This window comes from Lacticaseibacillus jixianensis, assembly GCF_003946485.1.
Lineage (GTDB): Bacteria > Bacillota > Bacilli > Lactobacillales > Lactobacillaceae > Lacticaseibacillus > Lacticaseibacillus jixianensis.
Window position 1 is genome coordinate 1 of record NZ_RHOJ01000021.1, and the last position, 42669, is coordinate 42669.

A 42669-nucleotide genomic window follows, 5' to 3' on the forward strand; every position below is an offset into this window, starting at 1 on the left:
TAGCACTAACAAGAATAGGTCTTCATGGCCTTTTTGGTCTAGTCGTCAGGGTGTTGCACTTGAATTGTAAACTGGGGTTCTTAGCAATATACAATTGTAATAAATGCATTAAGACTATTGTCAAGATACTGAATCCTTTTAAATAATCTACTAGTTGGACTCTCTTCATCTCAGCCTCCATTTTCATCTGTTAATCAATCGGCATGAATTTCTGCCATGAATTCCTTCAGCGCTTCCTGCCACGTCTGCATCTTGAACCCCGTCGCTTCGGTCTTGCTCAGATCCAGGATGGAGTGCCGCGGCCGCCATGCCTTCTGCGGGTACTCAGCACTCGTCACGGGCAGGACCTCGGTGTCGGTGTCTTTGAGGATCTCCTTGGCGAACTCGTACCAATTGCAGCTGTTCTCGTTTGACAGGTGGTAGATGCCGTAATCCAGGTTTTGATCCACCGCGAACAACATGAACTCGGCCAGCGTCTTGGTCCAAGACGGCCGGCCAAACTGATCATTCACCACCGTCAACTGATCGTGCGTCTTGGCCAAGTTAAGCATGGTGTAGACGAAGTTGTGGCCATATTCGCCGAACACCCAAGATGTCCGGATGATGTAATACTGCTTGGCGTACTTCTGAACCGCTTGCTCGCCTTCGTACTTGGTGCGGCCGTATTCGTTGCGCGGCGCCGGCTGATGGTCGACGGTGTAGAGCTCATCGCTATCGCCATCAAAGACATAGTCAGTGCTGATGTAGATCAGGGTCGCATTATTGGCACCGGCCGCCTTGGCCATGTTCTCGGTGCCTTTGGCGTTGACCAGCTCGTCGATGGCCTTGCCCTCATCTTCGGCTTTATCGACCGCCGTGTAGGCCGCGCAGTGGTAAACCACGTCCGGCTGATAGTCGGCAAAGTAGGCATTGACCGCCTGTTCATCGGTGATATCCAGTTCCTTGGCGTCGGTCGCCCGGTAGGCGATCCCGCGGCCGTCCAACATGTGACGCAGCTCGGTGCCCAGCTGACCATTAGCCCCAGTAATCAAAATCTTCTTCATCAATTTCATCTCCGTGTTTTGACACAAAAGCGAAGCGACTGCGCGCTTCGCTTTTTGCGTTGGCTTATTGGCCCTGCTTGGCGTACTTGGCTTCGACAGCGTCCTTTTCGGCACGCCACCAGTCTTCGTGTTCGGTGTACCAGTCGATAGTGTGCTTCAGGCCGGACTCGAAGTCGGTAAACTGCGGCGTCCAGCCGAGCTCGGTGCGCAGCTTCGTTGAATCAATGGCATAGCGCAGGTCATGGCCGGGCCGGTCCTTGACTTGCTCATAGTCGTCTGGGGACTTGCCCATCTGCTTGAGGATCATCTCAAGCACCGTCTTGTTGTCCTGTTCGCCATTGGCACCGATCAGGTAGGTCTCACCGATCTTGCCCTTGGTCAGGATCGTCCAAACGGCCCGGGAGTGGTCTTCCGTGTGGATCCAGTCGCGGACGTTCTTACCGGTGCCGTATAGCTTCGGGGTGATGCCGCTGAGGATATTGGTGATCTGGCGCGGAATGAACTTCTCGATGTGCTGGTAGGGGCCGTAGTTGTTCGAGCAGTTGGAAATCGTGGCGCGGACTTTAAACGAGCGGGTCCAGCCGTGAACCAGCATGTCTGAGGCCGCCTTGGTGGAAGAATACGGGCTGGAGGGGTTGTAGCGACTCTCCGTGGTAAACTTCTCGCCCTTGCCTTCACCGTGGCCTGGCAGGTCTTCACGCAGCGGCAGATCGCCGTAGACCTCGTCGGTAGAGACGTGGTGGAAGCGCACGTCGTACTTACGTGCGGCCTCCAGCAGCGTGTAGGTCCCAACCACGTTGGAGTGCAGGAACGGGCTCGGATCGATCAGCGAGTTGTCGTTGTGACTTTCAGCGGCGTAGTGCACGCAGGCGTCAACTTCGCTCATCAGCTTGTCGACCAGCGGGGCATCACAGATGTCGCCGACCACCAGCTGCACCCGATCGCCCAGCAGGTCTTCGATGTTGGCCTTGTTGCCGGCGTAGGTCAGCTTATCCAGCACGACGATCTGAACGTCTGGATGATTGTTATAGACGTACCGCACAAAGTTGGAGCCGATGAACCCGGCTCCCCCGGTTACCATAAGTTTCATTGTTAGATCTCCCCATAGACGAAGTTGTTCTCGGCATCCTTGAGTTGTGGGTGCTTGGTATCCTTCTCCGACATGATCAGGTGCGTCGTTGGCATCGGCCACTGAATGCCGATATCAGGATCATCAAACGCGATGCCGCGGTCGGCGTCTGGCGCGTACACGCCCGCGACCTTGTAGCAGAAGTTCACGTTTGGCGTCAGCGTAATGAAGCCGTGGGCAAAGCCCTTCGGTACGAACAGCTGGCGGTGATTGAACTCAGAGAGGATGTAGCCTTCCCATTGCCCGTAGGTCGGGGAACCCTTACGGATGTCGACCAGCACGTCTTCAACGACCCCGGTGACCACGCGGACCAGCTTGGTCTGCGCGTAAGGCGCCATCTGATAGTGCATGCCGCGCAGGACGCCAGGTTCTGCCGAAAGGCTCTGGTTGTCCTGATTAAAGTCAGTCGTGATCCCGGCCGCCTCAAACTTATCACGGGTCCAGGTTTCGGTAAAGAAACCGCGGTTGTCACCGAAAACGTCGGTTTCAACGATTTTGACATCCTTCAACTTTGTGGGAATGATCTTTAAACTCATTTGTTCTCCTCCTGTTTCACTAACTGCAACAGATACTGGCCGTACTCCGTCTTCTTCAGTGGCTGCGCCAGCTCCTCGACCTGCTTGATATCGATATAGCCCATCCGGTAGGCAATCTCTTCCAAGTTGGAGATCTGTAGGTTCTGACGGTGCTGGATCGAGGCGATGAACGCCGAGGCCGTCTGCAGGGACTCGTGGGTCCCGGTATCAAGCCAGGCAAAGCCGCGGCCCATCAGTTCAACGTCGAGCTCCCCGCGCCGCAGGTATTCCTGGTTGACGTCGGTGATCTCAAGCTCCCCACGCGCGGATGGCTTGATGTTTTGGGCAATCTTCACCACGTCGTTATCGTAGAAGTAGAGCCCCGTCACGGCATAATTAGACGCCGGGTGCGTCGGCTTTTCCACGATAGACTTAGCGTGCATGTGCTCGTCAAAGTCGACCACGCCGAAACGTTCTGGGTCGTTGACGTGATAGCCAAACACCGTCGCGCCTTTTTCCTTTGCTGCGGCACGTTGCAGCATCTTCGACAGGCCGCCACCGTAGAAGACGTTGTCCCCTAGGATCAGGCAGACGGAATCGTCGCCGATAAAGTCCGCGGCCAGGATGAATGCCTCAGCCAAGCCGTTGGGATGCTCTTGCACTTTGTAGCTGAGATTGAGCCCGATCTCATGACCGTCCCCAAACAACTCCTCAAATCTTGGGAGATCCTTGGGGGTGGAAATCAGCATGATGTCCCGAATCCCCGCCAGCATCAACGTGGACATCGGGTAGTAGATCATGGGTTTGTCGTAAATCGGAATCAGTTGCTTTGAGATTGCCCGAGTAATCGGATAGAGCCGTGTCCCCGAGCCACCTGCTAAAATAATGCCCTTCATAACTCGATCCCCTTTGTATGCTAGCCTTCTCTTAATACCATCTTCCCCAGTATGCCATGAGTAGCGAAATCAGGCCACTTCGAATTTGTAAGATAATTTGGTTGAAGCTATGATTAATTATATAACTCTCAAATATGCGCCGTTGGAGGTCGCTTAGACGTTATAGTTAATAGTTATCGAGTCTTAAATTGAACGTAAATTGAGTTACTAAACTTGAATATTCAGTGATTACTTGATCGCTGAATCGATACTTTCTGCCGACGCTCCGAATACATGGTTGGAAATAGAGGACGGATTTACACTTCAAGTGCAACAAGTTAGCTAAATAGAAAGACTCATAGCCTGTGTCCTTGTAAAACGGAATCACCACAAGACCACAACAAGGAGAACTCGACTATGAGTCCATACAATCATCTCACCTTAAAGGAACGCGAAACAATACTGCTTGGTCTCAATAATGGTCTGACTCAAGAAGTCATTGCAAAATCTCTGGGGCGCTCACGGAACACCATCAGCCGTGAAGTCGCTCACAATGGCGATTGGGAGAATTACTCTGTATCGGAAGCTCAGACGCGTGACAAGAAGGTTCGTGAGCACTCTCGCCGACCACGAATCCTCGCAGATGATCAAGTGTGCGAGCGCGTGGTCCGTTACATCGTCGAGCTGCATTGGTCACCTGAACAGATTGCCGGACGTATACGCCACGAAAGCAGTCCGATTCAGATCAGTTACCTAACGATTTATCGCGGCATCTACCGCAACAACCTTGGCGTTCCGCTTACAAGCCATGGTGCTCGTGGCATTGCTCGGCAGTTACGCCATCGCGGTAAGGCGCGTAAGGTGAAAGGCACCGTCAATGAAAGACGTGGGCGGTTCAACGAAGCGCCTTCAATCCCTGACCGCCCATTATCAGCGGAGAATCGGTGCTGGTTTGGTCATCGGGAGGGTGACACGGTCCGCGGCAAGACTGGACACTCAGCTCTAGTCACCTTAGTCGACCGTAGATTACGTTATCTGCTTTCAGTGCGAGTATCGACGGCTAATGCCAGTCAGGTCGAGAAAGCAATGGTGGCCCTGCTAAGTGAGCAGCCACGAGGCTGAACGAGAACCGTTTCCGCCCGACCGAGGAAGCGAGTTTGCACACGCACATTACCTCACCAATTTAGATTTGGTGTGGTAATCATACTGCCTAGCAAGGGGCAATTATATCCGGTCTGTCATTGGGTGCCTATGGAGAGCACCTAAACCATTTGAGATCCAGATGCTCAAGAAAAATATTATCAACTCTTCTTGACGAAGAAGCCAAAATAATTCCGGAGGGCGGGCTGGCTGCCCGTGTCTGGAATTATTTGTCGCGCTTGCTTGAAGTCGGGTTGGTATAAAGTGTGCGTCAATAATAATCAGAGATAAATTATTTTCCAAGAATATCTTCCATCGTGTTAGCAGGGCTAAAAGCTGCGACTTCTTTATTTGAGATACCGTTATATTCTGAGTTCTTGATTGCGTGAATTGCATTTAGAATAGAATCAGAATTGTTGTCGCAGAAGATATAGCGATTGAATTTAGAGAAGAATTTATATAGCACCTTTTTTTCTTCTGCAGTACCGTCAAGTATAAACAATATTCTCTTGTTGGTTGATGAATATTGATATATTTTCCCGGGAATCTGTCCACCATGCAAATTGCACAGAAACACTAGAACAGTGGTTCCATCTTCCACTTTTGATAACTCAGCTAGACTAATTCGTGGGCGAACATGAATTAGGTCAGTTGAGGTCAAAGCCAAGTCGCTATTTCCGATTATATTTCCACTTTCGCCGCTTGCTTCCAGTGCGTTCATAAAAGGCTTTAAGTTCCGGCTGAACGAATAGTAATCACCAAAGTATCCGTAAATCTCCTGGCTCGGAATATCGTTCACGCTATCTTTCTCCTTATAATAATATGGAAGCGTGTGCCATTCCATCTTAGAAGCGAACCGAGGAAACGCCCTCTTCTGATACTTTAAAGTTAAAGGGCTTGAATATATAATCCGATCTGGACCACTTAACAGTTTCTCCTCCTCTTTAAACTGACGCGATTCATTAGACTGACTATAAAGGTCTCCAAGCCAAGGATCCTCCCAGATTTGTATCCACTTCTCCGCGTGAACATTTCCTTTCCTAAGTAATTCTTGTGCAAGGTGATGAGAGAAATAAGGTGTTGCCAAAGATATGATTTCATCATAGCTCTCAGAGTTATAAAACCTGCTTGCTCTTCGCATCCAAATGCTAGCTGTGCGACCATAGATGCCGTAAAAACGAAGAACGGTGCGCTTCATAAGAGTGACTAAAGAAATTTTCTTAGATGAAGCCGTCTTTTTCGCACCGGCATTAATGGTAATTGGATTACTGTTAACGCTTGGAGGATCATAATTGAACCAATTTCTCACTTCAGGCAGTTTAATTGAGTTATCTACAATACTTCCTTTGTTGCTCATAGAAAGGACGTCTACCTCATGACCCAACTGCACTGCACCATTGATATAAGCAATGTGGCAGAGATTTGCTGACGAATTTACCTGTAAGCATGAACCAACCACAAACAATATCTTCATATTAAACATTTTCCTTCCATCTTACATAGGTGTGGGCACTCGTGTAATTAAGAATTACTGTCAGCCCGCGGCAAATAAAAACCTAGTGTTAGCGCAACAAGTATGATTGTAGCATTAGTAAACATCGACTCAACGAACGAACCGGCGATTACATATACAAACAATGAAAGTGCTGCGACTAGAGAATAATACTTGTTTTGAAACTTTTTAAGAATGTCTTTGAAGATATAAGCTAAAGCAGATAGGTAAAGCACCGTCCCGAGAAAGCCGTATTGGCCAAAGATATACGGCCAATAGGTATCAGATACATAGTCTGATCCAGTTGTCTGAGATATTCCATCAACATTAGCAATACCATATCGGGAATAAACGGGGGAATAATACTCAGCTGAAATAGCACTGGCAAACGTGGCAAAACCTGCCCCAAAAGGGAAACTCTGTTTGGCAATTTGGAAACCAACAATGTAGAGTGCGGGCCTAGCAGCCATCAGGCCCCAACTAAGATAGCTCATTAATTTGTTGCGTCCCAGATAGTAGATGGCACTAAGAATGATAATTATAGCAAGAACAAGCCTTCTTCTAGTTCGAGTAGATGTGGTCCTTGAGGCAACTCTGTGATATCTGCCTCTAAGAAGGATGGCAAGGATAACTGTAGCAGCCATGTACATGAAGGCCTTTGTTCTCATGCTAAAGAATAAGACGATAAACCCACTTACCAGGTATAGGGAATTAATGCGTATTCCCTTAGCAATGAGGACTGTGCATAGGATTACAACTGAGGCGACCAGGAATGTGGAATGTGAGTATAAGAAGGTAAATGTTTTAATTGGTCCACGGTATCCACTATTCATTCCGATATTTGCGAACTGATTCAGAATTGAAAAGAATAGTAGTGTAAGAAGATACGCTTTGCTGAATCGGATAATGTTTTTTTGGACACGAGGATTATTGTTCTTCATAAATGCTGAACTATAGAGGTATACAATAAAAAATTTGCTAACCGCCAAAATATCCTTAAGAATGGCCACTGCATTTGTTTGATAGTGATTCAAAAAGGTTCCCAAAAAACCAATAAATAGAAAACCTACCCCTAGTAGAATGATCTTCCAGTAGTCCTTAGCCATTCTTTTGTGTGATATCTTAACTAGGAAGAGGACAAGCATGACTAAGGCCACGGTCTCGTCAAAATAGCCTAATGCGGGAATATATTTCTCGAAAATATTTTCTAAGATTAAAAAGACGAACAATAGGTCCATAACTTAACATCTCCAAAGAGTCAGGTAGTAGCCAAGGTTTCTATTTGATTTTCGACCAGCTGCACAGTTGTAGAAAGATCATAGCCTGATGCTTTAATGTCATTGGAAGTGTCAGTTCTTGGAATCCTTCCCAATTCTTGAATCCGCTTCGCCCATTCATGAGGGGAGCTTTTTAAACTCATAAAGCTGGTATTCTTTGTAATACCTACTTCTTTGGAGATTGTGTCAGAAAAGAGGCAGGGTAGTCCGGCTGCTTGGGCTTCAATACCAACTACGGGAAGACCCTCATATAATGACGGTAGGAGGAAAACATCCATCGCTTGCATAAGTTGAGCTATATCAGCTCGTTCACCCAAGAATCTTATCGACTTGCTTAAGTTTTTCTTAGCCACATATTCTCGAACTGCATCCTGTAATTCGCCAACTCCAACCAATAAGAGAATTGCCTTATTGTTCAACCTATGCAACGCTTCAAAGATGTTAATAAGTTGAATGTGGTTTTTTTGTTCAACGAATCTTCCGACATGGCCCACTATAAATGAATCTTCCGGGAGATTTAGCTCAAGGCGCGCAAGAGACCTCTTGGACTTACTAAAAGCATAATCCTCAGATTCCACAGCATTCGGAACCCACACATAGTCTTTCTCTGCAACTGACTTTTCTCCAAACATCCAGGATGCGGCCTCTCTTGAAGGGGCAAATTTTTTGTTTGCGATGTGGTTAATGTAACGGCGACCTAGCGAATTTGCCATTCTGTGAATTAAATTGAGATCAACTTCGGATGAATTGTGGGAATGTATAATAATCTTCTTAATACCGCAAAAACGACAAATGAGAGGATACTTGAATACGGCAGAGGGTGAACTTAAATTAAAATACGCTATGTCATAGTTCTTCCTGGCTGTATGAATTGTGTTTTTTAAAATAGTTATAGCCTGGTTGACTCTGCCGGGTTTTGCGCCTCTAGCAAGGGGAATCTTCTTTCCACCTGCTCTATTCAGAGCTCCATCAAAGAACTCTCTTCGGTCAAGTTTCGTAATGAAATCAAGCTCGATTTTTGACTTATCTATACCTCTGAACAGATTTATAGAGTATCGTTCAATCCCGCCACTCGTCAGGCTATAAACCATATAAAAGACCCGTATGGTCTTATTCTTTTCTTTTTTCATTTTAACTCCTATGGAGACGTTTAAGAACAGCGTAGTATATTTCATTATATCCGTCGATAAACTTTTTGTACTGATAATTATTAATATATGATTCTTTTGCTTTATTGCCGATTTTGACACGTAGCTCCTTACTGCTAGCTAGTCTCAAAATGGCATTTGCAAAATCTATGCTTGACTCCTTCTTGGCTAGCAGTCCATTCTGATTATTTTCAATTAACTCATTATTTCCTGGAATATCACTCGCAATCATTGCTTTTGCCTGCGAAAACACCTCAATAGGAATTAAAGGGAGGCCTTCCCATCTTGAGGATAGAACAACAAAGTCGAGTTGATCAATAATATCATATATGTGTGACTGGTAGCCGAGAAATATAATGTAATTGTTCAAATTTAAAGATGCAACCTGTTGTCTAAGAGCTTCTTTGTCGTCTCCATCGCCAATAATGACGCCCACGATAGCTGGATTCTTCTTCCGGGCAAGTGCAATAGAATCAATGAATACATCCATTCCCTTTTGTTTAGTCAATCGACCGATACTACCGACTAAGCACTTACCTTCACTGCGCAATCTAGCTAATTCATTGTTTCTGCTTCCACTTAGGTGAACGGACACCGAGTTATAAACTACTTGGATCGAATCTGGATTTATGCCATAAAATCCTTCTAAATTTTTTTTAACACCTTGTCCTACGGCCACAATTTGTGTTTCTTTTAGGGAAAATCGGACAAGAGAGCGCCTATTCGTGAATATATTATGGGCTGTGTAGACGGTTGGAATACCAGTTAAAGCGGAAATTATTCGTGCGTAAAACGCAGCCATGCGATGGTGGGTGTGTACTAGTTGTATTTTGTATTTTCTAATGGTTAACCAAATCTTTAGAAAGCAGGCTACCATCGTAAATGGATTTTTTGAGTCGATATCTGGCATGGTTACATGAGCAATTCCCAATCGCTTCAACTTGGGTACATATACTCCACCAGATGAAATCACGATCTGATCTTGTTCTTTATTATCTCGGCAGAGTTGGTACACAATTTTTTCCGCACCTCCCTGTCCCATAGTTCTTGAGATATGTAATATGCGCATTGTTCTTACCTCTTCACGTTCCCAGATAACTTCGCTTTAATCACGTGCCAGATGAAGGTGATATTTCCGAAGAGATATCGTCTTAGTAGACGCTTCGGTTCCTGACCGACTCTAAAGAGCCACTCTAGATTGGACTTTTGCATCCACAATGGTGCCCTAGGTATCTTTCCAGAGATTACGTCAAAGCTACCTCCGACACCCATAAAGACGCTTTTATTTCCATCGGCTTGCAGAAACTCCACTAGGTACTCCTTCAATGGCGAGGTAATCCCAACAAAAACAAGATCTGGCTTTAGCTCTTTTAACTGTTTTGATATTAGGGGCCATTCTTCTCTGCGAAAGTACCCATTTCTAACTCCGACAATTTTTAGGGTTGGATTTTGGTCCTTTAGCACCTTGGCTGCTTGCCGAACAACCGACTCCTTTGCTCCCAGCAGGAAAATTTTGTACTGGTTTTTGCCGCTTAATTCCACAAGACGTTGCATTAGATCTATTCCAGCAACTCTCTCTGGCAGAGGTTCTCCCAGGAAACGGCTAGCAAGAACTAGTGATGCTCCGTCGGCATTGATAACGCCGCAGCTATTCACAATTTCACTAAATTCTGGATCCTTCTGCATTGCGTTTATCTTGTCTGCATTAACTCCTATGAGATGCAAAGGAGTGTTAGTCTTTATGTATTCGTTAACCAGCGAGACGGTTTGACTTTCGTCTAAGACGTCAACTTCGGCACCTAAAAGTTTGATTCTCGGATTATTTCCCAAGCGGACTTCTTGCATTGTTGATATTTGAGCCACGTTAATTTCTCCATTATTGTTATAGTTTTAGTCAGTTTGGTAAAGCTTGTTAGCTGGTCATTGCATACTTATTAAGACGTTGATCTTCCCACCAGGATATGAGGCTTTGTTTCTGGCGGCTGACTTCTCAAAATATTAATAATCAAGTCCTGATATGGAAGTAGAGTGGCAATCTGAGGTCAATCCCAGTTGTTTGCGCAACTACTCTGACCATGTTCCAGACAGGCTATTCCTAGCATCGAATACGGCTTTGACATTTTCTACTGTCACGATTTGTGAGTCCATCGATTCAATTTAACTACTATAATTCGCGGGTATATCCATAATTAAGTGGCTGTTTCACTAGACCGCCATATCCTTGACCTTGGTAGTAACTTTGTAGCGTAATTGATGGGGGTCACCTTCGTACTGGGCCAAAATTAAAATTGGTACAGCAAATACCCTCAGAAGGGTCAAGACATTGCTCAGTACCACGGCTTGGTTGATCTTAACTGCCAGTGACTCTGCGATTCGAGAGTTCGCCAAATCAAGCCCTACTGATCCTTTCAGAAAGGCAAAGCGACGTTCGATCGCACCTCGCCGCTTTCCAGCATCGGTGTCCTTGAGTCTTTGCTCAGCGGAAGCGTGTTTGGGTTTTGCACCAAGCCTTAGTCCGAAGATCTTGATGCCTAAGTCTTTGCACAGCTTCATATTCTTTCCATTGCGGTACAGCGTGTCAGCCAGCACCTTATCCGGGTATTGTCCATACAGCTCGTAATAGCGATCCAGCGTTTCCTTAAAATCGACACTTTCAGTGAAGGCAGAAAAGTCGAAGCGCTCTAGAGCAATGATTCCTTCACTTAACAGGAAGTCGACCTTGCCCCCAAACTCGACTTTTGCATTCGCTTTGCCCCGCTGAATTGGGAGCATGTAAGGCTGTTGGAGACTGACGATTCTGTCTTCAACGTGATACATCTTGTTGGCATACATATGCCACTGGTAGTCAAACAAAATCCGAATCACGCCAAGGCGAGTGGCCTGTTTGTTATTCAAAGTCGCCCCGGCATCGATGAATTCATTTATAAACCGCGGGTCACGGCGAATGTTCTGACTCTGAATTTTAACTTGCTTGTATACTGAACTGCGTTGGCGCTTTGGATGACGAGAGCAGGCGGTCCAAAGCTTTTTGGCTTCGCGCTTATACATCCGTGGATTCGGTACACTAAGTTGGTGGGCCATGTCGATCTCCAAGATTTCAAAGCTCTACCACGCCTGATTGAGCAGCATCGTGTCCTGCGGAAAATGGATCTTAAATGGAACCGCGGTGGCATCAGTAATCATCACGCTGACCCTGAAGCCGACGATGGCCTCAATCTTGGCACGCAGCCAGTCGTTAATGATATTGCGGATGAATTCAGAAAGATCCACGATCCGCTTGCAGAAGTAGCACAAGCTGGAGTAACTGAACGGCGCTTTAGCCTGGCATTCGGACAGGCCGACGAAGTGCTGATAAGCCGGCGTATCGTGAAACGCATTAACGACGCCTCGATCAGTAATCTTCATCCCCCCTTAGATCAAGCCAGCCCCTTAAAGTATTCGAAACGGCTTCATTGCGCGTCCTGAATTCTTGGGACATTTTAATTGGTATGTTTTATCCAAAGCCTGCCAGGGGAAGACATCGGCCAATTGAACCCACTCGTTGTCTGGACTGAGTGGTGTACTCAGACCGCAACCAAACGACTCAAAGGAAAATTGATGAGGCCTTTGACGATAAACCGTGGATAAAACCTCCAAGCGAATTTCAGAAACACACGGTAAATACCAGCAATCCGGTAAAATATACGCAGTTATTATACGATAATACCGTTCTAAAATCACCAGTGTATTGGAGTATAGAATTATTAAACAGCCACTAAGTATACTCGCCAAAAAAACGCCTAAGAACGGGGAAGATTCCCATTTATGGTACCCAATATCTATCAAGAATAAATTGAAGTCACTGATTAGTCTGCTGGAACGGAGGAAGATTTGAGGCTGACCCATTGTGGCTGACAATCTTGGCCGGAACACCAGCAAGAGTCACGGAATCTTCTAAGCAGTCTTTTACAACCACAGCACCTGCACCAATCGCAACGTTGTTTCCAATCCGAATGTTACCGATAATCTTTGCTCCACTGCCAATAAAGCAATTATCGCCTATTAAGGCAGCTTCTTTCTTACCATTTGTTGCCCCTATAGTAACGCCTTCTTGAATTCTGCAGTTTTATCCAACCTTTGCATTATCATTTACAACAATCGTCCCAAAATGTGCAATGGACAGTCCAGGGCCGAAAACATTAGGCGGGATTGAGAAGCCAAGACTCTCAGATAATTTCAAAAAAGGAATTTTGATTAGGGATACCCTCAATGAATGTCCCAGGTTGAGATGGTATTCATACTTCCTAAGTAGGATCTCAAATCTCCAAATATCATCGGCCAAAGGCCTCGGATAACGTCTTGAGTCTGGAATGGAAAGCGCTAATCTGTCTGCCTTTCGATATTTAATTAATGCGTCAAAGTCATTTATCAATTTTCGTGTCCTCCAGTAGGGCGTGGCGTTTTCTTTGTGCTCACCTGATATGAATACGTTAACTGAAGCTCTGTGGCCTATCATTCTGCAAATGAAAAGCATACGCAATTGCCTGGAGAATCCTTCGGGAAGCATTACCGTCACCGTAAGGATTCTTAGCATTAGCCATCTCATCATATGTGGACTTATCAGATAAGAGTTTATTCATCCATTCTTTGACCGCCTCAGGATTAGTTCCGACCAATTTAAGCGTACCTGCCGCAACACCCTCTGGCCGTTCTGTCGTATCGCGTAAAACAAGTACGGGTTTTCCTAACGATGGAGCTTCTTCTTGTACACCACCAGAGTCAGTCATAATGAAATAACTACGCGCAGCTAGGTTATGGAAATCAACAACATCAACAGGATCGATTAAGTGAATCCTAGGATGGTTCCCGAGTATGTCCTTAGCTATCTCCTGAACAACTGGGTTTAAGTGAACTGGGTAGATAATTTCAACGTCAGTATATTCTTCTACAATCTCTCGCATTACACGGAAAACCCTTCGCATAGGTTCACCCTGATTTTCTCGTCGATGCATTGTGACTAAGATTACTCGTCTATTCTTATCTATAAGATCCATAACAGCATGATGATAATTATCATGAACTGTCTCCTTAAGCGCGTCAATTGCAGTATTCCCGGTCACAAAGATATTTTCCCTGGGATGATGTTCCATTAAGAGGTTATCCTCTGATTTCGATGTTGGAGCGAAATACAGATCAGACAAAACATCCGTCATCTGCCGGTTCATTTCTTCAGGAAACGGACTATATTTATTCCAAGTTCGCAGGCCTGCCTCCACATGGCCAATCATAGTTTGGTGGTAGAAAGCTGATAGACTAGCTGCGAAAGTGGTTGTGGTGTCTCCATGCACAAGAACAATATCAGGCTTTTCTTGATCCATGATATTTCCTAAATGTAGAACAACATTACTCGTTAACTCATCCAAAGTCTGTCTTTGCTTCATAACATTTAAGTCGTAGTCCGGCGTGATATGGAAAATATTTAAGACCTGATCCAGCATTTGACGATGCTGAGCCGTTACAACAGTGACCTCCTCAAACTCTTCCGTTTGAGATTTCAGAGCTTTTACTACGGGAGCCATTTTAATAGCCTCAGGCCGTGTACCAAAGACGGTCATTACCTTTACCTTTTCTTTCACAATTATCCTCCAATATTATTTTCCCCGTTTGTCAAATCAAGTGCAACACTTAGTGACCAGCTCTTGTCAGCGGTATAGTTCTAAGCCATGTTGGGATAACAGTCACAGGGCCTGAGCCAGCCCATACTGCGTCGAGGGGGGTGGTTTAACGCTGATTGAACAGCCTGTACTTGATCAAGCGTTACTCCCTTCAAAGACTTACCCTTAGGAAAATACTCGCGCAACAGGCCATTAGCATGCTAGTTGGAGCCACGTTCCCAGGGAGAGTACGGGAGAGCAAAGTAAATGTCTGTTCCTTCGACAATCGCTCAGTGCCGCGAACCCTGAGTCATTGTCGAAGGTGATCGTTGTAAATTCTTTGGCACCATATTCATCAATCGCGGCTTGAAGTGCTACCTGGCAGGTTTCTGACCAGTAGTTGGGAAGCATGACGAGAATCTCCGTTCTAGAGTTATCGCTCAGTGAGCGTCATCAGGGCTGGTTCGCTATCGACGCGTAGACCTTTGATCAGATCACTTTCCCAGTGCCCGACGCCGGAACGGTCATCAACGGCCTTTGGCCGCTGTTCTATCGAAGCGCCAAGCCGATGCTTATTCATTCGGGCATGTCGCTAACTAGGATGCTTAACTGGATGGCGCAACCTCATGGGCAGATCGATATTAGTCATAGGCAATAGTCCCTGATCAATACATCGATAGACAATCGACGTAGACGGGCAGCACAGATGTGGAAACTGCATCTGGAAGGCATACACAAAGCTGTCGCTGCTTTGGATACGAGGCCGTTGGCGTAGCGCCTTAACCAAATCCTTGAAGAAGTAGTCACAGAAATCAAGTGGCCCGTATTCATGGCTGTTCAGCTGCGCCCGTTCGTGCCAAGCTTGCGCAGCATCAGCGAAGTACTGAGCATGAATTTGTCTGCTTGAGTTCATGTGATTCACGGCACCACTCCGTAACTCACGACTGATCGTGCTGGGACTGCGATGAAGTTCAAGGGCAAAGCCTCGGCAGGAGAAGCCTTGGGTGTGCATTGCTTCAATAGCGCCTCTTTCATCAAATCCAAGTTGTTGGTAAGAGTTGGTGGTGGTAGTCTGAGTGTGGGTCATGAAGATTCCTCTTTCTTGAAGTTTAATCGCTAACAAGAATAGGTCTTCATGGCCTTTTTGTGCAAATTGGTCTGATAGATCAGGTGTTGCACTTGGATTTTAAATCAGGGCTCTGATTTCATTTTCGAAACAGATCCATTGCCGCGACCTTCAGAATAATTATCTGTCAACTGATTTCATCCATGGCTTATTATTCAAATTGATTTGGTTCTTCCCGCGAGGTCCCCAGTGCGTAGGATATTGCATTTAATATACGCTCTGAAGCCCTTCCATCGCCGTATGGGTTCTTGGCATTTGCCATATCATTATAAGTAGAATGGTCAGATAGCAGCTTTATCATCCACTTTTTAACTTCACTTGGGTTGGTTCCCACCAGACGCAATGTTCCGGCTTGAACACCTTCTGGACGCTCCGTTGTATCCCGTAATACAAGAACTGGTTTCCCAAGAGATGGGGCCTCTTCTTGAACACCGCCTGAATCGGTCATGATAAAATAGCTTCGTGCAGCTAAATTATGAAAATCCACAACATCTAGGGGCTCAATGAGATGTATGCGTGCATGATTCCCCAATATTTGTTTTGCCGCATCCTGAACAACCGGGTTTAAATGGACTGGATAAATAATCTCAACATCTTTATATCGCTCAACAACATCTCGCATAACACGGAAAACTCTGCGCATCGGTTCACCTTGATTTTTCCGACGATGCATGGTTACGAGAATCATTCTCTTACCTGGAGAAATAAGATCCAGAACGGCATGATGGTAGTCGTCATGTACGGTTTCCTTCAGCGCATCAATAGCAGTATTACCTGTAACAAAGATATTCTTTTCCGAGTGATTTTCTTTCAGAAGGTTCTCTTTTGATTGCCTGGTTGGAGCAAAATAAAGGTCCGAAAGTACGTCTGTCATTTGACGGTTCATTTCTTCTGGGAAGGGGCTATATTTATTCCAGGTGCGTAAGCCTGCCTCCACATGCCCTACAGAGGTCTGATGATAAAAAGCAGTTAGACTGGCAGCAAAAGTCGTTGTCGTATCCCCATGAACTAATATGATATCTGGCTCTTCGTCGTCAATAATCTTTCCTAGATGTACTACGACGTTACTCGTCAACTCGTCCAGAGACTGACGTTCTTTCATAACATTAAGATCATAATCCGGCCTTATTTTAAATATCTCAAGTACTTGATCAAGCATCTGTCTGTGTTGGGCCGTTACTACCGTGACCTCTTCGAATTCGTCCTGTCTTAATTTCAATGCCTGAACCACTGGAGCCATCTTAATAGCTTCTGGTCTCGTTCCAAATACAGTCATCACCTTAACCTTACTCATCGTGTACCACCTTTTGATGTAAAAATATTCGTTTGTACGAGCATAATTAAACTCTCTCCCTTTCCCCACAAAAAATATAACCCGAAAAATACCACGTGATTCTTAGCTTAAGGGCTGTAACACGATCTTACAGCCGATCTTTACATGCCCTGCCATTCAATCCAAATCAACAGCCTCAAACGCTGTCGTCACAAGTACAGGCAACCTGTTCAATCAATATACAAAACTACATTCATATTAGCATCACCAAATCTAGCTCTATGAGTTAATTCATTCAATCGTTATCCGAAGGCCTCACTTGAAAAACGCAACTCTCGCGAAATATCGGCATTGTAATGCGCCTATACTAGCACTAAGAAACCAAGAATCACAGATAATATGTCATCGTTACTCGTGGCCCACATGAATTTGTAGCTACTAAAGCGCAATATACACTGCAATATTTTTTTGCAGGTTGTTATTTAAGATGCTTGAATAAGATTATTGATTCTCTCCTTAAGCCACTTAAACGTAAATAATAAATAGAGCAGAGCGAGAGCCACTGAGATAATAGCTGCCAGGAAGAGATTCGCGATAGTTCCGTTCATTACAGTAGCAATACCAAAGAGGACAAGCCCAATAATAGAAACACCTAATACCGACTCAAAGACTCGAGTAAATTCAAAGTCTTCCCTACAGTAGTAAATCTGGATACCGGCAACAACAACCTCAGAGCAAACAGAAGCTGCTGCTGCCCCCATCGCGCTGTAGTAAAATATAAGAGGTAATTCAATTATAATATTAAAGCACGCGCCAATAATAACTGACTTTGTATACTCTGAAATCCTGTTAAGGGGAACCATAAATTGATTTGCTAGTACATTTGAAACGACCATCGGGATTAGCATGAATGCGGCCATCTGAATCACAGGAATCATGTCTTTGAACTTTGAGCCCAGAACTAGTAATACGATCAGTCGAGAATTAGCCTCAACTAAGAATATAACAATAATTATTGCCCATAGAGAAGCTTGCAATATATTAACAATAAATATCCGAATTTTATTTCTCAGCTTCTTAGCATATAGGTTAGTAATCCTCGGCAATATCACAGTCGACATGGCTATAAATAACGAAAATATCATTCTCAATAACTTGTCGCTCGAATCAAAGTACCCAGTAGCTGTTTTCGTGGATAAGAAACCAAGTAAAATTTTGTTCAAGGTCACGTACGCACTGATTGAAGCCTGTGGGATAAAGTAATGTACCGAATGCCTAATCCGTACAAAAATCAAATTCAGTGATACATGCTGCGGCCACCCCACCAGCCTGATCGCAGCCGGCCAAAGTGTGAGGTTAGAGACTAGTGTGGACGCCGATTGAATGAAAACGTAAACCGGTAAATCAGATGGCCGATTCACGAAGGCGAAAACAAGTAGTAGCGATCCTAACTTGACTAGAAAGTTTCGTACCATGAGTATTCGAAAGTTCTCTATTCCTGAGAACAGCCATGAAACATCAAAGAAGCAGGCAACAATACTTATTGAGTAGATGAGCATCAAAGAAATATGTTGCGATATCACAAAGGTTGTAACAATATACACCATCAAGGAGAGAACGCTAGTAAAGAACGAAGCCAGTTCTAATTCCCAGAATACCTTAGATAACCGTTCATGCGAATCTCGGTTCAGAGCTATCTCTCGCTGACCATATGTCGTTATACCCAATACGGCAAACAGAATAAAGTAGGCGTTAATCGCGTTTACCCATGAATTTATCCCGATTCCTTTAGGTAGAAGAACCCTGGACACGTAAGGTAAAGTTATAATTGGTATTATGATAGTAAAGATCTGGTAAGCAGAAGTATATAAATAGTTTTTTATTATTTTTTTCATTTACCGTTTATTTTTTGCGATTATCGATTGTGAAATGCTCGATAACTGGGTGTCAGGTTTGTAATGTTGTTCCTAATTAACCGCTCTCAGGACGCTAGCGTCCTATTCAGGTAACCAACAAATATTGAGATAGGATAGGGGACTAAATCCCAACAGTTTGGTGCCACATTTCAGACTCAACCATTTGCGACACCTTCTTCTCGTCTTAGACCAGCCAGGATTCCGTACCATGAGTTTCTTTCGCGTTTAATAGCAAACCTAAGTAACCGATAGATGGGGAAAAAAATTCGCTGCGGCATAGATCCATTGCGTCGAATAAACAAAAACGAATTCCTATTCAGATAATATGTCAGTAACTTTGACGACTTACCAACGGACTTAGATCCCTCGTGGTATACCCTTGCGTTAGGCGTTGCCGCAACTAGAATGCCCTTTCTCTTAGCTCGTACACACCATTCGGTCTCTTCAAAGTACAGAAAATAATTCTCAGGAAGCTTACCAACAGTCCGAAGTGTTTGAAAACTAAAGAAAATACACGCACCAGAGATATAGTCAGCTTCCATCAATTGTGGTAGTCGACTACGTAACTGTTTATCAAACTGTCTGCCATTGAATTTTAGAACAGAAGTCGCTTTCCAAAGATTAATAGAGGCCCCTATCGATTGAATCTCCACTGAGCCGTCACCCTGATCGGCCTCCAATAAGCAAGGACCAATTACAGCAGGTTTATCATGTGGATATACTCGAACCAAGTTCATAAATGTGTGGTTGGTCACGGACACATCATTATTTAGAATGCAGAATAAATTCAGTCCCTCTCTGCATAAATAATCAAGACCTATATTATTACCATAAGCATAACCCAAGTTCTCACCTGACTCTAAAACCGTTACCCGATTGTCATTATGAAAAGCTCTAGAAAGGTTCTCAACTGAGCCATCTTGTGAATTATTATCAACAATCACTATCCTTGGCAAAACATCCTGCGACTGAAGTACACTCTCGACACATCGCTTTGTTAATTCAAATTGCATGTAATTTAGAATTACTACACCAATTTCTGATCGCATTTCGGCCCTCCGATGCAGACTGTATAATTTGTATTCTTTGGAAAGACTCTAATTGTCAGTACGTTACTACACGTTCAAATCGTGAGAGTTGTACCCAAAGCCCCCTAATATTATATAACTAAAAATAATCTTTAATCACTCTCACGTCAACTGAGCTTGAAGAGACATTTACTTAGTCACTTGTACACAGCTAACTATGATGGAAACCAAACAATGGAACTAAGTATTCTAATAGGCTCTGAAAAATCGACGGCATATGGCTCTAATAAGATTATGAGGAAGCACGCCATGAATCTGTATCCGCAATGCCGGGTATAATATTCTTTCATTTTAGGTCGCACAATTTACCATCATGCCCACCAGACCAAAGAGAGTAATCGCTGCGAATATTCCACAAAGTTCGTACCCGCTAAGTCTAGAATTAACTAACACGCAAAAAACGGCGCGCATAAATCCTATCTCGATATGGACCTTTCCGTCACTCTGCGAGGCCTTTATTTAATGGCTCCAGAGAACCCAACACTCGTGTTGTCTACCTACTGACACTGTTGTGCAAATAGTGCTGTGCTACTACTTATAAGCCCACGAAGTAAAGAACATCTTCATCCTCGCGACAGGGTGGCAGGTTTCTAAAATTCACCAGTCTAATCTCTCTCATCAAACAGAATTAATAACGTCACCCACGTTTCAGAATCAAGTTAGCCACTATTGACGCTACACCGAGAGAATAAAAGACACCAAGTCGACACGACCTGTTATCATTGAAGTTCCGACACAAACAATGAAAGAGGTATCGGCTTGATGCAAGAACAGCTTACCATGTCTCGCCCCAAGGGTCACCATCTTACTGCCGTGGAACGCAGTCAAATTGCCGTCTTACATGCTGAGAAGAAGTCTAATCGTGCAATACAAAGATGATCGTCGTTTGTCGTCAAACGGTGGCTAATGCGCTTGCTCGTGGTGAGATTAATCAGGTTAAGAAAGTTAATGTTCAACGCCAGTACTCACGTATTTACAGCCCTGAGGCCGCACAGGCGCGATATGTTGAGAATCGGCGCCGCTGCCAGCACCCACTTAAGCTTACTCAGGCAGCTGACTTCATCGCTTACTTCACAGCACGCTTCAAGGAGGATGGCTGGTCTCCTTGACACAGTGGTTGGGTGAGCGAAGCGTGACAAGCTTTACCAGCCAGCCAAATGATCTTCACGGCTACGCTTTACAACTATATTGAGGCCCAGCTACTAGAGATCAAGAACATTGATCTGCTCGAGCAAACCATTCGGCGTACAAAACGGAATGCCAATATGACCCACAAGGGCATTCTTCAAGTCAGAAGTATTGATGACCGACCTAGCGAGTCGAGGGCCAACGTGGGTTTGGTCACTTTGAACTCGACACGATCGTAGGCAAGCGCAACGGCCAAGAGAGTGTCATCATGACCTTGATTGAGCGTAAGTCACGCTTCCAGTTTATTCTCCTTATCGACGGCCGTGATACAGATTCAGTGATCTGCGCGATGCGCGGTATCATCGGTGAATATGGAGACATCATCAATACCATTACGGCAGACAACGGCTCCGAGTTTGCTGAGCTTGAATCATGCTGAACGGCGTGGCAACGATCTACTACGCACATCCATACCGGTCCAGTGAGCGAGGTACTAATGAAGTTCACAACAAGATGGTACGCAGAGACTTTCCTAAGGGTCGGTCAGTCACTAAATGTGATGAGCCCCGCCGCTGTAGCCAAAGTCGAAGATAAGATCAACCAACTGCCACGACGCAACCAAGACCTTCAGACCACCGAAGAAGTCTTCAATGCTGAATGCTAGCGAGTCCGGAGAAGAAAAGCCAAGGCGGCCGCGGCTAGCTACCCAATACCATAGATAACAGGTCATCTCGACCCGGCCCGATCCGGGTGGGTAACTTGTTCTTGCAATTTACGATTAAATTTTTGTTCGGAAACTCTTGGATTCAGCATCTACTCACAGAACCCCAACCTCTAATTGTTATTGGTATTCTGACCTTCTTTCTTGCCATTGCTATATGGTCCCTATGTACAATCGTTGATCAATTCTATAGTTTTGTCTTGAAGCGAATCGGCTGGGTTGAGAAACTCCTTAAATTACAAAAGAAAATTACCTTGTTTATCGTGAGACAAGCTGGCCTAAAAGAATATCTTTAATTCAGAATCAAGAAGACATAAAAGTCCAATTTTTTTGGACACCAAAGTGAGCGTCTCAGAACCGATTCTTACGGCTCTGAGGCGCTCGTTTTGGTCATTATCCCTATTTCTGCCCCAGCCTTAGCCAATCCCCAAACGCACTCATCAGCCCATACGGTTCCAGATACAGCGCAGAATCGACCCGCAGGACATCGTCGCCGGGAATTCGCTGTGTCACGACGATGTCCTCCCCCGCTGCCGGGACGATAAGCTGGGCCACCTCGTTCTTGGGCTCGGCCCACATGTCGAGGTACAGGGCGTGCCAGCGGCGGCGCTGGGCGATGAAGCGGGAGCTGACGACGCGGCGCTTTTGGCCAGCGCGGTTAGTAAGGGCGCGCCACTCGGCCTGGTAGTCAGGGAGGGTGAGCATGCCGGCCTGGTAGCGCTCGTCGATCTCCTCGCCGAGGCGCAGGCGCGGCTGGTCGGGGGCCTCGGTTTTCCACCAGCGGCCGAGGTCGAGGTTCTGCCACTGGACGGCGTCGGTGAAGTAGCGGTTGGCGGGGGCGATGATCAGGAGCCGCTGCGGCTCGCCGACGAAGCTGATGGTTTCGCCGATGCGGGCCGTTGATTCGACGAACGACCGGTCAAACAAGAGGTATAGCTTCTGGTTGAGCGGCGGCCGGGTCATTTTAAAGGCGCGGCTGAACTCCCTGGCCGTGGGCTTCTCCGGCGTCGGGTCGGCGTCCGTCGCCACGAACTGGACGAGGTTCAGATCGCCGTAGCGGCGGTCCTGGGTCATCACGGTTTCCGTGCGGCCGCCGGCAATGCGGCCCTCAAAGTAATACGTTGTCATGTGCGGCCTCCTTTTTCCCGTCAAGCGGGCTGACAGACGGCCCGGCTAAGCTTGCCCCGGGATCAGCTTGAGCCAATGGGCGAACTGCTGGTGGCGCTTGGTCACGGTGTCGTAAAGCGCCGGGTCGGTGTTGAGGAGGTCGTCGCCCGGCAGCGTGGTGGTGACGTTCATGGCCTCGCCAGGCGTCGGGATGATCAGCTGGCGGACCTGGTTGGTGTCGTCGTTGCTCATCTGCCGGATCAGGTTCATCCACATCTGCTTTTGCTCAGCGAGTTGGCCGAGGACGCCGCGCGGGGTGACGCCATTCACCTTGGTGATCTGCTTCCACTGGGACTGGTAGGCGCCGAAGGTCAAAAGACCCGCTTCAAACCGGGTGTCGAGGCCATCGGCGATGTGCTGGATGTTCTTGGGCGGGTCGTCCATCCGCCACCAGCGGCCCCGGTCGACGATTTTGGCCCGGGCGATGTAGGCGCGCTGGCGGTTGCTCTGGGTGAGCATGACAATCGGCTGCGGCGTGCCGGCGAAGCTGATCGACTCGCCGATGCGGGCCGTCGACTGGGCAAACGTCCGCGTAAACGGCAGGTAGAACTGCGCATTTTGCGGCGAGCTGGCCATCCGGTCGGCCACTGCGTACTGCTTTTCCGATGGATTATCGAGGTCTGGATCGGCCACGGTGATCGTGATCCGCACCAGGTCGAGCGTGCCCAGACGACCGTCCTTGGTCAGAATGGGTGCTGATTGGCCGCCTGTAATGCGACCTTCGAAGAAATACTTTACCATGGTTATTTGCTCCTCTCGTATGCTAACCATGACTGCTGCTTCTCAACTAAATATGGGGGTGGCGGGGGCAAGACGCCCGCCGGCTGGTCCGCCCGCAGCCAGCTCTCGCGGAAGCGGTGCAAAGGCTCAAGCTGTTTGGCCCGCTGCACCGCGGTCACGGTCTGCTTTTTATCGACCTTGGGCTCGCGGGAAGTGGCATAGAACAACACCTGACTGCCCGGCCGCCGGGGATCCTGGTCCCTGGCCCGAGGCGTCTTGATCCGCGCGCGGGTGAGGACGGAGCGCTGGACGTTGGTCGGGTTGCGGATGACGTACGCGGTCCGGCTGCCCTTAAGCAGGGCCGGCAGCGCTTTGCGGCGGATGCTGAGCTGCTTGTCGTGCACCCGCGCCAACTCTTCGAGCCAGACGTGCTTATCGCGGGCAAAAATGCGATTCTCCGCGTTCTGGAACGCATTCAGGCCGATCTCCCCGGCCTCGTACGCCTCGCGCAGCACAGCCGCACGGGCCAGGTGGAGCGTCATGAGGTAGTACCCGGTGTCGAAGGTAATCAGGCCGTTGCGGTCCACCGCCGCGATGCGCTCGCGGGTCTGGCGGATGATTGGCTGCTGAGTGGCCCGGGCAACGTTGAGCATCACAACCCGCCCCCTTGCCCTTAAACGTTCCCCTAGCGTCCATACCGTATCTTGACGCGCCAGGACTTGGTTGAACTCCAGCTCGATGGGCTGAGCGGGCAGCGGCAGTTCGCCGCCATGCTTATCCCAGAACTGGTCCGCGTAGATGACAATCATCGGCATGAGGACCACGTCGCCGGCAGGGTCGATCACGAACCGGGCGTAGCCATTCATGACCCAACCCTCTACATCGAGAATATTGACAACAGAATTCATTGACATCACTCCTTTGTTTTTGTCAGCGAAATCTTAACCCCCTTAACAGTCAAAAGAAACTAATTCGACTTGTGCAATACTCAACAATAGAATTTGATGTTGGTCGGCCAGTCATCTAAAAACCGATATCACGAAGACCACGACGCGAGAATGCGAGTATGATTGTGAAATTACATTCAAAATAATTTACAAAACTTTGACAATTAAAGTGTTGACAGCGGTTTCATTTCGCGTTATTCTGTACGCGGATGATGGGAGGGCGAGGAAGGAACAACCCCGTCAGAGTCACCCGGAAACTGCCTGACAGTCCAACCCCAGTGATGGGGGAGATCAGGCATGCTGAGCCTTCCGATCGGTTTGGCGACGAAGACCATGTGAATAGCATGGGGTCCTTTCAGGACGCATGACAGGACGCTACTACCACTCCTAACTGAATACAGCGACCCTTGGCGGCAACGACAAGGCGGTAGTAGGCCCGGGCAACCGGGAAAGATAAATCCCCCGGGGGAAACCCCGAGGGTCGGGACACCATTTCGCAAGGGATGGTGCCCTTGGTATGGATTCGAACCGCACTTCCCCCCAAACAAGTGCGTGGCCGCCTTTCCTGGAAATTTCAGGAAAGGCGGCTTTTTGTTTAGGATCGTTTCGGTTGAACATTTCTTGCTTATTTTGCGATAAGGATGGCGTGCCTGCGGCGAGGACCAACCGTTTTCTGCCGCGGCTAAGGCCCTTAAGCGCAGATTGGCCGCGGGCTGCAAACTATACCCGCCATTGGCCTGACCCCGACCGCTCCAGCCTGGTTTAGCCACCCCCATCTGGCCGCTTGTCCCCGCCCATTCCTGCGGGTTTAGCCACCCTATCTGGCCGTCTCACCACTTTTCCAAAAAGGAACCGTTCTCATCCGGCGAAAGTGGCGTGGCGGCTTTCACAACGGGCTTTTCGGTGGTAACCTTAACCGTAAACTTTTTCCCTTGGAGGCCATCATGACAGCGCATCAAACATCCCCGTCCGACCTGGTGCCGGACGCCCACCATCACATGACGATCCACTGGCACAACTTCGTCAAGGACGACGACCTGCTGGTGACGGAGGCCAGCCTGGCCGAACGCGCCAGCATTGTCGGCCGCGTGGGGCTGATGCTGCTGGGCGCCGGGACCGGGGCGTGGCGCGTGCGCGAGGCGATGAACACCGTCGCGCGGCCGCTCGGGCTCACCTGCGCCGCCGACGTGGGGCTGATTTCGATCGAGTACACCTGCTTTGAGCACGGCCACCACTACTCGCAGACGATGTCCCTGCCCAGCAGCGGCGTCAACACGGACAAGCTGCACGCCATGGAGATCTTCGTCAGCAACTTCGCCGAGACGCTGACGAACCTGACTGTCCACCAGCTGCACACCGAGCTAGACAAGATCGATTTGAAAAAAGGGCACTTCTCCCCGCTGCAGGTCGGCCTGGCGTCGGCCCTGGCGTGCGCGGCCTTCGTGTTCCTGCTGGGCGGCGGGCCGATCGAGATGTTCTGCGCCTTCTTCGGGGCCGGCGTCGGCAATTTTGTCCGGCGGCTGATGCTCGACCGGCACATCACGCTGTTCGCCAACGTCTCGGTCGGCGTGGCGGCGGCGTGCCTGACCTACGCCGGCGTGCTGGCGCTGCTGCGGCTCGGCTTTCACGTCGCGGCGGCCCACGAGGCCGGGTACATCGGGGCGATGCTGTTCGTCATCCCCGGCTTCCCTTTTATCACCTCCGGGCTGGACATGGCCAAGCTCGACATGCGGTCGGGACTGGAGCGCGGCATGTTCGCGATCCTCACCATCGTGGTCGCGACGCTCACCGGCTGGGTGGTCGCGATGCTGATCCAGCTGCGGCCGGCCAACTTCCTGCCGCTGGGCCTGAGCTTCTGGCCCCTGCTCGGCCTGCGCCTGGTCGCCAGCTTCTGCGGCGTCTTCGGCTTCTCCCTGATGTTCAACAGTCCGGTGAAAATGGCGACCACGGCCGGCGTCATCGGCGCCCTGGCCAACACCCTTCGCCTGACGCTGGTCGGCTTCACCATGCCAGCGGCCGCTGCCGCCTTTCTCGGGGCGCTGCTGTCGGGGCTGCTGGCGTCCTTGGTCAACTCGCAGAACGGCTACCCGCGCATCTCGCTGACCGTGCCGGCCATCGTCATCATGGTGCCGGGCCTGTACATGTACCGCGCGATGTTCAATCTGGGCATCTCCAACCTCGACGTCGGCGGCACCTGGCTGGTCCAAGCCGCGATGGTCGTCGTCGCCCTGCCCCTCGGCCTCGCCTGCGCCCGGATCTTGACGGACAAGAGCTGGCGGCACGCGGACTGACTGGGAAAATGCTGTTCGCCGCGTTGCGAACGCCTTCGCGTGCCGGCTTGGGGCAACCTCAGACCGGTACGCTTTATGACCAAGCCGACACTCGTTGTCGGCTTTTTTGCGCCGCCGAAATTTGCGCCGATGGTCAGGCGTGGATAACGGTCTCGGGCTTCATGGCCGACTGCATCTGGGCAGCACCGATCGTCCGGGTTGCGCGGCACAAACCCGCGCAGGGGCCGCCAAATCGTGAGACTTACCGACTTTGCGGCCAGACCGACACGACAAATTGACAAATTGGCGCGGGATCAGCGGCAAAAGCCTACCGGAGCGGCATTACTGGACCGCAGTTGAATTTGAGTGGCCGCCAATTTAGCCGAGCCGCGCACCCATTGCGGCCAATTTTAGGAATTCACGTAGCCGCAGTCCCCGCACGGCTTGGGGCCGAACGCTGCACCAATTTGAATATTTATCCTGTGTCTTCCCCGGGAAACGCGGTCCGCCGCACGATTTGGGCGCGCTTTTGCGTGAGGCTCTCCGCTTCCGCAAACGAGGCGTTCGCCTGCCCTGCTTGGCTGCTCCGCATATGTCGAGCCCTCGCCAGCCGCGGTGCTAGAATGGACGCGAGGTGATCACTATGGATCAAGATTGGCTTGCCCAGCTCCCCATCGAGCCGGTGACGGCATTTCAGGGCGTGCACGGCGGCGACGTCAACCAGGCGTATCGGCTGGAGACTGCCACCCGCACACTGTTCCTGCTGGTGCAGCCGCATCAGCCCGCCAGCTTTTACGCCGGGGAGATTGCCGGGCTGAAGGCGTTTGCGGCGAACGGCATCGCGGCGCCGCGCGTGCTGGGCAACGGCACGATCGCTGGCGCCGGCTACCTGCTGCTGAGCTACCTGGCCAGCGGCACCGGGGACCAGGCGGACCTGGGCCGGCTCGTGGCGAAAATGCACCAGGTCAAGAGCCCGACCGGCCGCTTCGGCTTTGAGCAGCCCTACGCCGGCACATCTGTCAGCTTCGACAACGCGTGGACCGAAACGTGGGCCGAGCTGTTCGTCGACCACCGGCTGGACGTGCTGGACCGGGCGCTGCGGCGCAAGGGCCTGTGGGACGCGGCGGACCACGCCCAGTACGTGGCGGCCCGAGCGAAAATCGTGGCCGCGCTGGCGGCGCATGAAAGTAGGCCCGTCCTGCTGCACGGCGATTTGTGGTCCGGCAACTTCATGTTCACGGCGGATGGGCAGCCGGCGTTGATCGACCCGGCCGCGCTGTACGGCGACCGCGAGTTCGACCTCGGCATCACCACCGTGTTCGGCGGCTTCGACGCGCGCTTCTACCAGGCCTACGCGGCGGCGCTGCCGCTTGCGCCCGGCGCGGGCCAGCGGCTCGACTTTTACCGGCTGTACCTGCTGATGGTGCACCTGGACAAGTTCGGGCGCAGCTACGCCCGGCCGGTGGCGCAGGTGCTGGAAAGGATCACTGAGAGGTAAGGCTGCGGAGGGTTCGCGCACTTAGCCCGACAGCTAGCCTAGCGGAGCGCATTGAAGCCGCACTTTGGCTTCGAGGCGCTCTGCGTAGCTAGATGCTCGGGCGTTGCGAACCCGGAGCGCGACTACGCGACTGCGGGACAGCTGCCGATTCACGGAGTCGTGCTCCGGGTTCACACCCTTTTTTGAAAGCGGCTTCTGGCAGTGCTTTAATAGAGGCAGCGTGTATTCGGCGCATTAACTTTTCTTGGAGGCAGAGACATGACTGTTTTTCCTAAAGGATTCTTGTGGGGCGGCGCCATTGCCGCGAACCAGGCGGAAGGGGCCTGGCAGGCCGGCGGCAAGGGGCCGTCGATCAGCGACGTGACGCCACACGGGCTGGGCGGCGAGGTCGACCCAAAGCCGCTACCCGGCAAGTACTACCCCAACCACGAGGCGATCGATTTTTACCACCGCTACCAAGGCGACCTGCAGTACATGCAGGAGATGGGGTTTAACTGCTTCCGGACGTCGATCGCCTGGAGCCGCATTTTTCCTGACGGCGAGGAGGCCGAGCCCAACGAGGCCGGCCTGAAGTACTACGACGACCTGTTCAAGACGATGCACGAGCTGGGCATGGAGCCCGTCGTCACCATCAGCCACTACGAGACCCCGCTGGCGCTGCACGACAAGTACGGCGGCTGGACGGACCGCCACCTGATCGACCTGTACGAGAAGTACTGCCGGGTGCTTTTTACCCGCTACGGTAATATTGTTCATTACTGGATGACATTTAATGAAATGAATAATACGCATACCATCCCCTACGCAGCCGCGGCGATCGCCGTCTCCGGCGACGCGGACCACAAGACGGCGCAGATGTACCAGGCCGAGCACAACATGTACGTGGCCAACGCCAAGGCGGTGCGCCTGGCCAAGCAGCTGATGCCGACCGCGCACATGGGCATCATGCTGTCTTTGAGCCAGGCCGCGGTGTACCCGGCGACCTGCGCGCCCAAGGACGTGTTCGGCGCCATGCAGCTGCAGCGGCGCACGTTCATCTCCGCGGACGTCCAGCTGCGCGGCGCGTACCCCGGCTACGCCAAGCGGATTTTCCAGGAACACAATTTTCAATTAAAAATGGGGCCGGATGACCTCCAGCTGATCCATGACTACCCGTCCGAGTTCCTCGGCTTCTCCTACTACCGCTCCTCGACGTATGCCGATGGCACCCCGATCTACGGCGATACCGGTGGCGTGGTCGGCCGGCCGAACCCGTACCTCAAGGCCACCGACTGGGGCTGGCAGATCGACCCGCTCGGCCTGCGCTGGATCTGCAACCTGGTCCAGGACCGCTACAACTGCCCCATGTTCATCGTCGAAAACGGCCTGGGCATGAAGGACAAAGTCGAGCCCGACGGCAGCATCCACGACCCGGCACGTGCCGCCTACCTAAAGCAGCACGTGCGGGCCATCGGTGAGGCGATCAAGGACGGCTGCAACATCATGGGTTACACCTGGTGGGGCCCGATCGACATCGTCTCCGCCGGCACCGGCCAGATGAGCAAGCGCTACGGCTTCGTCTACGTCGACCGCGACGACGCGGGCCACGGCACCCTCGCCCGCAGCAAGAAGGACAGCTTCGAGGCTTACAAGCAGATCATCGCCAGCAACGGGGAGTCGGTGTTTGACGACTAGCCGTTTCGCTTGGCAGCCGGTATGCCATCAATGGCTAAATGGCTACAGCTGAGCAGATGAAAAGATGGCGCGGCCGCTTCCCGGAAAAGGAAGCGGCCGCGCTGTCTTTGCGTCTAGGTGAAGTAACAAATGACGGGATACTGGCTGACTCTCGCCCAAACTGGCGAGTTAGCTTGTTATTTCATCCCGAAACAGGTTACTGCCTTAACCATCTTGCAAAGCCTCGCTACCTGCCGTCGCTCTAGGTATCAGTCCGTCTCAAAACAGGGTGTATAATCCTCTAAACGGTTGATTTCAGCTACTTTATTTTTAGTAAATCAATTGAACTATTCCGCTCTTATACATATAATGAGGTCGTTAGATAGGCATTAACATATTTATTTTTAAGAATTGACTTTGGAAGGGTGGGATTCATATGCTTGGAGATTTTCGTAAGCTCTCAAAGCGTAATCCGTTACGCCAGGAGCCTGAAATTGCTTCACGCGTTAAGTTGTTCAAGGGTAAGGGCGTTTGGTTAACGTCCCTGGTCATCGCAGTGGGTGCTGCGATGTCAATTCAGGGCCAGTCCGCCCAAGCTGCCACCACTGGCGCGGCCGCCAGCGAGCCAGCCATCGTGGCGACCGAAAGCGCCCCTGCCGCCTCGGATGCGGCGGAGCAGCCCGCGAAGGCCGAAGACGCTACCGCTGTAGGTACAAGTGCGGATAAGGCGGACCAGTCGGATGAAGGTAGCCAGGCGGATGCGACGACCGCGGCGGCCAGCGCTGCGAGTGATTCCGTGAAAACCGCGGACACCACACCAGCCCAAAGCGCTGTAAAGGCCAACGTAGATGAAGCAAAGACGGCCGAAGTGGCACAATCGACTGCACCAGCGGCAACTGGTGCGGAGCCTGCCAAGGAAGCCGCAACACCGAGTACCGCGAAGCCGGCGGAAGCGGAGACTGCCCGCCTGGAGACGACAGCCCAGACGCAACAGTTCAAGACCGCGGTGGACCCAGTTTCAGCAACGTGGCTGAATTCGCTGACCTGGACACCTGTAAATCCGTCAGCAGGAGACTCGTACCCGACACTATCCAAGTCAATCACAGACAGCGACACGACGTACACTTTCACCGCTTTCAGTGGTCCTATTCCAGGAGTAATCGATACTCAAGAGAGCGCACCACTAATTTATAACACGGTCGCAGATGACACGAATTCGAACTACGCCTATGGTTACGCTTTTCGTAACCCAACTTCTTTTACGACGACCAGCAGTTACTATCTGCGAGACTCTACTGGCAAATATGTGCGAGTACAACAGCCGGTACAAACAAAGGCAACATACTACGCGGGTCAAGGCTCCGATGGTAAAGAATACATCCGCAAAGATATTAGTGACGAGGATGTAGACGGGAATGGTAGCGTAGGCATTACGGAGATTCTCTCAATTGATGCTAGTGGCGCATTTAACCATACTGTGTTTGTAACAAATAACGGCAAGACACCGATAGAGAATGTCAAGTTTGGGACCCTCCTCGACACTGCAATCACGACAATCAACAAGAGCGACAATACTGTCTCTGGAACCCCTGATGATGGTGTTTCAGTTTATGCGAATGGTGATGGTTCGGCTTACCTCACTAACATCAGACCAGATAATCCCGCTGGCTTAACCCTATATTTAACGCCAACCGACAACGATACTCTGATCGCAGGGCGCTGGCCCGGCTATATAACAACTGATATGTTAATGCAAACGCCAGCTTCAGGTCACGTTAATGGAGATGCGTTACACAGCCCTGCAATGGACGAAGCTGCAGCTGCAGAACTGGCTGGCGGCTGGACGGGCCCAGATTCAGCAATTGAGTATGAGACGCCAAAACTTTCGCTGGCTCCAGGCGCAACAACTTCGTACTCTTACAGTGAACACCTGTACATTCAACAAGTCACCCAAGGGACCATCACCATCAAGTATAAGGCCGAGGATGGTACTCAACTTAAAGCTGATACCACTGTCGGCGGGGCTGCCGGTTCTCCCTTCACTTTAACGACCGAAGACAAGACCATTGCTGGTTATGATTACGATCGGACGGAAGGCAACGTCACCAGCTTTACCAAAGGCTCACAAACTGTCACGTTGTTTTTCAAAAAACAGGGGTCAACAGAGACGACTCAGACTGTCACACAGCAGTTCCAGTATGTGGACGATGGTAAGGACGGCGAAAATGTCGGCGATCCAGTATCAGAGACCGGTAAGACAGGTGAAGCCAAGACCTATACCGCTACCGCACCTGCCGGATATATCCTAGCCGATGGTCAACAGGAGACGATTGATTACACCTTCAAACCGGATTCCCCTGTAATCGACATCCACTTGGCACATGACATTGTGCCAGTCACCCCAGAGGATCCGCATGACGCTGATCCAAAGGCGTTTAGTGCAACGGCCACTCGGGTAATCACTTATGTTAATACCAGCGACTCAACTAAAGTGCCTTCTCCGGCAACAAAGACACAGACTGCCACTTTAACACGGACTGGTACTGAAGACCTGGCTACCAAAGAGGTTACCTTCTCTAATTGGTCAACTGGCACCGTTGAGGCCGTGAATAGTCCAGAGGTTGCAGGCTACACTCCGGATAAGGAAACTGTCCCGACGGCGTCATTTAGCACCCCAGATGTCGATGGCCAGCCAAGTGCTACCGTCAAAGTCACATACTCTGCTACGGATGAGACACAACTCTTCCAGTATGTGGACGATGATAAGGACGGCGAAAATGTTGACGATCCAGTATCAGAGACCGGTAAGACAGGTGAAACCAAGACCTATACCGCTACCGCACCCGCAGGTTATGTCCTGGCTGATGGCCAAAAGAGCGCGATTGGTTACACCATTGCGCCCAATGCACCTGTAATCAAGATCCACTTGGCACATGACATTGTGCCAGTCACCCCAATGGATCCGCACGACGCTGATCCAAAGGCGTTTAGTGCAACGGCCACTCGTGAGATAGATTATGTCAACAGCGACGACCCGACTAAAGTGCCTTCTCAGACAACAAAAACACAAACTGCCAATTTAACACGAACTGGCACTGAGGACCTGGCGACCAAAGAAATCACCTTCTCTGATTGGTCAACCGGTACCGTCGAGGCTGTGGATAGTCCAGCGGTTCCAGGTTACACTCCAGATCAGCAAACCGTCCCGACGGCGTCATTTAGCACCCCAGATGCCAACGGCAAACCAAGTGCTACCGTCACCGTCACATACTCCGCTACGGATGAGACACAACTCTTCCAGTATGTGGACGATGATAAGGGCGGCGAAAAGGTAGGCGGTCCGGTGTCACAGACCGGTAAGACAGGCGAAGCCAAGACCTATACCGCTGCTGCACCCGCAGGTTATGTCCTGGCTGATGGCCAAAAGAACGCGATTGGTTACACCATTGCGCCCAATGCACCTGTAATCAAGATCCACTTGGCACATGACATTGTGCCAGTCACCCCGAAGGATCCGCATGACGCTGATCCAAAGGCCTTCAGTGCAACAGCCACTCGTGAGATCAAGTATGTCAATAGCGACGACCCGACTAAAGTGCCTTCTCCGGCAACACAAACCCAAACTGCCACTTTAACACGGACTGGTACTGAAGATCTGGTAAGCAAGAAAGTTGTCTTTTCCGATTGGTCAACCGGCACTGTTGAGGCCGTGAATAGCCCAGCGGTTGCAGGCTACACTCCAGATCAGCAAACTGTCTCAGCAGCGTCATTTAGCACCCCAGATGCCAACGGCAAACCAAGTGCTACCGTCACCGTCACATATACTGCCGCGGATGAGACACAACTCTTCCAGTATGTGGACGATGATAAGGACGGCGAAAAGGTAGGCGGTCCGGTATCACAGACTGGTAAGACAGGTGAAGCCAAGACCTACACCGCTACTGCACCTGCGGGATATGTCCTAGCTAAGAGTCAAGCTGACAAGATTCCTTACACGCTCGCACCAAACGCTCCAGTAATCGACATCCACTTGGCACATGACACCGTGCCGGTCACCCCACAGGACCCACACGATGCCGATTCGACAAAATTGACTGCTACGGGCACCCGAACCATTAACTATGTCAAAGCTGATGGTGGCGAGACGGTATCAAAGTCAGTAACCCAAACCGTCACCTTTAGCCGCACAGGGACTGAGGATGCGATTACGCACGAAGTTACGTACAATAACGACTGGAAATCAACCCCAACCGACGCTCAGGTCCCTTATGTAATCAGTCCGTTCGTTAAGGACTTTGCTCCAGACCAGGCGACGATCCCAGCAAGCACGCTCACGAATGGCGAGAACCAAACCGTGACCGTGAAATACTACGAAGTGAAGTTGAGCGACGGCATCCAGACTTGGACTGCCGAAAAGGTCGACCAACCGGATAATCTTTCGGCAATTCCGTACACGCTTGTCCCTGAAGGCCCGGACGGCGAACCAATCGGCAACCCAATTCATCTCGTCGGCAACCCTGGCGAACCGGTTTCCGGAGAAAACATCCCCAACTTCCCTAACACAGGCTACGATCTTGTTCCTAACCAGCCGCTGCAGGTACCAAGAACCCCGAATACGCCGGTACCGGTCAAGTACAGCAAGACCGTCACCAAGGTCGATGTGCCGCTGTACGCTATCAGCTACACCCTGCAGCCTGAAGGCCCGAACGGCGAGCCAATCGGTAACCCAATCCAGCTCGTTGGCAACCCTGGCGAGCCAGTTTCCAAGGACAACATCCCTGATTTTCCTGGCACCGGTTATGATGTTGTTCCTAACCAGCCGCTGAAGGTCCCGAGCACGCCGAATACGACAGTGCCGGTCGAGTACAGCAAGACCATCACCAAGGTCGACGTGCCGCCGTTCGCCATCAGTTACACCTTGCAGCCTGAGGGCCCGAACGGCGAGCCAATCGGTAACCCGATCCATCTCGTCGGCAACCCTGGCGAACCGATTTCCAAGGAAAACATCCCTGAATTCCCTGGCTCCGGTTACGATCTTGTGCCGAACCAGCCGCTGAAGGTGCCAAGCACGCCGAATACCACGGTGCCGGTTGAATACAGCCACACCATCACCAAGGTGGATGTACCGCCGTTCGCCATCGCCTACACCCTGCAACCTGAAGGCCCGAACGGCGAGCCAATCGGTAATCCGATCCAGCTGGTCGGCAACCCTGGCGAGCCAGTTTCCAAGGAAAACATCCCTGAATTCCCTGGTTCCGGTTACGACCTTGTGCCGAACCAACCACTGAAAGTGCCGAGCACCCCGAACACCACCGTGCCGGTTGAATACAGCCACACCATCACCAAGGTCGATGTGCCGCCGTTCGCCATCGCGTACACCTTGCAGCCTGAAGGCCCGAACGGCGAGCCAATCGGTAACCCGATCCAGCTCGTCGGCAACCCTGGCGAACCGATTTCCAAGGAAAACATCCCTGAAACTCCTGGCTCCGGTTACGATCTTGTGCCGAACCAGCCGCTGAAGGTACCAAGCACGCCGAATACCACCGTGCCGGTTAAATACAGCCACACCATCACCAAGGTCGATGTGCCGCCGTTCGCCATCAGCTACACGCTGCAGCCTGAAGGGCCCAACGGCGAACCGATCGGCAACCCGATCCAGCTCGTCGGCAACCCTGGCGAACCGATTTCCAAGGACAACATCCCTGATTTTCCTGGCTCCGGCTACGACCTTGTGCCGAACCAGCCGCTGTATGTCCCAGGCACGCCGAATACGACCGTGCCGGTCAAGTACAGCCACACCATCACCAAGGTCGCCGTGCCGCCGTACACGATCCCGTACACCGTTCAGCCTGAGGGCCCGAACGGCGAGCCGATCGGCAACCCGATTCACCTGGTCGGCAACCCTGGCACCCCAATCAGTGCCGGCGACCTGCCAGACATTCCGGGTTACACGGTGGTACCGAACCAGAACCTGACCGTGCCAAACGAGCCGGGCGCATCGCTCATCGTGGCCTACACCACGACCCCAGAAGGAGCAACCACGCCTGAAGGCAGCCTGGGCGGTGACACCACGACGCCTAAGGGCTCGCTGGGTGGTTCTGTCACCGTGACGCCGGAAAGCACCGTGGGCGGCACGCCTGCCCAGGGCGCCGCTGGCAGCAATGCTAACGGCAGCGCGCTGACCGGGCTGAACCAGCCAGCTGGTCGGACCGCCGGCAAGACCCTTCCTCAGACTGGGGACGCCCAGCACGCAGGAATCGCCGCCCTTGGGATCGCCCTGCTCGGCTTGATCGGCCTGGGCGCCCTGGCTAAGCGCAAGGCCTAGTCGGACAGCCAGTTTTAGCACTCCCTATTTTTCCCCCTTAAAAAGGCTTCTCGAGAGCAGTTTCTCGAGAAGCCTTTTGCGTTGGGTAGTACTGGTGGGGGATGTCGATAATGTCACAGTGGCGTGTCAACGATTCGATGGACCAAAGTGACATGGTCCAGCCTCCAGAGGTTAAAGCATAGCTGTCTTCTCGTGAAGACACTGGTCGTAATGCCCGCTGGCGCCTATCATTTCGCTCATCAACTAATGCATCGATTTCCCAAGTTGAGTGTAGCAACCGCATCGATTTACCACCCAAAGGCAAGCAGGATTCCGGCAAGGACTTACCAAAACCGTCAAAAAAGACCAGCGAATGATCGAAACGGTTATTACCGTCTCTCCTAGTCCCTGGCCCCAAGTGCCCTCCGAAAAGGGACACCGCTATTGTAGTTTCATAGTACCTGAGGACACTCCGCGTCGTCAATCTCTTAGATTGTCTCCTAAGAAGTATGAATCGCTGATTAGTGGAATCGTCTTTCTAAAAGCGGAAGACCGTTTTGTTCAGATTGAAACTGGTAAATTGATCGATATCGGATTACACACAATTATTGCTAATATTCGACACTCATCAAGTAAAATCCCAGCGGTTGAAGTAGTTACATTACCGGATATCTTTAAGTCGCTATATGATTCATACGTTCTTAAATATGACTAGGTTGTATCATTGAGATACTTTACTGTGGTTGATCTTGATGGCATATATTGATATTATGACCGACTTGATGTATACTGAGTTCATGGAAAAGCCTAAGTTCGAGTTTTACACGCGTCCAAGTGGACACGACGAATTCCTGGAATTCTTGGACAATTTGAAACCCGTAGAAAAGCAGAAATTGGTCACCATAATTGCCAAGACCCAGAAGTTTGGTTTGCAAGTTGCAGCGCGCCAAATGTGGATCAGAAAAATCTCAGATGGCATCTTTGAGCTTCGGACAACAGGATCGAATATCCAGCGTGGCTTGTACTTTCATGTGGAAGGTTCGCGTTATGTGATAACGCATGGTTTCACGAAGAAGACTCAGAAAACGCCTGTGTCTGAGTTTAATCATGCTAAAGAACTCAGGAAGGAATATTACGATAATTTGGGAGGTAAGTAAAATGGCAAAGAACATTCTTTTTGACGATTATCTCGCTAAACAACTTAAAGACCCTGAGTTCAAAGCTGGCTTTGACGCTGAGTCCGCTAAACTTGAGAGCGCAGTAGCGTTGATGAATGAGCGTAAACGTGCGGGCTTGACGCAACGACAACTTGCAGAACGTGCAGACGTTCCCCAATCAACAATTGCACGGATTGAACACGGGCAGAATACTAGCTTCGATACCATGAGCAAAATTGCATTTGCACTTGGGAAGAAACTCAAAGTTGAGTTCACTTAAGCTATATAAATGTCTCAGTGTTTGTGAGCGTCAGTTTTCGAAACTTTCGAGACTGACGCTTTTCTTTGTCTGTCCGGTAACAAAAAACGGGCACCCATAAGCGCCCATCCTCTGTTGCCGGGAGCCACCCGGCGGTGAGATAATTGAGTTTCATAATCACTAAGCTATTGTAACGCATTGACTTGACGATTGGCAGGCCCAGTTCTTTGCCTAGCGAGCAGACTGAATGCCGGCCAGCTCGCGCCCTATTTCCCCGGCGTCGTCTCCCGCAGCTCCAGCTTAAACGGCACGTCGATCTGCTTTTTCGCTTGCGGCGGATCGTCGATGGCGCGGACCGCCTCGGCCACCGCCATGCGGCCGATGAGGTTGAAGTCCTGGGTGACGCTGGAGATCTTCGGGCGGCTCTGCTCGCAGATCTGCGAGCCATCGGTGCTGATGATGCCCCACTGGTGGGTGAAGGCGCCGTCGCGGTCGATCAGGCCGTTGATGACGCCCAGCGCGCCGTCGTCGGAGGTCGCAAACACGGCGTCGAGGGCGGCGTGCTCGGTGTAGTAGGCCACCGCGGCGAGGCCGGACTGGTAGCTGTACTTGCCATCCCCGACGAACAGCCACTCGGGCCGGTACGTGATGCCCGCCGCGGCCAGCGCCGCCTGGTAGCCGGCGAAGCGCTGCGTGCCGACGATGTCGCGCGCCGGGTCCGCGCCGACAAAGCCGATGCGCGTGTACCCTTTTTCAATCAGCGTGCGGGTCGCTAGCTGACCCATCTGGTAGTCGTTGGAAGAGACGTACGACATGTCGAGCGCGTAGGTGCTGGCGACTTCCTGCGGGTAGATGCCGGCGCGCTTAATCAGGTCGATGATCGCCTGGTCGGGATGGAGCGAGAGAAAAAGGATCCCGAAGACGCGCCGCTCGATCAGGTCCTGCGCAACTTTTTGAATGGTCGCCTGGTCGTCCCGCTCGGCGATCATGATCAGCACGTCGACGCCGCTTTGCCGCGCCTCCTCGGTGATGCCGCGGATGACGTGAAAATTGGAGTCGGTCTCCGCCGGGTAGTTGATGACGCCCAGCGTGGTCTGGGTGTGGCGCGCCAGGTCGGCCGCCGAGCGGTTCTTGTAGTAGCCGAGGTCCGCGGCGATGGCCCGCACCCGCTTGGCCGTCGCCTGGGAAAACCGCCCGGTGTTGTTCAAGATCCGCGACACGGAAGCCACCGACAGCCCCGCCTGCTTGGCAATATCCTCGATCGTCACCCGCATGATTGCTCCTCCTCACCTGCGTACGCCTTCGCGTAAGCGCATTCGCACTCCCTTTCATTCTAGCTGTCTTGCCGGGGAATGAGAAGCGGGAAAAAGGGGCTGGCCTAGGCGGGGGACGCCCGGGGTCCCGCGGCAACATCCGGACAGGCCTGGCTACGTCCTGGCGCCTGGGCCAAACATCACGGCGGCTGGGCCCCCACGCCAAAATCCGCGCGGACCCGGCCGAGCGTCCTGCCACCTTGGTCAACATGCAGGCGGATCGGCCATCTCCGTCTCCGGACCACGACGCCCCTGGCCGCGGGCCTTGTCAGCCCCACCGCAACTTGCGTAACCGTATCCGCAGCCCCCCGGTGATTCGCTGACCTGATCTTTTTCGCGATGAAGGGTTTACAATCGAGTGAAAGCGGTTAGAATGAGAAATGAGCGTTGGGTAAACGTTTACGCATTGATCACTTTGCGCCTCAATCAAGCCGGCAGCGGCTTCATTTTTACCGCTTTTGCGTAAACGTTCCCCCAGATCCTGGCCGACCCCCATCACGGCTTGCCCAGGGCGCATCTTATCTAATTTATGGAGGACATCGCGATGAAAGGATTAGTACTGACTGCTGTTAAGAAAATGGCAATCAAGGATTTGCCAAAGCCGGACGTCAAGCCGAACGAGGTCTTGGTCCAAACCAAGTACGCCGGCATTTGCGGCACGGACCACGCGCTGTACAACGGCCTGCCAGGTTCTGCAAACGCAGTGCCGCCGATCGTGCTCGGCCACGAGAACGCCGGGGTCGTCGCCGCGGTGGGCGAGCAGGTCACCAACGTGAAAGTCGGCGATCGCGTCACCGTTGACCCCAACCTCTACTGCGGGCAGTGCTTCTACTGCCGGACCGGCCGGCCTGAGCTGTGCGACCACCTCTCCGCGGTCGGCGTCACCCGCGACGGCGGCCTGGCCGAGTACTTCACCGCCCCGGCATCCGTGGTTTACGAGCTGCCTGAAAACGTCTCCTTCAAGGCCGGCGCGACCATCGAGCCGATTTCCTGCGCGGTCCACGGCGTGCAGCTGCTGCACCTGACCCCTTACGCCAAGGCGCTGGTCATCGGCGACGGCTTCATGGGTCAGCTCTTCGTTCAGATCCTGCAGGCTTACGGCGTGCACCAAGTCGACCTGGCCGGCATCATCGACGACAAGCTGGCGCTGAACAAAAAACTGTTCAACGTCGAGCACACCTACAACACCACGCGCGACACCCTGCCAAGCGACTACGATATTGTCATCGAGGCGGTCGGCAAGCCGCAGACGCAGGAACAGGCCGTCAACGCGACCCGCAAAGGCGCCCAGGTCCTGATGTTCGGGGTCGGCCACCCGGATGCCCATTTTGAAATGAACACCTACGAGATCTACCAAAAGCAGCTGACCATCCAGGGCTCCTTCATCAATCCGCACGCGTTCGAAGATTCCATCGCCCTGCTGGCCAGCGGCAAGGTCAACGTCGATCCGCTGATCAGCCACGAACTCACCCTCGACCAGGTTGAGCCCGTGCTCCAGGGCAAGGTCGCCGGCGTCTCCAAGGCGGTCGTCAAGGTCGGCTAACTTGCAGTGGGCCAAGGTTAACTGGGGGAGGGCGGCCTCCGCAGGAAATGGGCTGGCGACGCGAAGCTAGAGTGGTGGGCACGACTTCGAGCCTCGCAAGCGAGTCTCTCAGGTCGGCCAACTTGTAGGCGATAAATCGCCAACAAGTTTTTCACTGCTTGCTCAGCCAGTAGGCGGCACGCCGTACTGGCTGACATGCGAAGCGAGCCCCCTCCCTGCTCCGGCCACCCTGCCCCGGAGCAGGATGACCTTTGCGGCAGTTCAGTTGTGCGACTGAGCTGCAGTTGTTGGTGAGTGAGCCCAACCAGCCACAGAGAAAGGCCTAGCCTGACCTGCTGGCTAATCCATTAAAATTTTGGCCCTACCGAAATCGTCTTGCTCATCATGCGAAGATTGACATGCCATTCTGCAGGCCACGCGACAATACCTGTTCTGGCGAGTTCATCTAAACATACTAAGCTACCGCATATTGGCCCTGTCTTGTTAGAATCGTGCCATTCAAAGCACCGCGCGAGGGGGTAAGTGCCCTACTTCGATACCAATGAAGCTCAGGTCTCTGCTGGTATTAAGATCACCAGCTCAAATTTTAGATTGTAGTACCGTGCCCAGTCTATCTTCATCCGATAGGCCGGGCTCTTTGCTCTTGCCGTCAGCCAATTTTAGCTCAGGGTTAGCCTGTCCAAGCCACCTCAACCCGCCCGCCAATCAAAGAGTGCGCGTTCATGGTGGTGCCAAGGGCCGGGCGGCCGGAGCCAGATAGCCTTTGCGGCAGTTCAGTTTTGCGACTGAGCTGCCGTTTTCTGGTGGATGAGACTTCCCTCTTTCGCGACACAAGAGGGCTTTAGCCTAGTCGCTGATGTCTTATAAGATTGGTGCGACCAAACACGCTTCTGTCACACGAGGACCGAAACCTCAGTCCGTAGTCAGAAGGATAACACCAGCCCTGCCGAATGCTGCGAGCTAGAGCGCTCATACTGAGTTTCTAGATATTGACCTTTCCCTATTCTAGTCGTTCCGTTTGCAGCACAGCGGCCAGGGGGTATGTGTTCTTCTTCGATACCAATGAAGCTCAGGTCGCTGCTGGTATTAAGATCACTCGTCCAAATTATAGATTATAATATGGTGCCCAGCCTATCTTCATCCGATAGGCTGGGTATTTTGCCGCCGACAGCCAATTTTAGCTCAGGGCTAGCCTGTCCAGGCCACCTCAACCCGCCCGCCAACTAAAGAGCGCGCGTTCACGGTGGCACCAAGGGCCGGGCGGCCGGAGCAGGAAATGGGCTCAGTGGTGAAAAACTTGTTGGCGGCTCTGCCGCCTACAAGTTGGCCCGACTGAGAGACCGCGCTTTTTGCGGGCTCGAAGCGGTGCCCACCACGTTCCAGCCCATTTCCTGCGGAGGCCGCCCTGCCCGCTCCCCAGGTGCAAAACAAAAACCCGACTCATTGTGAGCCGGGCTTCCCTTTGGAGGAGGGACCGTTCGATGGGTAGTCGAGCGGCTTGGTGCCAGCCGCCAGAGGCAGCTTGCCGAAAGGTGGGGGAGCACCCTCGGACTTGGATGGAAAAAGATGCCGGCGATTTGATTCGTCTCATCTCATAAAAAAAGGCGATCCCCTGTACCTGGGGATCGCCATGTCGCTCAGTCACACAGACATGCGGGTGATTAGCCCTCATGACAGCGATCAGTCTAACACTCCCGCAAAGATCTCCCCCGAAACCTTCACTTGCAACATGATTATTATATATTATTTACCCAAAATGGCAACGAAAATATAATAAATGATAATTCGCCAAAAATGATACTACGTTCATGATGACACGAACACGTTACAATAACCAACGGTGCCTAGATTGGCCAGGCTTGGACACCTGTAGCAATCGGATAAACCAAGCGTTTTTCTTGCTTATCCCACGTTTCCCGCACGTGTATCAATAACGTTGCCGTCGCGGCGCGGCTTGGCGGCCCGCCAGCAAAAGTCTGTTTGGCGAATATAATTTTCATGAATAAGTCATTTTAAGTACCAATCCGCAATTCGTCCGCGTTTGGTCCGCCTTAAAAAAACGTCCGCGCGGTCGCGCCGCTTTCAGCTGCGCTTGGCGGTGGTGGTCATTTTCCCTGCCGCCACCACCGCCAAGACCAGGCCCGACCGCGATTCGTGCCACGCTGCCGGGGCAGCTGTCCGTCGTGGCAAGACAGACCGGTTCTTTAGAATAAAATAATAATTACGAAGATTTAAAGTGGGGTAAATGCTAATAATTCGTAAATTGCAAGAACAAGTTAGCCACCCAGATCGGGCCGGGTCGAGATGACCTGTTATCTTATAGTATTGGTTAGC

General features: G+C 51.2%; 25 protein-coding genes and 5 pseudogenes. 9 read left to right on the forward strand and 21 right to left on the reverse strand.

Going from position 1 to position 42669, the window contains the following annotated elements; translation table 11 throughout:
- Positions 1–194 precede the first annotated feature (194 nt).
- The 4 genes from rfbD to rfbA all read right to left on the reverse strand — a co-directional run bounded on the left by rfbD (position 195) and on the right by rfbA (position 3583).
- Positions 195–1043: a dTDP-4-dehydrorhamnose reductase gene (rfbD, locus tag EKM85_RS08590; RefSeq protein ID WP_125585958.1), complete on the reverse strand. Its 849-nt coding sequence runs from the start codon at positions 1041–1043 to the stop codon at positions 195–197.
- A gap of 64 nt (positions 1044–1107) precedes the next feature.
- Positions 1108–2133, reverse strand: a complete 1026-nt coding sequence (gene rfbB, locus EKM85_RS08595) for a dTDP-glucose 4,6-dehydratase (protein WP_125585960.1) — start codon at positions 2131–2133, stop codon at positions 1108–1110.
- Between the two features lie 2 nt (positions 2134–2135).
- Positions 2136–2708: a dTDP-4-dehydrorhamnose 3,5-epimerase gene (rfbC, locus tag EKM85_RS08600; protein ID WP_125585962.1), complete on the reverse strand. Its 573-nt coding sequence runs from the start codon at positions 2706–2708 to the stop codon at positions 2136–2138.
- The gene (gene rfbA / locus EKM85_RS08605; protein ID WP_125585964.1) at positions 2705–3583 is read right to left on the reverse strand and encodes a glucose-1-phosphate thymidylyltransferase RfbA; all 879 of its coding nucleotides are present in this window, start codon (positions 3581–3583) and stop codon (positions 2705–2707) included. The genes rfbC and rfbA overlap by 4 nt, the downstream gene beginning before the upstream one ends.
- 396 nt (positions 3584–3979) lie before the next feature.
- Between rfbA and EKM85_RS08610 the strand changes: the two are divergent.
- A pseudogene (locus tag EKM85_RS08610) lies at positions 3980–4724 on the forward strand (IS30 family transposase); the annotation flags it as partial.
- 270 nt (positions 4725–4994) lie between these two features.
- Here the strand turns inward: EKM85_RS08610 and EKM85_RS08615 are convergent.
- The 13 genes and pseudogenes from EKM85_RS08615 to EKM85_RS08670 form a co-directional block, all read right to left on the reverse strand.
- Positions 4995–6176 (reverse strand): hypothetical protein, encoded by a 1182-nt coding sequence (locus EKM85_RS08615; RefSeq protein ID WP_125585968.1) that lies wholly within the window; start codon positions 6174–6176, stop codon positions 4995–4997.
- Positions 6177–6223: 47 nt separating this feature from the next.
- On the reverse strand, positions 6224–7432 hold the full coding sequence (locus EKM85_RS08620) for a hypothetical protein (protein WP_125585970.1): 1209 nt from the start codon (positions 7430–7432) through the stop codon (positions 6224–6226).
- A 20-nt stretch (positions 7433–7452) separates the two neighbouring features.
- Positions 7453–8601, reverse strand: coding sequence for a glycosyltransferase (locus EKM85_RS08625; RefSeq protein ID WP_164510724.1), 1149 nt, complete (start codon positions 8599–8601; stop codon positions 7453–7455).
- 1 nt (position 8602) lies between these two features.
- Complete coding sequence (locus tag EKM85_RS08630) at positions 8603–9688, reverse strand: glycosyltransferase (RefSeq protein WP_125585974.1); 1086 nt, start codon at positions 9686–9688, stop codon at positions 8603–8605.
- Between the two features lie 5 nt (positions 9689–9693).
- Positions 9694–10464 carry a WecB/TagA/CpsF family glycosyltransferase gene (locus tag EKM85_RS08635; protein ID WP_125586002.1) on the reverse strand — a complete coding sequence of 257 codons (771 nt, stop codon included), beginning with the start codon at positions 10462–10464 and terminating at the stop codon, positions 9694–9696.
- A 360-nt stretch (positions 10465–10824) separates the two neighbouring features.
- Positions 10825–12255, reverse strand: a pseudogene (locus EKM85_RS08640) (IS5 family transposase).
- A gap of 202 nt (positions 12256–12457) precedes the next feature.
- Positions 12458–12715 carry a serine O-acetyltransferase gene (locus EKM85_RS11720; RefSeq protein ID WP_379882350.1) on the reverse strand — a complete coding sequence of 86 codons (258 nt, stop codon included), beginning with the start codon at positions 12713–12715 and terminating at the stop codon, positions 12458–12460.
- Positions 12716–13088: 373 nt separating this feature from the next.
- On the reverse strand, positions 13089–14213 hold the full coding sequence (gene wecB, locus EKM85_RS08650) for a non-hydrolyzing UDP-N-acetylglucosamine 2-epimerase (protein ID WP_125586004.1): 1125 nt from the start codon (positions 14211–14213) through the stop codon (positions 13089–13091).
- A gap of 101 nt (positions 14214–14314) precedes the next feature.
- A pseudogene (locus tag EKM85_RS08655) lies at positions 14315–15339 on the reverse strand (IS30 family transposase).
- Between the two features lie 190 nt (positions 15340–15529).
- Positions 15530–16672 carry a non-hydrolyzing UDP-N-acetylglucosamine 2-epimerase gene (gene wecB, locus EKM85_RS08660; protein WP_125585976.1) on the reverse strand — a complete coding sequence of 381 codons (1143 nt, stop codon included), beginning with the start codon at positions 16670–16672 and terminating at the stop codon, positions 15530–15532.
- Between the two features lie 461 nt (positions 16673–17133).
- Positions 17134–17559: a hypothetical protein gene (locus EKM85_RS11745; RefSeq protein WP_449824222.1), complete on the reverse strand. Its 426-nt coding sequence runs from the start codon at positions 17557–17559 to the stop codon at positions 17134–17136.
- 192 nt (positions 17560–17751) lie between these two features.
- Positions 17752–18546: pseudogene (locus tag EKM85_RS11750) on the reverse strand (oligosaccharide flippase family protein); the annotation flags it as partial.
- A 176-nt stretch (positions 18547–18722) separates the two neighbouring features.
- Positions 18723–19616 (reverse strand): glycosyltransferase family 2 protein, encoded by an 894-nt coding sequence (locus tag EKM85_RS08670; protein ID WP_125585980.1) that lies wholly within the window; start codon positions 19614–19616, stop codon positions 18723–18725.
- A gap of 801 nt (positions 19617–20417) precedes the next feature.
- Between EKM85_RS08670 and EKM85_RS11755 the strand changes: the two are divergent.
- Positions 20418–21447, forward strand: a pseudogene (locus EKM85_RS11755) (IS30 family transposase).
- 456 nt (positions 21448–21903) lie between these two features.
- Here the strand turns inward: EKM85_RS11755 and EKM85_RS08680 are convergent.
- From EKM85_RS08680 to EKM85_RS08690, 3 genes are read right to left on the reverse strand one after another with little or no spacing between them, the layout of a single operon-like run.
- On the reverse strand, positions 21904–22632 hold the full coding sequence (locus tag EKM85_RS08680; protein WP_125585982.1) for a hypothetical protein: 729 nt from the start codon (positions 22630–22632) through the stop codon (positions 21904–21906).
- 45 nt (positions 22633–22677) lie between these two features.
- Positions 22678–23412: a hypothetical protein gene (locus EKM85_RS08685; protein WP_125585984.1), complete on the reverse strand. Its 735-nt coding sequence runs from the start codon at positions 23410–23412 to the stop codon at positions 22678–22680.
- 2 nt (positions 23413–23414) lie between these two features.
- Positions 23415–24299 carry a hypothetical protein gene (locus tag EKM85_RS08690; RefSeq protein WP_125585986.1) on the reverse strand — a complete coding sequence of 295 codons (885 nt, stop codon included), beginning with the start codon at positions 24297–24299 and terminating at the stop codon, positions 23415–23417.
- A gap of 983 nt (positions 24300–25282) precedes the next feature.
- On the opposite strand from EKM85_RS08690, the gene EKM85_RS08695 reads away from it, so the two are divergent.
- The 6 genes from EKM85_RS08695 (at position 25283) to EKM85_RS08720 (ending at position 37500) form a co-directional block, all read left to right on the forward strand.
- Positions 25283–26629 carry a threonine/serine exporter family protein gene (locus EKM85_RS08695; protein ID WP_125585988.1) on the forward strand — a complete coding sequence of 449 codons (1347 nt, stop codon included), beginning with the start codon at positions 25283–25285 and terminating at the stop codon, positions 26627–26629.
- 622 nt (positions 26630–27251) lie between these two features.
- The gene (locus EKM85_RS08700; RefSeq protein WP_125585990.1) at positions 27252–28106 is read left to right on the forward strand and encodes a fructosamine kinase family protein; all 855 of its coding nucleotides are present in this window, start codon (positions 27252–27254) and stop codon (positions 28104–28106) included.
- A gap of 258 nt (positions 28107–28364) precedes the next feature.
- On the forward strand, positions 28365–29780 hold the full coding sequence (locus tag EKM85_RS08705; RefSeq protein ID WP_125585992.1) for a glycoside hydrolase family 1 protein: 1416 nt from the start codon (positions 28365–28367) through the stop codon (positions 29778–29780).
- Positions 29781–30327: 547 nt separating this feature from the next.
- Positions 30328–36084: a mucin-binding protein gene (locus tag EKM85_RS08710; protein WP_164510725.1), complete on the forward strand. Its 5757-nt coding sequence runs from the start codon at positions 30328–30330 to the stop codon at positions 36082–36084.
- Between the two features lie 776 nt (positions 36085–36860).
- Positions 36861–37220, forward strand: a complete 360-nt coding sequence (locus tag EKM85_RS08715; RefSeq protein ID WP_125586006.1) for a type II toxin-antitoxin system RelE/ParE family toxin — start codon at positions 36861–36863, stop codon at positions 37218–37220.
- A 1-nt stretch (position 37221) separates the two neighbouring features.
- On the forward strand, positions 37222–37500 hold the full coding sequence (locus EKM85_RS08720; RefSeq protein WP_125585996.1) for a helix-turn-helix domain-containing protein: 279 nt from the start codon (positions 37222–37224) through the stop codon (positions 37498–37500).
- A gap of 245 nt (positions 37501–37745) precedes the next feature.
- Here the strand turns inward: EKM85_RS08720 and EKM85_RS08725 are convergent, their stop codons facing one another.
- Entirely contained in the window at positions 37746–38753 is a 1008-nt protein-coding gene (locus EKM85_RS08725) for a LacI family DNA-binding transcriptional regulator (protein ID WP_125585998.1), read from the reverse strand.
- A gap of 583 nt (positions 38754–39336) precedes the next feature.
- Here EKM85_RS08725 and EKM85_RS08730 point away from each other — a divergent pair.
- Positions 39337–40335, forward strand: coding sequence for a zinc-dependent alcohol dehydrogenase family protein (locus EKM85_RS08730; protein WP_125586000.1), 999 nt, complete (start codon positions 39337–39339; stop codon positions 40333–40335).
- The last annotated feature ends 2334 nt before the right edge of the window (positions 40336–42669 follow it).

Excerpts from the sequence above, each read along its gene's own strand:
- EKM85_RS08720 (WP_125585996.1), top strand. The coding sequence starts at position 37,222 with ATGGCAAAGAACATTCTTTTTGACGATTATCTCGCTAAACAACTTAAA.
- EKM85_RS08680 (WP_125585982.1), bottom strand. The coding sequence starts at position 22,632 with ATGACAACGTATTACTTTGAGGGCCGCATTGCCGGCGGCCGCACGGAA.
- wecB (WP_125585976.1), bottom strand. The coding sequence starts at position 16,672 with ATGAGTAAGGTTAAGGTGATGACTGTATTTGGAACGAGACCAGAAGCT.
- rfbB (WP_125585960.1), bottom strand. The coding sequence starts at position 2,133 with ATGAAACTTATGGTAACCGGGGGAGCCGGGTTCATCGGCTCCAACTTT.
- EKM85_RS08725 (WP_125585998.1), bottom strand. The coding sequence starts at position 38,753 with ATGCGGGTGACGATCGAGGATATTGCCAAGCAGGCGGGGCTGTCGGTG.
- EKM85_RS08690 (WP_125585986.1), bottom strand. The coding sequence starts at position 24,299 with ATGAATTCTGTTGTCAATATTCTCGATGTAGAGGGTTGGGTCATGAAT.
- rfbC (WP_125585962.1), bottom strand. The coding sequence starts at position 2,708 with ATGAGTTTAAAGATCATTCCCACAAAGTTGAAGGATGTCAAAATCGTT.
- wecB (WP_125586004.1), bottom strand. The coding sequence starts at position 14,213 with ATGACCGTCTTTGGTACACGGCCTGAGGCTATTAAAATGGCTCCCGTA.
- EKM85_RS08615 (WP_125585968.1), bottom strand. The coding sequence starts at position 6,176 with ATGAAGATATTGTTTGTGGTTGGTTCATGCTTACAGGTAAATTCGTCA.
- EKM85_RS08730 (WP_125586000.1), top strand. The coding sequence starts at position 39,337 with ATGAAAGGATTAGTACTGACTGCTGTTAAGAAAATGGCAATCAAGGAT.
- EKM85_RS08715 (WP_125586006.1), top strand. The coding sequence starts at position 36,861 with ATGGAAAAGCCTAAGTTCGAGTTTTACACGCGTCCAAGTGGACACGAC.
- rfbD (WP_125585958.1), bottom strand. The coding sequence starts at position 1,043 with ATGAAGAAGATTTTGATTACTGGGGCTAATGGTCAGCTGGGCACCGAG.
- EKM85_RS08705 (WP_125585992.1), top strand. The coding sequence starts at position 28,365 with ATGACTGTTTTTCCTAAAGGATTCTTGTGGGGCGGCGCCATTGCCGCG.
- EKM85_RS08625 (WP_164510724.1), bottom strand. The coding sequence starts at position 8,601 with ATGAAAAAAGAAAAGAATAAGACCATACGGGTCTTTTATATGGTTTAT.
- EKM85_RS08635 (WP_125586002.1), bottom strand. The coding sequence starts at position 10,464 with ATGCAAGAAGTCCGCTTGGGAAATAATCCGAGAATCAAACTTTTAGGT.
- EKM85_RS08630 (WP_125585974.1), bottom strand. The coding sequence starts at position 9,688 with ATGCGCATATTACATATCTCAAGAACTATGGGACAGGGAGGTGCGGAA.
- rfbA (WP_125585964.1), bottom strand. The coding sequence starts at position 3,583 with ATGAAGGGCATTATTTTAGCAGGTGGCTCGGGGACACGGCTCTATCCG.
- EKM85_RS08710 (WP_164510725.1), top strand. The coding sequence starts at position 30,328 with ATGTCAATTCAGGGCCAGTCCGCCCAAGCTGCCACCACTGGCGCGGCC.
- EKM85_RS08700 (WP_125585990.1), top strand. The coding sequence starts at position 27,252 with ATGGATCAAGATTGGCTTGCCCAGCTCCCCATCGAGCCGGTGACGGCA.
- EKM85_RS11745 (WP_449824222.1), bottom strand. The coding sequence starts at position 17,559 with ATGCTAATCCCGATGGTCGTTTCAAATGTACTAGCAAATCAATTTATG.
- EKM85_RS08670 (WP_125585980.1), bottom strand. The coding sequence starts at position 19,616 with ATGCGATCAGAAATTGGTGTAGTAATTCTAAATTACATGCAATTTGAA.
- EKM85_RS08695 (WP_125585988.1), top strand. The coding sequence starts at position 25,283 with ATGACAGCGCATCAAACATCCCCGTCCGACCTGGTGCCGGACGCCCAC.
- EKM85_RS08685 (WP_125585984.1), bottom strand. The coding sequence starts at position 23,412 with ATGGTAAAGTATTTCTTCGAAGGTCGCATTACAGGCGGCCAATCAGCA.
- EKM85_RS08620 (WP_125585970.1), bottom strand. The coding sequence starts at position 7,432 with ATGGACCTATTGTTCGTCTTTTTAATCTTAGAAAATATTTTCGAGAAA.